This is a genomic window from Nostoc sp. LEGE 12454 (genome assembly GCF_056620565.1).
Genome location: NZ_JBWQXL010000042.1, coordinates 1 through 54,793 on the forward strand (window position 1 = coordinate 1; position 54,793 = coordinate 54,793).

The following is a 54,793-nucleotide window of genomic DNA, read 5'->3' on the forward strand; positions in this document are numbered from 1 at the left end:
CCAATTCTAAATTATTGCTGGGATTCAATCAATTAATTAGTGCAATGAATCAATTTAAAACCTGTTATGCTTCTGGATAATTTCACTTTGTTACTACTTGCTTATTTCGGAAAGTGACAGAAGAGGGATAAGTTCACCTATTGATGAACTGGTGTTTCTTCCTGATGAAAGAGAACTTAAGCATCAACGTCTTCTAAAGTGGGCTTAAAGAATTAACTACGATGCGCGATCGCATCCTGTTTCAAATGCGAGTATCAGCATAAAGAGCGGACGAATTGTGAATATCTCGTCGATCGAGGAATCATACTATGAAACCGGATTATCTCATTGTCGGTAGTGGTTTATCAGCATTAGTCTTTGGCGCTTTGATGGCAAACTCTGGCAAAACCGTGCAAATCCTCGAAGCCCATGAGCATCCAGGTGGCTTTGGTCACACGTTTACGATGGCTAAAAAATACACGTTTAATGCCCAATTCCATTATGTTTGGGATTGCGGTGAAGGACAAACGGTGAATCGGGTACTCAAGAAACTGGGCTTGGATCGGGAAGTGACTTTTGAGCGGTACGACCCGGATGGCTTTGACCACATGCGAATGCCGGGATATGCATTAGATATGCCTTCAGAACCGGAGGAACTGATCCAGCGATTATCAAAGTTGTTTCCTGCACATAGCGATCGCATTCGCCAATTTGTTAACGATGTCGAAAAAACGAGCGCAGGTTTGAAAATACTCGCTCCTCCAGTTAAGCCAATTGAACTGCTCCAACATCCGGGTGAAGTGGTTTGTACTGTCCAATATCTCAACAGCACACTTCAGGATGTATTCGACAAGTTTCAGCTACCCCAAGCCGCCCAAACCCTATTGGCTCTGCAATGGCCTGATTTTTTGTTGCCTCCGAATCAACTCTCGTTTTATGCCTGGGTCGCTTTGTTCAAGGGCTATCAAGCCGGTGCATTTTACCCAACCCAGCATTTTGAGCATGTAATCAATTCGTTAGTCAAAGCGATTGAATCAAATGGAGGGCAGGTATTGCTCAACCATGAAGTCACAAATTTTAGACTCACAGACCGCACAATCACCGGAGTTGAGGCGATGGATTTAACCACCCATCAAACTCATGAATTTACAGGCGACACCGTAATTTGCAACATTGACCCCAAAAAAGCCGCCAAAATGATTGGTGAGTCAAACTTCTCTAAAACCGTGCGCCGAAAACTCAACTATGAGTATTCTGCATCTAACTACATGGCTTATTGCGTCGTCAAAGACCTCGACCTGCGAAACTATGGATTTGGCAAGTGGAATCTCTTCCACACAGGTCATCAGGATTTGAATGAAGCCTTTGCTCAGATGTATGAACACAATGATTTTTCGAATCCCAGCTTTGCCATAACAACGCCCACTTTATTGACACAAGCAAGTCGGGATTGTCCAGAAGATTGCCAGATTGTTGAATTCCTTACCGTTGCCAATTATAACTACTTTAAGCAATTGCGGCAGAGCGATCGCAAAGCTTACAACCAGAAAAAACAAGAAATTTTCGACTCTATCCTGGATGTCGTGGAAAAAGAATATGTGCCGAATTTTAGAAAGCATCTAGTCTTTCATATCACGGGCAGCCCCACCACCAATGAACGTTATTGTTGGTGTCCCAATGGGAATTCCTACGGTTCTAGTCTCACACCGCGCAACATGGGTCTGGGACGGTTGAATCACGAAACCTCACTCAACCATTTCTATTTCTGCAATGCTTCATCAGGCTATCCGGGCTTTGCTCCTACATTCTGGACTGGGGCATTGCTGTATCAACGATTATCTGGTGACGTGCTTTTAGGTAATAGCTAAATAGACAGCCACACATATTATTCATATTCAACAACTGAGAGGTCAGTTATGAGAATTGCAGTTATCGGTGGTGGAGCCAGCGGTATGGCTACAGCTTACCTGCTTGATAAACAAGGGCATCATGTCACCGTGTTTGAACGGCAGCCGATGTTGGGGGGACACATTCGGACACTCAACAAGAATGTAAAACCTAACCAATCTGATTGCAATGAAATGTTGGAAAGTGGAGTGCTAGAATTTCCTACTGTATTTCACAACTTTGTTGCTCTTATGCAAGAGCTAGGAGTGGAACTAGAACCTATCCGTGTCGGTTCAGCTTTATTCCCCAAAGATAGCAGTCCCTTTTTCTCGAAGGTAACAATTGAGAACAACTATACAGGCATCCAACGCTTCATTGAACATCTGCGGTTCGATACCCTCCATGCTCGTTCCCTTGGATTATGGCTAAAAACGCGATCTGCCCAGATGGAAGCTTTTTACGATCGGCCACTATCTCAATATGTGAACAACCAAAGTAAAAGCAATACTTGGTTAAAGTTGCTAACGATGTATAGCTACTCAATGCCCTTTGAACTTATTGATAACTTTCCCGCAGAGATGGGAATTCTGATGTTACGCAACTACCTCGCAGTCAAATGGGTCAGGATTAAAGGTGGTGTATATTCCTATATTGAAAAAATTTTGGAGCGATTTAAAGGTGAAGTCCTGTTGAATGTGGAGATTGCAAATATTTCCAGAAGCCCAGATGGTGTGAAAATCGGGCGATCGCAGGGTGAGATCCAGGAGTTTGATAAAGTCGTGTTTGCTACGCCACCCGACCAAGTGATGGCACTGTTAGCAGACCCAACCGATGTTGAAATTAAACGCTTCTCAGGTTGGAAAGCCAATTATGCAATCACTACAATTCATACGGATACTTCCATGTATGATAATCATCACATCCAGCACCCCTCGGAATTTGATTTCTTCCAAACAGATATTCGATGGGGATATAACAGTTACTTGAATCAGCTTTGTGGCATCTCATCGCCACAGCATTATTTTTTATCGTTTCAACTAGAAGGATTGATTGCTCGCGATCGCATTATTCACACTCAAGAACATCACACGCCGTTGTATACCACTGAGTCTTTTAGATATCGAGATGAAGTAGTTGCTACCAATGGAGAGAACAATACTTACTATGCGGGAGCTTATTTAGGAGATGGCTTGCATGAAGGAGCGATCGCGTCTGCTTTTCGAGTTGCTCAACTCATCGGTTCACCTTTGGCTCTCTCTATTTCTGGTTTCAACGACAAAAACACAAACACACTCAGGCTAGCAAAGGCATAGTGAGATTTAGACAAAAAGTAGCCAGAAAAAAGCTTCAAATTTATCAATACCTTAGCCAAAAGAAGAGGATGAAGAGATAGGGCGCTCTGTAGTAGAGTTATTGTCTACCACAATTTTCATAAACTCACAGGTTTAGGTCGTATTCCGAATGGCACGCTTGATAACGTGAAACCTAGTCTGGGCTATCTTGTTGGGGGTAGGGGGTAGTGATGTAGTGTTAATAAACATTCAAGCTCACGAGGTGAAACAGAGATTACTTATTCTTCATTCCCTACACCCCACACCCGATACCCTACACCCTTTCATCCTTATAGATAATGGATTTACCCTTATCAAGCGTGCCATTCGGTCATATTCACTCTGTTCAATCCCGTTCCCAAGCCTCGTAAATTGGCGAAGGTATTGATTTATTCAACTGATTTTTTTGCTTTTAATCTGTCTGTAGATAGCTGCAATATTACGGGCATCATCAATGCCACGATGGTGTGTGCCTTTTAATTCTATCCCCAACTCATTGAGAGCTTGTGCCATGCCAAATTTTTTAGATACGCCAAGATATTCCGAAAATTCCTCTTTGATATTTATGTGTTCTGAAGTAAAAGGATAAGGAAAACTATGAAATGCGCAATCTTGAATAAATTGTTTTTTGTCGTAATTACCCCAAGAACAAAAAATATAATCGGGAAATAAATTAATCCATTCTTTGAAGCGAGAAATTGCTTCTAAAAATTTTGGCGCTTCGTCAACATTTTGCTGGCGAATACTAGTCAATTCTGTGCAAAAATTTGTCAGTTGCGGATGTCTCACAGGTTGGATGAATTGCTGAAACTCTGAATCAATTTCCCACGTTGTTCGATTGAGCATCACAGCACCAATTTCAATTATTTCCATTTGGTGACGGGGAATCGTTTTACTGTTACAGCATGTAGCTTCCAAATCGACTATCAGATAATAGTGGGATATTTTAGTATTCATATTATGTAATAGAGTAAATTAAATTTAAATTAGTAATTATTTATACATGCTTTTCAATAATTACATAATAATGTAATTATATTGTATTAATTGTACTACATAAATGTGATACTTACAGCTTTCTTTTTTGATTTATTTGAACCACAACCTCCTGTAGAGGCTTACAACTAGCTGTAAGACCACAAGAATTTAGATTGATGAAAAAGGTTTAACCCAACGGAATTGAATAGCGAGATCGAGAGCGATCGCAGCCAGGGCAAACCATAACAAACTTTCTGCCGCCAACACCAAAAAAGGCCAAATCGTGCTGTGAGAATTCCACCCAAGTTCTATCTGAGTTAATCCGCGCACCAAACCAAAGGCTAACACGCCACCAGCTTTGAGTTGAGGATTTCGATCGGAGCGGATGATATAGCGGTAGGTGACACCAAATAGGAAACCAGTAAAAGTTGCGATCGCACCACTCCCCCACAAGTGCCAGTTAACATCACTGTGCAGACTTGCAAGTGTCTGAAAATACTTTGCCAGTATGAAAGCATTCAACAGGCTAGCGATCGCAAAAGCCAAACACACAGATAATCCCCCAATTATTCCAGCTTTGAGGGATTCTATGCGTTCTGCCATTAATTGAGAATCTAAAGTTGGGTTCACTCTATATAGAAGTTAAGGATTAGGTATTAGGAAAATTTTTCCTTACTCTCCAGTATGATAAATGCTTGAGCAGCTTTGTCATTAATTAAATACCGCTCTCAAGTGGGAATTTTGATGATAAATTCGGTTCCCATACCTGGTTGAGAATTCACTTCTAATATACCTTTGTGTTTTTCTACAACAATTTGATATGCGATCGACAAACCCAGTCCAGTGCCTTTCCCAACAGTTTTTGTGGTAAACAACGGCTCAAACAAACGTTTTTTAAGCCGTTCAGGAATACCAATCCCATTGTCAGCAATCCGAATTATAACCAATTGTTCAGAATCTATTTCTGTGGCAATTTTAATCTGAGGAATTATACTGCTTATTTTGCCTTCCATTATAGCTTCATCAAGCGCATCAATTGCATTTGCGAGAATGTTCATAAATACTTGATTCATCTGCCCTAGATAACACATAACCTGCGGTAATTCTCCATAACTTTTAATCACTTCAATGCGAGGACGATCGCTATTAGCATTAAGGCGGTGTTGCAAAATCATTAATGTACTATCTATTCCTTGATGTAAATCAGCAGATATTTTGGCATCGCTATCCGAGCGACAGAAACTGCGGAGTGAACTAGAAAGATTCCGAATTCGTTCGCTTCCTATGTGGAGTGAGTTCAAGATTTTTCCCATATCTTCGAGAACAAAGTTTAGATCCAAGTTCTCAATAGTATTGGTAATTTTGGCTGTTGGGTTGGGATACTCTTGTTCATATAGTATAAGCAACTCAGTTACTGCTGTAATATGTTCTTGCAAGGGTAGAATATTGCTGGAAATAAAGTTGATCGGGTTATTGATTTCATGGCCAATACCAGCGACTAGCTCTCCAAGTGTTGAGAGTTTCTCTTGCTGTACTAGTTGGACTTGGGCTTTTTGCAAAGCCCTGGTGCGATCGCTAACTTGTTGTTCCAAAGATTCAGTCAATTGTTTGAGTTGTAAATGTACGCGCACTCTCGCAATGACTTCCTCTTGTGCAAAGGGTTTCGGGATATAGTCAACTGCGCCAAGGGAAAATCCCTTCGTTTTGCTCTCTGTATCCGATAAGGCAGTAGTGAAAATAATCGGAATGTTTTGGGTAACAGGATTGGCTTTGAGACGGCGACAAGTTTCAAATCCGTCAATACCAGGCATTTGTACATCCAGCAAAATCAACTCTGGTTGATTGCGTTCGGCTTGGGCGATCGCACTTTCTCCATCGACTGCAACCCGAAAACGAAAACCCTCACTATTGAGCGCTTCACACAGGAGAGATAAATTTGTGGGATTATCATCCACAATCAAAATAAATCCGATATTTGAGGTCTTAAGCATGATGAATTAACAATTGAAATTTAACTCAAATTAATTGATATATTGTTGAATAAAAGTTTCCAAACGTTTGAGTTGGAAATTACTAGCAAGCTGGACGATTTGCTGGACAAAAATGCTTAAATGTTCATCATATTTAGAAAGTTCCTCGGCCAGTTCCAAAACTTTTTGGATATCACCGTCTTGCGTTAGTTCAAGTAAATCTTGCAAAACCTCTTGTGCAGGATAAATCATCTCATTTGGTCGATTCAAAGCATCTATATTGATTTTTTTGATTTCATCTAGCTTCACGTCAAAAATCCATTCCAGTAGCAAAAACTGTCGTAGCATTTCCAGCAGCGTTTCAGCTTCTACAGGCTTTGGTAGAAATGCATTTGCACCTACATCAATACTCTTGTACTGGTCGGCCGCAAACACACTGGCTGAGGAAGCGATGACAGCAATCTCTTTAAATTGCTCAGACTGACGCAAACGTTCGATCAACTCAAATCCATTCAATATAGGCATCACGAGATCAGTGATAATCAAGTCTGGTTTGTGGGCTAGAGCCTTTTCCCATCCTTCCTGACCTTGACTTGCTTCTACAACAGTAAACCCAACTGGCTCTAGTAAATTTACAATTACCGATCGATTTTCCCATTTGTCATCCGCAATCAAAATGGTACGGTTTTGTCCTTGATAACCAATAATAGTTCCTTGCTCAACCACTCTAGAAACCTTTGCCCAGTCTTTAGATTCTGGAAATTCTGCCTCAAACCAGAAAGTACTTCCTTTGCCAAATTCACTTTGTACTTGAATCTGACCACCCATCAACAAAACAATGTTTTGACTGATTGCTAATCCCAAGCCTGTACCTTCAGATTGTCGTTTTTGATTTCCTACTTGTTCAAAGGGTTGGAAGATTTTCTGCGCTTGTTCAGGAATTATCCCCGCACCAGTATCTATTATCTCAAAGCGAATTTTGTAGTTAGTGTGTCCATTAGTGTTTGATTGTTTAGCAATGACCTTAACTTTGAAGGTGACACTGCCTTCATTAGTAAATTTAATCGCATTACTAAGCAAGTTAATCAGTACTTGCCGCAACCGTTTTTCATCAGTATGAATGCCCGTTGGCAAATCAGGATCTAGTTGGACGTGAAATGCAATCACCTTTTGTTCTGCCCGGATGCGGGAAATTTCAGTCACGCTATCTATAAAGGCAGGTAAGTAGAAATCAACAGAATACAATTCTAGTTTCCGGGCTTCTATTTTGGAGAGATCCAGAACATCATTAATTAGGGTTAAAAGATGAGAACCACATTGATAAATGATGCTGACTCCTTTGCGTCCTTTCTCACTTAAAGATTCTGTGCGTTGAAGAATTTGTGTATAGCCCAAAATACCATTAAGAGGTGTGCGTAGTTCATGACTCATATTGGCGAGAAATTCACTCTTGGCTTGGCTGGAATTTTGAGCAACTTCTTCTGCAAGGCGTAAATCTTTTTCAATGCGCTTGCGCTCGACAATTTCAGTTGAAAGCGCTCGATTAATAACTTCTAACTGAGCTGGACTAGGTAGTGTTAGAGCTTGAGGCATGAGATAAAATAACGCAAATGCCGTATATATCGAAATAATGGCAGTTAGAGCTTTTAAACTACCTGCAACCCAATAATTTGGATGCCAAAGCGTCCAAATATCCATCAAGTGTCCAGTACCGCAAGCAATGATAAAAGCACCAAATAACAAAAAGACTCCATTAAAAGGAACGTCTTTACGCTTAGAAACAAAGTAAATCAGTAGGAAAGGAATAGAATAATAGGCTAGAGCGATCGTGGCATCAGAAATAATGTGCAGCCAAACTAATCCAGTTTGCCAGAGATAACAATGCCCGTGAGGAACAAAACCGTTGGAGTGGAAAGGATAGTTGAAAAATGTCGGCATGATATTAGGGGTTGCTGGATTGGAGATATATACGCATAGCCCTAGTATTCCCAAATCATTAAGTCAGAAAGCGCGATCGCTACTTTTTTACATTCGTGTTTATCGTTGCTTAAAGTTCTAACGTATCAAGAAAAGTTGGTGTCTTTTTTGTGTAGGCGTACCCCATCGTAGACATCGCACGCCAAACTTACAATCTGATTGATAAAAAAATCTCAGCCTGCCCAATCCCTGTATGATAAGTATTAGAAACCTTTTGTAATTATTTGAAAAGTGGGACTATGGAGATTTTGACACTAGGTTGGGTATCGTTGTTAGTTGTGTTTACTTGGTCAATTGCAATGGTAGTGTGGGGACGTAACGGACTATAGAGGCATTGTGGAAAGTCCATTCTTGAGTATTTTAGCTTTATTTGCTGTAGTGCTGCTCGTAGTAGTCACTGGTGGTATTGGTTATTTAACCCTGGCAGATTGGCGCGATCGCCGTCGCCGAGATGAAGAAAAACGCACTACCCGCAGCGCCACTCCCAAGCGGCGATAGTTTTCTCGTAATTGAAAATCTTTTTGTAGGGACACGATTGTATCGCGTCCTTACATTGTTTTTATGACATTCCCAGGAAATAATTGTTACCTTTGCGATCGCAACGGGAATCATGAAATAGAAGACTTTCAATATTTAAAGTCCCACTGGGAATGGAAAACTCCTCTACTACTCAATCCATACAACCAAATTCAGAACGGCAAGAATCTCATTCAGATGTAACATGCTCCTTACGTCAGAATGAGCAACAAAAAGCCTTATCTGGAGTTATTGCCCGTATTCGGGAGTCTCTAGACATAGAAACTATCTTCAAAATTACAGTTACTGAAGTCCGCCAACTTCTGAAAAGCGATCGGGTTGGCGTGTTTCGTTTTTATCCTGAATTGGCATGGGAAGGAGAATTTATCTATGAAGATGTGGCAACCGAATGGGATTCGGCATTAGCAGCCAAACTGCGCGACCACTGCTTTAGTGAGGAGTTCGCAGGACTTTATCAGCAAGGTCGAATTCGAGCAATAGCTGATATTTATCAAGTTAATGCCAGTGATTGCTACATCCAGATTCTGGAAAAATTCCAAGTACGTGCCAGTATAATTGCCCCCTTGATCAAAGGTAAAGATTTATGGGGATTGTTGTGTATTCATCAGTGTGGTAATCCTCGACAATGGGAAGCATCAGAAATTGAGTTTGTGCAATTAATCGCCGAACATCTAGGAGTTGCTTTACAGCAGGCAGATTTCCTGGAACAAGTCAAACTACAATCAGCAGAACTAGCACAAGCAAAAGCCAGAGAAAAAGCAGCCCAATGGCAGAAAACCATAGCTATCACCATTGAGAAAATTCGCCAGTCCCTAGACTTGGAAAGCATTTTCCATACAACCACCGCAGAACTTAGGCAGCTGCTAAATGCCGATCGCGTGGCTATTTATCGCTTCAATCCCGATTGGAGTGGTGAATTCGTGTTTGAATCAGTGGCAGAGGGTTGGGTTTCCCTCATAGAGCAACAGTCGCAACGACCGGAATTGAAAGAGAATGTCAGCGAATGTAGTGCCAAAGATTTAGCTAAACCTCCAGTCGCTGATACCTATTTACAAGATACAGAGGGTGGGAGCTTCACTCAGTGTGAAGTGTACCGAATTTGTAATGATATTTACAATTCAGGCTTTAGTGACTGCTACATTAAAATTTTAGAGATATATCAAGCAAGAGCTTATGCGATCGTTGCTATTTACCACGGTCAGAAGCTCTGGGGCTTGCTAGCAGCTTACCAAAATGCTGGTGCTCGTGATTGGCAAAAAGATGAGGTTTACTTGCTTACCCAAGTGGGTACTCAACTAGGTGTGGCTTTGCAGCAAGCGGAATTTATCCAACAAATGCAAATCCAAGCAGCAGACATCAGCAAAGCTGCTGAAAGGCAAAGGGCGTTGGCGCACACAGTAGAAAAAATTCGTCAGTCACTTGAAATTGAAGCCATATTTAAAACCACTACTCAAGAAGTTCGTCGGCTATTAGAAGTGGAACGAGTCGCAATTTATCGCTTCTATCCTGATTGGAGTGGCGAATTTGTGGCTGATTCCATTGTTGATGGCTGGACACCAATTGTTAAGCCGCAGCCTGTAACAGAACGCGTTCTCGTGCAAGGAAAACAAGCGGGTAAGTATGCACGTAATGAAGTTTTTGTACCAATTTCTCAGGGTGAAAAGCTGTGGGGATTGCTAGTAGCTTATCAAAACTCCCAACCCCGTTATTGGCAAGATGAAGAAATCAACTTACTAGCACAAGTTGGCGTTCAATTGGGGGTAGCATTACAGCAAGCTGAATCCTTGACACAGATGCAGGTGCAAGCCCAAAAACTGGCTCAAGCCGCCGAGCGAGAACGGAAAGCAGCTGAAAGACAGAAGGCTTTAGCTGCAACAGTGGAGAAAATCCGTCACTCTCTTGATATTGACACCATTTTTGCCACCAGTACAGAAGAAGTCCGACGGCTATTGGAAGTTGATCGAGTGACAATATATCGATTCGGGACTGATTGGAGTGGCAAATTTGTTGCTGAATCTTTAGCCGAAGGTTGGACACCAGTAAAGGAAATTGTACCTGCAATGTCTACGATGGTCACTGAGCCAAGTCGAAGTGCGGGCTACGCCGATGCAAGTAATTACTTGCAAGAAACCCAAGGTGGGGATTTTGCTAATGGTAAAACTCTTGTTATTAAGGATATTTACAGCACCGATGATTCTATTCCTTATATTGCCCTGATTGAACTTATGGAGGCTAGGGCATATATGATTGTGCCGATTTTTCAGGGTGAGAAACTTTGGGGATTGCTAGCAGCTTATCAAAATATCAAACCCCGTGATTGGCAAGAAGATGAAGTAGATTTGTTGATGCAAATTGGTACTCAGTTAGGCGTAGGACTTCAGCAAGCGGAATTACTAGAACAAACTCAATGTCAAAAAGAAGAACTGACCCAGACTCTGAAGGAATTACAGCACACTCAGAGCCAGTTAATTCAAAGTGAAAAAATGGCAGGCTTAGGGCAGTTAGTTGCTGGTGTAGCACATGAAATTAATAACCCGATTAGTTTCATTTATGGGAATATCACTTATGTTACTGAACATACCGAAAATTTATTTAAATTACTGCGCCTTTATCAAAAACAGTATCCTAAAGCAACAGGAGAAATTCAAAAGCAAGTAGCAGCACTAGATTTAGATTTCATTAATGATGACTTGCCCAAAATTCTTACTTCAATGAAGATGGGGACAGAGCGAATTTCTCAATTAGTCTTGTCATTACGAAGTTTTTCTCGGCTTGACGAATCAGGAATGAAGCCCGTTGACCTTCATGAAGGTATCGACAGTACTTTGCTAATTTTACAACATCGACTACAACCAGAAACTAATACTTTTGCGATTGAGGTAGTTAAGCAATATGGTGAATTGCCTCCAGTAGTCTGCTATGCAGCCCAGATGAATCAGGTGTTTATGAATATTCTCAACAACGCGATTGATGCACTGGAAAACTCAGCAATTAGTGGAAAAAGAATTGACAATCCTAAAATTTGGATACGTACAGAAGTTATAGAAGAGAATATTGTTTTGATTTGGATTGCTGATAATGGTTGTGGGATTCCAGAGATTGTGCGATCGCGCATTTTTGAACCTTTCTTTACCACGAAACAACCTGGACAAGGTACTGGTTTGGGGTTATCTATTAGTTACCAAATTATTGTAGAAAAACACGGCGGTACTATCAAGTGTGTTTCTGAACCTGCTAATGGCTGTGAGTTCTGGATACAAATTCCAATGAAACGGACAATTAGTTAGGAAAGATAGGCGATGCATTCTCTATGAGAGGCTACGCCAACACCTACCCAGTGTGGATATTTTACAGCCGATACCCACGCTTTTTTAACCTAGACGCAAAGCGGTGAAGCAGCGCGGTCTTGGGGGTTTCCCCCATGAGCGACTGCTGAACCCGGAGGGCTTGCCATAGGCTACCACAGAGGCGCAGAGAACACAGAGAAGAAAAGAGCGATCGCATCGCACTGTGGAGTTTTGACGATCACCTTTTTTAAACGAGCCACAAACTACGCAAATAATGGTTTTTCCGCTATTTTAGTAGTAATTGATCTACCAATATTATGGAAATATTCATTTGTTACACCTATAGCTACAGGATGTTTAGCTATAACAAACACAGTCTGACTATTTCTACAAATTAAGAAACCTTCTGAAGTTGGTGAAAACTCAACATCAGTTATTTTTTCAGTTATTGTTCTCCAAGAATATTCATATTTTATACCATAGAAAACAACAGCTTTAGGTTGATGTTCTTTTATTCTTTGACTAATATGATTTATTCGCTTTTCAAGACAATAATTTTCATAAGTATCTCTATTAGATAAAAAAGTAAGCTTAGAATATTCACCATATATCCAATGTTTAAGAGATGGTGAAGGTAAAGGTAATAATTCTAACAAACAAGTCTCTTTCTCTTTTCTACCTAGTTCCTCTATTTGATATTTACGAATATCTTCTAGGTCAATATTATCTTTTCCTTTAGCACTCAATATAATACGAATTAATGTCCTCCAGACTGGCACATCCAATTTTGCACCTGGTTTAAAACTCGCCCCATATCCAATAGCTTCATGATATTCTGCAATATCTTCTATTTCCTTCTGTTCTCTCTCTGACCATTTCTTTATTCTGTTATTAATTTCGTTAAAATCTCCTCCTGCTTCTTCCATACCAATAAACCAATAATTCCCTTGATAATTACCATATCCATAAAATGCATCAACTATTCTTTCTAGAAGCTCATCATTAAAAAAATCTTGACTGAACATAACTCTATTATTTTAATTAGAAAATTAAAACTTGTTCATCAAAAATAATTGAGCATATATGGAATGTCAAGTTAAATAACTAAAGTGAAAATTATCGGACATTATCAAGTCTATAATAAATAAACTTTCTATTCTTTGCGCCTTTGCATGAGGCAACTTTCCCACAAAAAAACTTGCCTCAGAAGCATCACACTCCCAAAGCAAGCAAACTCTCTACATTCTTTCTTTACTTCGCGCCCTTCTCTTCGAGACACTTCCTGAACGCGCCCTTCGCGGTTCGTTTCTCTTAAAGTTGCTTCACTTCCGAAACCAACTTCGCCACCATATCCTTAGCACTACCAAAAAGCATCGTAGTTTTATCCTTGTAGAACAACTCATTATCTACACCGGCAAAACCCGTACTCATCCCACGCTTAATTACAATCGTCTGCTTCGCCCGATCTACTTCCAAAATCGGCATACCATAAATCGGGCTATTTACATCACTTCGCGCCGCCGGATTTACCACATCATTTGCCCCAATTACCAAAGCCACATCCGCTTGTTCAAACTGGGGATTAATATCATCCATGTCGTACAACTGGGTATAAGCCACATTTGCCTCTGCAAGTAACACATTCATGTGCCCCGGCATTCTCCCAGCAACGGGGTGAATGGCATACTTGACATCAACGCCCATTTTTTCTAACTGATCTGATAATTCCCGGACGCTATGTTGCGCTTGGGCAACTGCCATCCCATAACCAGGCACAATTACCACAGAACGGGCATAACCCAACATCATTGCTCCTTCTTCGGGATCGATACTGCGGACAGTTTGATCGGTTGCACCACCAGCAGCAGCACCACCACCAGAACTAGAACCTGTACCAAAAGCACTGAACAGCACACTGAAGAGAGAGCGGTTCATTGCCTTACACATAATCTCGGTAAGGATTAAGCCAGATGCTCCTACCAAAGCCCCAGCGATGATTAACATATTGTTCATCACCACGAAACCAGCAGCAGCAGCCGCCACACCTGACAAGGAGTTCAACAGCGAAATTACCACTGGCATATCGCCGCCACCAATGGGGATGACGAACATCACACCCAGCACTAAGGAAACAGCTACCACTCCCAAGAATATGGGTAAACTATCTGGTGTGATGATTAAATAGGCACTACCTACCAAATAAGCACCCAGAAGTAAGAGGTTAAATGGTTGCTGGAAAGGAAATGTAATCGGGGAACCGCTAATTAAACCTTGCAATTTAGCAAAGGCTAAAAAACTACCTGTGAAGGTAACACCACCGATTAACACGTCCAATAGCATGGAAATGTTCACATCTAGGGGTACGGGTGCGCCAGAATCCAATAATCGCCAGAATTCGGCAACGGCAACTAATGCTGAAGCCGCACCACCTAAACCGTTGAGTAAACCCACCATTTGGGGCATTTCCGTCATTTGAACTTTGTAGGCAACGATCGCACCAATTCCCGATCCAATAGCCAAGCCCAACAATATCATCTCGTAGTTCAACACATGCCGATCTAGCATTGTCGCTACAATTGCCAGCAGCATCCCCACAGATGCAATTACATTACCGTTTCGCGCTGTAGCTGGCGATCCCAGCTTTTTCAAACCAAAAATGAATAAGGATGCAGCGACTAAATATGTCAGCTGAATGCCAGTTGGTAAAAAGTCGCTCACGCCTTAATCTCCTTCTTCTTGAACATTTGCAGCATTCTATCTGTGACTAGAAAGCCACCTACAACGTTGACCGTAGCTAGTACTACAGCAATTAAACCGAGAATTACTGACACACTTGTGTCTCTAGCACCTGAGGCCACTATTGCCCCAAGTACCGAAATGCCAGAAATCGCGTTTGAGCCTGACATTAGGGGCGTGTGTAAAGTTGGTGGTATTTTGTTGATAACTTCAAAGCCGATAAAAGATGCCAAAACAAATACAAACAAAGCAGCAAGTAATGCCTCTGTCATGAAATCAAAACTCCTTGTGTAAATGGGAATGGGGCATTGGACATTGGGCATGAGGCATGGGGCATTGGTTATTTTCTTTGTCCCCTTATCCCCCCGATCTTCCATTCCCTAATTAACTGCTGGTTGTTGAGTATTCGATGCTTGTAGCGCATCCCGCACTCGTTGATTGCGAATTTCACCAGCGTGGGTAACGCAAGCTGCATCAACGATGTCATCGCTAAAGTCTACCTGCAAAGCTTTGTCTTTAATTAGCAATTGCATCAACGATGTTACGTTCTTGGCATACAATTGGCTGGCGTGAATTGGCATCGATGACGGAAGATTGATGGGGCCGATAATTGTCACGCCGTTCCATACAATATCTTTTCCGGGTTCTGTGCAGGCGCAGTTACCACCCTGATCGGCAGCCAAATCTACAATTACTGAACCGGGTTTCATTTGTGCCACCATTTCTTCTGTAACCAGCCGTGGTGCTTGTCTCCCAGGAACTTGGGCGGTGGTAATTACCACATCAGAATTTTTGACGTGTTCGGTGACAACTTCTTGGGTACGTTGTTTGCTAGCCTCAGAAATTTCCTTGGCGTAACCGCCAGCAGCGACGGTTTCTTCGTCTAATTTGACTTCAACGAATTTTGCCCCTAAGCTTTGCACTTCTTCTTTGACGGCAGGACGAATATCAAAGGCTTCTACCACAGCTCCCAAACGTCTAGCGGTGGCGATCGCTTGCAATCCCGCTACACCAGCGCCCATAATAAATACTTTCGCTGGAGCGATCGTACCTGCGGCTGTGGTTAACATCGGGAAGTATTTCGGTAATGCAGCTGCCGCAATTAATACTGCTTTGTAACCTGCTAATGAAGCTTGCGAGGACAAAGCATCCATACTTTGCGCCCTGGTAGTACGGGGGATCATCTCCATACTCAAAGCTGTGACTTTCCGATTTGCCAATTGCTGCGCCACAATGGGATTTCCCAAAGGATTGAGGAAACTTACTAAAACAGCTCCTTCCTTTAACAAGTCAATTTCTGAGCGTCCATCTTCTCGTTCTTGCGGTGGACTGACTTTCAGCAGAATATCTGTTTCACCCCATAATTTGGCAGTATCGCTGATTATTATGGCTCCTGCGGCTTCATAGTCAGGATCGCCAAAAAATGATCGCTCTCCTGCACCTGCTTCTACCCAAACTTCCAAACCTTGTTTTACCAATCGGGCAACTGTGTCAGGAATTAATGCCACACGGCGTTCACAAACTTCAATTTCTTTAGCAACTGCTATTCTCATGAAATCTCCTGAAGATAAATACTTAATCTCTGCCAAGTAAGCGATTGTCCAGATGATGGGTGTCCCACACTCATAGTACTTAGGCAGGAACATCAGCCATGAATTTTACTTGTAGATTGAACCTTGAATCTTTCCTCTCCCACTCTTAGCTCTCTAGACAAAGCCTCATTTTTTTGTAAAGTTCTGAGCGGAGGTTCCCTCCAATCGGACTTTCCGCTTTGCCGCTCGCAGATGTCATCTTTTCAGATAGTTGCAAACAGGGTTACGTATTGCACATCCTAAATTGATTCCCAAATTTTGCATCTTTATCTTTAGCTTGTTTTCGGGATTGAGAAATTTTGGTATTCCTTTCTTATAGAGTAATATTGACCGAATTTTGAAAGCTTGATAATTTCCCAATCAAATTTTAATGATTACGGCTTTGATTCCAATCCAACTTATTTTAATCAATTTAGCCCAACTTAACTGGCGATCGCTGATGGCACACCTCAATTTTTATAACAAAATTCTCAAATTTAGATACACTTATACATATTTAGAAACACAATCCAACCCCCAACTGTGTTTATATCTAGTTCAAATTTGACCCAACTTAGCAATCAAATCATGGCTACATAAGGGTAATGAAGTCAATTTAATATAAGTGCATTTTAATACTAAGTAACTTCCTTGTTGCCTAAACTTCAGGCAGGATGGCACTTTTTTGGAAAATTAAACGTCCATTGTCATGAAGCCAGTAGTAAAGTTTAGTAAAGAATACTAACACACAGTTATTTTTAGATAACAGATTTATATTTTCGTAGAGGAAGCCCAATTATGCGACGTTTACTTTCTGCTTTAGCCGTGACTAGCTTTTTGGTTACTGGATTACCAGCCTTAACTTTGGCGCAAAGCTTACCTGGATTTACGCTGTTTAGCGGCGTCAAACAAGAAAATCAGCTACCCTTCCGCTTAGATTTTGGCGGACAAGCTAATGGTTGGGATCGATACATATTGAAGATTCCAGCCAAAAGAATGAAATTGGCAGTTGGTCAATTTGCCATTACCTACCCTGATTATTACAAAGGAACTTTTGACCAGAAAAAAATTGAAGTCCGAGTCAAAGGCAAAGCAGTTCCGCTTTCTGAGGTGAAGTGGGACAAAGAAGGTAAACTGATTAATATTTATCCTCAAGAGCCAGTACCAGCAGGTAGCGCAGTCGAAGTAGTGTTATCTAACGTGAAAAACCCATCCTTCGGCGGAGTTTACTATTTTAACTGTCAAGTGCTTTCCCCTGGTGATGTGCCACTACTGCGCTATATGGGAACATGGATTTTGAGCATCACTTAAGAATAGGGAGTCGGGATATGACCAATCGGCGATTCCCAATTCCCTAACAAAGTGATAGAATTAGAGATTGTGAGTTTTTATAAAAATCACCTAAGAGGAGAAGAGTATGAAAAGAACACTGGGCGGCACTAGCCGTAAGAGAAAAAGAACCTCTGGTTTTCGCGCCAGGATGCGGACACCAGACGGCAGAAACGTGATTAGCGCTAGAAGAAAAAAGGGGCGTCACCGTCTGGCTGTTTAGGGCATATCAAGCTAAAAGAGCATCTGTGGCTTTGCCCAAAACAAATCGGCTAAAATCCCGAAAGGATTTCCAGGCAGTTTTCCGAGAAGGAATTCGGCGTCATGGCTCTTATTTAACATTGAGAGCCTTAAAGCCCTTGTGTTCAATGAAACCTTCTTTGGACACTGCCACCCAGAGTACACAAGCAACTGACTCAAAGCTCCTTGCCAGCACGCGGATCGGTATTTCAATTAGCACGAAAGTCAGTAAAAGGGCAGTGGTTCGCAACCGAATCAAACGGCAAATTACTGCTGCTTTATATAACCTGTTGCCAAAATTATCACCAGGATGGCGGCTAGTATTCATTGTCAAACCCACAGCAGCAGAATCTAAGTGCGTAAGCCCACAATTTCTGCAAGAATTAGAGCAGTTGTTGGCACAAGCTGAGGTGTTCGATGGGAATTCGTGAAGATGTTTATTATGAAGGTGGTCCCCATATTGGGGATTTAATTGTCAACCTGCTGATTGGGCTAACTATTGTCGGGCTTCCATTAGCAGTTGGAGCAATTGTCAGGGCATTGTGGCTGCGTTTCCGCATCACCGATCGCCGAATTACTGTGATCGGAGGTTGGCAGGGGCGCGATCGCACTGACGTAATTTACTCAGAAATTGTCAAAATCGTCAAAGTTCCCCGTGGCATCGGCTTTTGGGGAGATATGGCGATCACCCTAAAAAACGGCAGTCGTCTGGAATTGCGTGCAATTCCGAATTTTCGCGAAGTCTATGACTATATCAATGAAAGGATTGCTGCGAAAAATCCCGAATTTAGTGCGACTGCTAATCAATGATGGAATTAGGGGAAGATGAGGGAGATGAACCAATGCCCAATTCCCAATGCTCCATTTGAATGTGCGGCTATCCGTAGCGAAAGATAGTCGCCGACAATTCATGATTTAGATAAATTAGATTCAGTTTACAGTACCTCAGGTTGAATTCAGAATAATGGATTTTGGTATCGGCTTTCTCTCGAACAACGTGATGCTGCCAATCATAGATTTCTTCTATGGTATTGTGCCTAGCTACGGATTAGCGATCGTTGCTTTGACCTTGATAGTCCGCTTCGCGCTCTATCCCCTGAGTGCTGGCTCAATTCGCAACATGCGGAAAATGCGAATTGTACAACCTCTGATGCAGAAGCGGATGGCAGAAATCAAAGAGCGCTATAAGGATGAACCGCAAAAGCAGCAAGAGGAAATGGTCAATGTCCAAAAAGAATTTGGCAACCCTTTGGCAGGCTGTTTTCCATTACTAGTGCAAATGCCAGTTTTATTAGCGCTGTTTGCTACTTTGCGGGGTTCGCCTTTTGCAAGTGCGAACTACAGCGTTAACCTACAAATTCTTCCCGCAGAACAAATCGAACAAATTCAACCACAAGCCTTTGCCACTGCTCCTCAAAATATTTACGTTGCAGATGGGGAACACGTTAAAGTAGCTGCCATTATTCCCAGCGGAAATAAATTAGCGGTGGGAGAACAAACCAAGATACAGTATCAGACTGTTGACGGTAAGCCATTTCAGGTACTCTTAGCAGAACACCCAGAAAACAAGCTGATTCCTGATTGGAAAATTACCAAAGGTGAAGATAGGATAAAAATTGATGCCCAGGGCAATGTAGAAGCCTTGCAACCAGGAGAAGTTACTATTCAAGGAACAATTCCTGGACTAGCAGCAGAAAAAGGCTTTCTATTTATTGATGCTTTAGGCAGGGTTGGCGCACAAGATCCAGATGGCACAATTCACTGGGATATCGTCGCCATGATTGTCTTCTTTGGGATCAGCCTTTATGTTAGCCAAATGCTTTCCGGGCAAAATTCCAGCGGTGGCAATCCGCAGCAGGATACAGTCAACAAAATCACCCCCGTCATCTTTTCTGGGATGTTCTTGTTCTTTCCCCTACCAGCTGGGGTGCTGATGTATATGGTGATTGGTAATATTTTCCAAACCGCCCAAACTTATCTTCTCTCCCGCGAACCTCTACCAGAAGAACTGCAAAAAATCGTAGCAACCCAGGAGAAAGAAGCAGCAGTCACAGAACAAAAAGCATTACCGTTTGAACCAAAAAGTCCTAAGAAAAAGGCAACAGGGGGATCATGAGCGACATTCCGATGCAGCGAGGTCAGCAGTGGTTAAAAACCCTGTTGGAACTCACTGGAATACCTGCTGAGATTCAAGGTCATTTAGAAACTGCCCAATCTCAAGACGGCGATTCTCCAGAACCAGATAACTACTGGTTGACTATTGACCAAACCAATTTGACATCAGAACAAATCCAGGTGTTAATTGGTGCTGATGGTTCTGTGTTAGATGCGATTCAGTATTTAGCAAATTCGGTTTTAAACCTTAGCCAACCCCCAGAAGAACAAGCCTCTTACACCATTGAGTTAAATGGCTATCGGGTCAAAAGAGAAGCCGAAATTCGTGCATTAGCAGAAGCAGCAGCCGATGAAGTGCGTTTTTCTGGTAGAGAAGTGGAAATCAAATCTCTTAGTTCTGCTGAACGGCGACAAGTTCATACCTTCTTAAAGGAATTTGGAGATTTAGAAACCTTCAGTCGCGGTAAAGAACCACATCGTCATCTGGTTGTCTGTCCAGCTTCGTTGGAAGGAGTTAGGAGTTAGGAGTTTGGAGTTATGAGTTTGGAGTTAATTGAAAACTCATAACCATATATAATTTCAAAATTTCTCTTGTTCTTAAGGGATAAAATAAAGATTCAGTACCAGTATAATTGCTGGTAATCGAGATAAATTTTAGTGAGGATGTCTCACAAATCCTATGGACGCAATTTATATTCCGCAGCTAACTCAAGCCCCGGAGCGGACAGAGGAAGTTCAGGTTAATGAATTTCTGCCTGGTCTGGAAACTTTGACACCAGTTCGCGGCTACGTGCGCGTACAGCATCATGGTAATTACTTACAAGTATCTAGTCAGGCAGAAGCAATTATTACTTGTACCTGCAACCGCTGCTTGCAGCAATACAATCGCCGTTTAGGGCTTGATACGAAAGAAATCATCTGGTTAGACGAAACTGCAAATCAGGCAAATGACTTGCCCTTAGAAAGGGAAGTAGTTATGGAAGATTTACTGGAAAGTTTACCGCCCGATGGTTATTTTTATCCAAACGAATGGCTGTATGAGCAGATGTGCTTGGCAGTACCACAACGGCAACTGTGCGATCGCAATTGTCCAGGTATTCCTGTAAGTAGTACTGTTGATAGTGCTGATACTTCTGATAGTCGTGAAACTCCAGTTGATAACCGTTGGGCTTCTCTGAAAGCTTTGAAAAAGCAACTTCCAGGATAGTAATTTGATAATTACGTCAGACTTAAGTCTTCGGCTGCACGAACTAAGCCTGTCTACACAGGCTTATTGTTTTATATTTTATTAAATACTTTCGGTATGAGTTGATAGTCATATTTCTATCGAAAAGATATCAAAAACTTTTGTATTTTATCAATTACTAAAACTAAGTTAATCATAATTTTCACAAGCTCTTGCTTCAAGTAACATTAAATAACCCATTTTCCAAAGATTACGTTATAAAAAATATTAATTATTTTTAGAAATTACTAGGTTTTTAATTTTAAATTAGCAGTTTCTTTGAGAACAGCATTATCTTGACTTGTGCATAGTTGCTGAACGAGAAAAGCAATATTGTATTGTTCTTGCTGATTACTCATTGGCTTTATGAACCAAGAAAGTTGTACATTGCGTTCAAGATAAACTAACCAATAACAGCTATATATGAACTTCCGTGAAGAGTTTAAACTGCTGCTACGCGCCCGCTACCCCTTGATTTATATTCCCACATACGAAGAGGAGCGGGTAGAAGCAGCTATCCGGGAAGAAGCTACCAACCAGGGTAATCGCCCAGTGTATACGTGGGATTTTGTCGATGGCTACCAGGGAAACCCCAATGATGTTGGGTTTGGACGACGTAACCCGTTACAAGCTTTGGAATTTATCGAAAAATTACCAGCTTCTGCACCTGCGGTATTGATTCTCCGAGATTATCATCGCTTTTTAGATGATGTAGCGATCGCTCGCAAACTCCGCAACTTGTCCAGACTCCTGAAGTCTCAACCAAAAAATATTGTCCTACTGTCACCACGCATAGCCATCCCTGACGACTTAACCGAAGTGTTGACAGTCGTCGAGTTTCCCTTACCCGCCGCCCTAGAAATTAAAACTGAGGTAGAACGCTTACTACAAAGTACTGGTAATTCCCTTTCTGGCAAAGTTTTAGATGATTTGGTGCGCTCTTGTCAAGGACTTTCGATGGAACGGATTCGCCGGGTTTTGGCAAAAGCGATCGCAACCCACGGAGAATTGCGACCAGAAGACGTGGATTTGGTTTTGGAAGAAAAGCGCCAAACTATCCGCCAAACCCAAATCTTGGACTTCTACCCTGCCACTGAGCAAATTTCTGATATTGGCGGACTGGATAACTTGAAAGACTGGTTGATTCGTCGGGGAGGCTCATTTACAGATCGAGCGCGACAGTACGGATTACCGCACCCGCGTGGTTTAATGTTGGTGGGTATTCAGGGAACAGGTAAATCGTTAACGGCAAAAGCGATCGCTCATCATTGGCATTTACCCCTGCTACGTTTGGATGTGGGAAGGTTATTTGGTGGTTTGGTGGGTGAATCAGAATCTCGGACTCGCCAAATGATCCAAGTAGCTGAAGCTCTCGCTCCTTGTATTTTATGGATTGATGAAATAGATAAAGCCTTTGCTGGACTTGGTAGTAAAGGTGATGCCGGAACAGCTAGCCGTGTGTTCGGCACTTTTATTAACTGGCTAGCCGAAAAAAGCTCACCTGTGTTTGTCGTCGCCACCGCCAACGACATCCAAGCCTTACCGCCGGAAATGCTCCGCAAGGGGCGATTTGATGAAATTTTCTTTGTGGGTTTGCCTACCCAAGAAGAGAGAAAAGCAATTTATGATGTTCATTTATCCCGACTGCGCCCCCATAACTTGAAAAGTTATGACATCGAAAGGTTAGCTTATGAAACGCCCGATTTTTCTGGGGCCGAGATTGAGCAAACTTTAATTGAAGCGATGCATATTGGATTTAGCCAAAACCGCGACTTTGCTACCGACGACATTTTAGAAGCAGCCAGTCAGATCATACCCTTAGCACGAACTGCTGTAGAGCAAATTCAGCAACTCCAAGAATGGGCTGCTGCTGGGAGAGCGCGTTTAGCATCTAAACACAGTCCTTTGAGCGAACGCCTCCGCCGCACTACGTGAACCCAAAAAAATAAATGTAGAGACGTAGCACTCCTGCGTCTCTACAAAGGTTTTGGATAACGCATATTTAATTTCACCAGATGTCTATTCACCATAGCTACAATAATCAGTTAGTCAAAAGTCAATAGTTAATGATGAATTATTATGGACTATTGATTCTTATACTGATAGGTTACTTGCTTCTCGACTCGTAACCCTTGAGAGCCAGTTAAACAGCACTCTCCTCAATGGGGAAAATACGCAGATAACTGGCTCACCTACACCCTTGAATCTTGATAATCAGGTTTTAATTATGTTGTCTGGCTTAACAAAGTTTATACTTGGGTTCTTCTTAGCGATCGCTGTGCTAATAGGTGGCGGTGCTGCAATTGCACTCTATTTTATGAATCGTACCGGCATAGCCCCTGCCAAACCCATTTATTCCAATGATAGTCCTTCGGTGAAAGCCCAAGCTCCTAAAAAAACTGAGCCTGGAGGAGATAAGCCCACTCTTACATCTGGGACATCTACTCAATCGTCTCCAAGCCCAACCTCTACTCCCACAGAATCACCAAAGGCTACCCCATCATCAAAACCATTACCAGCAGGAGCTTACCAAGGGCGTGTTAGTTGGGCTGAAGGCTTGAGTTTGCGATCGCAACCAAATCAAGAAGCTGAAAAGATTGGTGGAGTTGCTTTTAATCAAAAAATTATTATTTTGTCAGAAAGCGAGGATAAAGCTTGGCAAAAGATCCGTTTGGAAGATAGCGAACAAGAAGGTTGGGTGAAAGCAGGTAATACTGAAAAAGTTGATGAACAATAGGTATTGGGCATGGGGCATGGGGTATTGGGCACAAGAGGCGGAGGGGCAGAGAGGCAGAGGGGAAAAACTTACTGCAACTTCTCCCTTGCTCCCCACTCCCCAGGACACTTACTTGTAAAGAATCATACGAAAAGTAATTATTACACATAGCAAGTAGTATACTTTTTTATAGGCGTTAACTCGAAAAAAGCAAGTGAAAACAGGGGTAGCTAGCCATTTAATCAAGCTTGCCTCAGTCTACGAGGCATCCGAAAGCATCAAGGTTGTTCCTATCGTAGTTAATTTTAAATTTTTAAATTGGAAAAAGTTATCGACTGATGCTGCAATGCGTCTTTTGTCTGTGGCTCTAATTACGGGGCTTCTGAGTATTGCTGGAGAAGCTTTAGCACTTCAGAAAATAGGAAGTAATGGGCCTGAAGTTAGCAGTAGCCAGAGATGTTTAAAGAAGTTAGGCTATTTTAACGGCCCAGTGACAGGTAAGTTTGCTAGCTTGACTCAAAATGCTACGATCAAATTCCAGCAAGCTAATAGAATATCGGCTGATGGAGTTGTGGGTGCTAGTACTCAACGAGCCTTGCAACGAGCGTGTCAGAGTAGAAGTTCTAATAGAAATATCGGTAGCGCATCGCGATCGCCAGTTGGTCAATATCCTACTCTTTCTCAAGGTCAAACTGGTGCAGCCGTCACAAGATTACAACAACGTCTACGGCAGTTAGGCTACTTTAATACTAATCCCACTGGGAATTTTGGACGAATTACTAAAGATGCTGTAATTGCATTCCAGCGAAGTTATCGCATAACTGCTAACGGGATTGTGAATCGACAAACTTGGAACGCACTAATGGGTTCCTCTCCGACTCCAGGAAGATCGAGTCTTTCCAGTCAACAAGTGAGAGAACTGCAAGTGCGTTTGCGGCAGCTAGGTTATTTAAATGCTGATGCCACTGGGAATGTTGGCCCAATGACTAGAGAAGCTGTAATTGCATTCCAGCGAAATAATGGACTACCTGTTGATGGCATTGCTAATGCCCTAGTTTTGGACTCAGTGCGTAGAGCCTCTACAGGTGGTATTCAACAACCAGGTAGAAATTATCTAACTGTAGGCGATCGCGGAGAAAATGTCAGAGTAGTTCAAGAGCGTTTGGCGCAGTTGGGTTTCTCTAATGCTAATCCTGATGGACTTTTCAACGATTACACCAGACAATCTGTGATTGCATTCCAGCAATATTCTCGAATTAATTCTACTGGAAATGTAGATTGGCAAACTTGGGAAGCATTGGGGTTAAATGGTTCAACTGAGGGCAATTATACTCAAAATAATGATTATGTATTAGCTGACACTAATCGCTATGCCTTACCTCCCGCCAATGACTATGTAGTACCTGTTACTAATGGCAATACATTAGTTGCTAATAATCCTTACAGAGTAATAATTCCAATTTCCAGTAATGATACTCTGAGTAAAGTGCAACAATATATACCCAGCGCTGTCGCGGAACAATCCAATTTAGGGGATTATGTGAATGCTGGAGCATTTAGCGATCGCGCCCAAGCAGAAACGCTAACGAAAAAGCTCCGCTCATTAGGTCTGGATGCACGGGTAAAATACAATTAAATTGACAAGCTCAACTGTGAACCTTCCTGAGTTTTATTAACCTCAATCCTAGCTTGGAAGGCTTCTTTGAGGTGGGGCATGTGGGTAACAGTGAGGATGCAGGCAAAATCGGAAGCGATCGCATTAATCGCGGCAATCAAGCGATCGCATCCTTCAGCATCTTGTGTACCAAAACCTTCATCCACAATCAGCAATTGCAACGCCGCCCCCGCCCGTTGCGCTAATAATTTTGCCAAAGCCAAACGGATGGCAAAGTTAATTCTAAAGGCTTCCCCACCAGAGTAAGTTTCATAAGCTCGTGTTCCTCTAGAATCGGCAATTAAAATATCTAAGGTGTCTATCAGCTTGGCATTTTTCTTGGTTGATTTAGCACTGCGCCCAGCTTTTTGAGTAATAAATTGTACATGAAATTGATTACCACTCAGCCGCGAAAGTAGTTGATTTGTCTCGGCTTCCAGTTGCGGTAACACATTCTCAATCATCAGTGCTTGAATACCATTTTTACCAAAAGCTTGCGCTAATTCCTGATAAACACGATATTCCTGCTTGCAAGATTGTAATTGCTGTTGTTGTTGGTCATATTGAATTTGCAGCGTTTCTAGTTGATGCGCCAGTTGTTCTAAACGCCCCAACTTTGTAATTTGCTCATCAAGTTGTCGTCTACGTATTGCTAACTGCTGCTCTAAAGTTTGAATTTGAGCAGATGGGTTAGCTGTTGCTTGTAGTTGCTGAATAATGCTTTCGATTTGTCCGCCGAGTTTTTGCCGCTCGGTTAATCTGGCGCTTCTGGATTCCTCTAACTCTTGCAATCTCGTCTGGAGTTGCGGATACTGCTGCTGGGCTGATAGTAGTTGTTGATACCGCAAATGCCAAGATTGAGCTTTCTTTGCAGCCATACGCAGATTGTTGTGCTGCTCGGAACTGTAGCCAATTTCAGTAATGTGACGCTCAAGAGCCGCGATTTGTCTAGCACATTCAGAATCAATCCGATCTTGCTGGATTCTGACTTGTAATTGGTCAATTTGGGATTGAAGTTCTGGTTTTCGGGCTAATAGTTGCGCTTGTCGCTTAGTTGCATCTTTAATTTGCCCTTGTTTAATTTCTGCCCATCGCCACCGCTCAACTTCGCTTCGGGCAAGGGCGTGGTCTTGTTCATTATAATTAACTTGTTGCAGATATTGGTCTAGCTGCCGGAGTTCAGCTTGTTTATCGGGAGCGTAATCACCAGCTTGGAGCGATCGCTCTAAATGCTGTTTTTCAGCAGCAATTTGTTGTAACTGTTGTTGCACATCTGTTGTCGCTTCTAACTGGGCTGCCAACTGTCCCCGTTGTTCGCGTAAACCATCGTAGCCCGCCAATTGTTGGGATATATCACGATATTCCTGCCTGAGTGTCTGAATTTCTTTGTCAGACACAGCCAATTGTTCCCGCACTACCCAAAACTGCCCTTGAGTATCCTCTAACTCACTTTGGGTTTTTTCCACTACCCGACTCCAGTGATGTTCGTCTAAAGGACGCTCACATAATGGACAAAGTGCTTCAGGATTTTGCAGCATAAGCAATTTTTGCTCTAATTCTCCCAGCAGTTTTTCATAGTCTCGCTGATGAGCTTGCAGACGTTCGATAAAGTGCCGTCTTTCTTGCCCTTTTTCTTGGACTCGTTGCAGATAAACTCGCTTTTTCTCCAGTTCCTCAATCTGGATTGCCACATCCATCACCGCTTGTTGTAGTTGCGGTTGGCGGCGGTGCTGCCGTTGCAATTGGTTCTCAGTACTTTGCAGTTGTTCCAGTCGCGCTAATAAACCAGCATGAGTGCGATCGAGTTGGCTTTGTAAAGTTGCTCGTTGTTGCAACAAGGGAGTCACTTGCATTTGCAATTCATCTAAACGAGCAACATGGTGACGGGCTGCGGTTAGCTGTGACAAAGCAACTTCTACTTCACCTGATTTAGTGAGAGTTTGCTGAATGTCTCGCTCTTGCTGCTGTAAAGCTTCTAGCTGCGCTTGGGCTTGTTGCAGTTGCCGTTCGATTTCGTGAATTTGTTTGGTTAGCTGTTGTTGCTTTTGTTGGCGATCCTGTTGGGCACGGGTGTATTTTTCAAATTTGACAGCAAAAGCTTCTTCTTGAGATTGTAGACTTTGATATTGGGCGTATCCAGCTTTAATTTCAGCTTCTTGGTGTAATATTTTTTCTAAATCTGATAGCTGAGAGCCAATAGCTGATTGTTCTTGTTGGAGGCGATCGCAGTCTTGGGTAAGATTTTGGTATTGCTGCTTTATAAAATTAAGTTGTTGTTCCCAATTTTGGCGCTGGTGCTGGACAACTTGCAAACTTTGTAATTGAATATTATCAAAAGCTTGCACCTGTTGCAGTTGGTTGAGTTCGGCTTCTAACTCCACTCTTTGCGCTTGGGTGATTTCGCGTTGTTGCAGCTGAATTTTTATCGACTCCAAAGAACGCTCTAACTCTACTGCCCGTGCTTTGAACTGACGAGAAGATTCCTTTGCCCGTTCTTCTAAATCATCATACTGATTGAGTTTCAACAACTCCGCTAAAATTTCTTTGCGTTCTGTGGGACGCTTGAGCATGAATTCATCTGCACGACCTTGACGTAAGTAGGCAGAATTAATAAATGTATCGTAATCGAGCTTGATGTGTTCTAAAATCAAATCCTGTGTCGCTCTTACCCCTTTGCAAGTGAGTGAGCGAAACCCAGATGGTATTTCTATTTGAAATTCAAGAACGCTAGTACCTCCCCGAATTCGGGTACGAATCACCCGATATTTTTGCTGGTTACTTTGGAAAGTAAAATCAACCCGAACTTCTTTCGCACCAGAATAGATGACATCATCTTCAGCAGTGGCGCGGCTTTCGCCCCAAATTGCCCAAGTGATTGCTTCTAAAAGGGAGGATTTGCCCGCACCATTGGAACCACAAATACAAGCCGTATGCAAACCACCAAAATCTAAAGTTGCATCACGGTAACTGAGGAAGTTTTTGAGGATAAGTTGTACTGGGATCATTCACCCTATAGCGCCACATCTACTTTTAATAATTAACAGTACAGATGCACTGTTTGTTAGTTTAGCTATCTAGATATCAGGTTTCTAGTCTTGAAGACATCAATTTTACAAAAATTAACAATGTTATGAGTGAATTTTTATTGTTGCATGAAAAAGTTTTGCTGTCTTTGGAGAAAAATGAAACTTTCCTGGAGGCTTTTCGTTATTTTTTTCTATTGACTGAGAAGAAAACATTCCTATTTGATTTGTGAGAATTGAAAGTTACAGATCCCTGACTTCTCAAAGAATTCGGGGATCTTGTCTCTTAGGAATTATTTAGGATTGTCATTGGCTAGTTGCGATCGCTTGACCTTGACCGAGGTATCAACAATCCAATATATGTACCGACAGCAAATTTTGTTAAATCTAGAAATTGAGGGCGACTCTTCTCATCGATAACTGCAAGAGTGAGAGAACCAATCACCATAATCAGCGTTACGACAGCCAGCACTTCATCTCTTGAAGGAAATTTCTTGGATAACATGGACTCCCTCGCAAATTGTTTGAATCACTACATCCATACTTTGACAGGTGAGTGTTTGTTCTAGGCTTAAATACAGATTTGAGATATGAGTGAGTTGTGTATGCGATGAGGATGAATTGCCAAATTGGTAGTTAGAATCAGCAAAAGTGTAATGGTTAGCTTATGTCCGGGCGATCGCTTTTCTGTTCTCTAGAAGGTATCCAAAAAGCAAAAAAAGCTTTAATTCGTTATTCTTTAACTCAAAAGGCATTAGCTGAAGAGTTAGAAGTAACTCGCCAGCCGATCGGAAAGTTCTTTACAGGTAAACCTGTTAACCGCAATCTCTTTGTCCAGATTTGCGACAGGCTAGACCTAGAGTGGGAAGAAATAGTCGCTGAACCAGCGACTGAAGTAGAGGTAAATCAGGATAACAGTATTGATATTGATGCGATCGTGCAAGGGGTACGCGAAAAGATAAAACCCCTCATTCAACAACTCTGCGGCACAATGCGGGTGCTAGATATGACTCAACCCATTGGCTTGAATGACATTTACACCAGCGTTAATATTCTGGAAAAAATCACTGGGCGACAACGGCTAGGAATTGATGAATTATTACAACAGTGTAGGAGCCAGGATTTTGACCTCTTTGGACTCAATAAAATTACTGAAAAACGAGTTCCAGGATTGGAAGCGGTTGAGAAGTATTCCAAGCTAATGATTTTAGGTAAACCAGGAGCAGGTAAAACCACATTTTTGAAGTATTTAGCAATTCATTGTATTGGAGGTGAGTTTCAGGCTGAACGTGTACCGATTTTTGTAACCCTCAAAAGCTTTGCGGAAGCTGCAAACAAACCTGGATTATTGCAATACATCACTGAAAAGACGATAAATCCTATCTTTTCTATTCGAGATGTAATAACTTATGGCAAGGCATTAGTTTTACTTGATGGGTTGGATGAGGTTAGAGAAGAGGATAGCGATCGCATCTTAAAAGAAATTCGTGAGTTTTCTGATCGGTTCCTAAAAAATCAGTTTGTGATGACTTGTCGTATTGCAGCACGGGAGTATACCTTTGAGAAGTTCACAGAGGTAGAAGTTGCTGATTTTGACGATGACCAAATTTCTAACTTTACCAATAACTGGTTTAAGGATAAAGCTGTAAAACCAGAGACTTTTATCAAACGTCTTGAAGAGAATAGCCGAATCAAACAACTTGCTGCAAGTCCTCTGCTGCTGACGTTGCTTTGTTTAGCATTTGAAGAGTCAGGAGATTTCCCTGCAAATCGTTCTGAGTTATACAAAGAAGGACTGGATGCGTTATTGAAAAAATGGGATGCCAAGCGGGGAATTCAACGTAATCAGATTTACAAAAAGCTATCAATCCAGCGTAAAGAAGATTTACTCAGCAAAATAGCGTTGACTACTTTTCAAAGGAGTGAATATTTCTTCAAGCAGAAAGTAGCAGAACATTACATTACCGAATACATTCGCAATTTACCTGGTGCTAATACTGACGAAGAAGCATTGCAACTTGACAGTGAGCAAGTTTTGCGTTCAATTGAACATCATCATGGACTAGTTGTAGCAAGAGCGAAAAGAATTTATTCATTTTCTCACCTGACATTTCATGAGTATTTCACAGCGAGAGAATTTGTGGTTGTGAGACAGTCATCAGAAGAAGCTCTGCAAAATCTTGTTAGCCATATTACTGAGAAACGCTGGCGGGAAGTCTTTTTGCTGGCGGTTGGAATGTCACCAAGTGCAGATCGCTTATTGCTATTGATGAAAGAGAAAATTGATGTGCTCGTATCTTCAGATATAGGATTGCAGCATCTGCTTGCTTGGGTTAATCAAAAATCTTTTTCAGTTCAAATGCCCTATAAAATATCCGCTGTTCGTGCCTTGTATCTTGATCTCACATCTAGATTTGAATCAAGATTTGCTCATGGTTATCTTCTTGCCACTACTATTGATAGCCTTTTAACCCCAACTCATGCTTTTGCACCTGATTTTAGTCTTGACCTTTCTTTAATCGATGACTTAAATCTTGTACGTCCTTATAGTTGTCATCACCTTGACCTGAATTCAATATCTGACTCCCAGTTGCAGAAAGCGCTCCAACCACTTAAAGAGCAACTAAATAATCCAGAATTATGCCTAGCACTAGAAACAATAAGACAATATGATGAACGTAAAAAACAATATGACAAACGTGATAAAAATGGGCTTTTGGCTTGGGATAAGCTATTAAAATGGAGAGAGCAATTAAGACCCGTGCTTATTAAGTATCGCAATATTGGTCACGATTGGCAGTTCACCGACAAGCAGAAAGAATTGCTTAAGCAGTATTGTGATGCCAATAAATTCCTAGTAGATTGTCTAAATAGCGATTGTTATGTCAGTCGTGAAGTACGACAGCAAATAGAAGATAATTTACTATTACCGATCGCAGAGATTAAACAGCGTCAGCAGCAATCTTAAATACACAGATAGCAGATACTAAATCATTCCTTAAGAAAGCAAAAATATTTTTCAATTTTTAGCAAATAAATCTATAATGAAAGTATAAAGTTCGCAGTCAGATCATTCGCCTCTATTTCATGGCTGAAGATATGTGGACATAAAAAATAAAACAGCATTCGGGAACAAAATAATACTCATTTTGCGTCTTAATAAGTGTCTCGCTTCTAATTTTAGTAACGCACATTAGCACGATACAAATTCTGACCAGCGATGTCTACGACGTGCTACACCCACGCGATCGCAAAGACTTCCCATCATAATAAGTACTTTTATCTTCGGAATAGGACTATAGACAGGTTTAAAAACGGTCAGAAACAAACTCAGTGAATCCTCGTCATTAAATACATCACATACACAAAGGATAACCCTCTTATGACTCGCCTACATCAATGGAAATATGGAACCGCTGCATTTATGGCAATGGCCGTTACTACAAGCGTCATTAGCCCCCTATTCAGCTTGGCTCCTGCTAATGCTCAATACAGAATCGATCAAAACAGAACTGGGCAATACGGAAACGTTACCATTCCTTCTGGAGTTGCTCTTCCTGTCACCTACGAAAAAGAGACAATTACTATTGCTCCTGGGGAAAGTAAATCTCTAACCTTGAGAATAGCGAACGACATTATCGACAGAAATAGAAACGTCTTAATTCCTGCTGGTACTAAAATAAATGGACGGCTAGAATCTGTTGACTTAGATAGTTATTCTAGAGATACAAGAGATGAGGATAACCAAGGAAAAGGCGTAAGATTTGTCGCTCAAGAATTAGAATTTTCTAACGGTCAGCGTCAGTCGATTAATGCAACTTCTCGGACATACACCACAACTCAAAGAGTTTCACAGAAGCCCAACACAACTCAGGTTTTAACTGACGCAGCTATTGGTGGGGGTGCTGGTCTTTTAGGTTCATTAATTACTGGTAATCGCAAAATTGACGATTTAAAACCTGTTATTGGTGCGGCTGCGGGTGCGGGTGCTAGTGTGCTATTGCGGAAAAAAGAAGGAAATGCCTTTGTCCTCAGACCTGCACAGGATTTAAAGCTCACTCTGAATTCTAACTTGAATTTAGTACCACAATCCCGCTACTAAATTTAACTTCATTCAAGTTGTGAATTTAATCATCCCTTATATGCGATCGCCACTTTAACTAGAGTGTGCGATCGCCTTTATTTTTAACCTTAAAAACTTCTATTGAACAGCAACTATTCCACCTCTATATCGTCTTCATCAGTATCAATATTTATTGAAATACTTATTTAAAACTTACCTCTATTGTATTCTGTATCCAAAAGAGTATTCAAAATTATGGAATATCCTGATACTTTTATTAAGTAGTAGCGATCGAGGAGCTTTTTCTTATGGTAATTCAAGGTTTAAATTTAAGCACATATCTTGTAATTCCCGTAGTATTAAGTCTTTTGGTTCCGGGAGACAATATAAAAGTATCTTTAGTTGAAAACGTCCGTCAGGTATCCACTAACAAGGAAGCGAGCCTATCTAGCCGTGAGCTAATCAGCGCGAATTCAACACCGAAAACATACTATGTTAGTGGTACTGGAAACGACAATAATAGCGGACTTTCTACTTCATCTGCCTTTAAAACAATTCAAAAGGCAGCAGACCTTACGAACCCTGGCGATACAGTATTGATAATGAACGGAGTATACAAAAATACAGGCAAAGCTGGGAGTGTAGTAAATATTAAACGTTCTGGAACTGCAAATGCATGGATTAGGTATAAAGCATATCCTGGGCATTTCCCAAAAATTCAGCACAATATATGGAATGGTATCACGATTTCAAATAAAGCTTCATATATCGAGATCAACGGGCTAGAGGTTATAGGAAACAATGCCAATATAACCCTTGATTACGCGATGAGTCAGAAGACTAACAAACAAAATCCACTGACAAATGGAAACTGTATCAACGTTGATGGTCGAACGAATGGTCATGTTCATCACATCCGTATTTTGAACAACAAAGTGCATGACTGTGGAGGAGCAGGTATTTCAGCAATTCAAGCAGACTATGTGACAATAGATAACAATGTGGTATTTAATAATGCCTGGTACAGCGTTTATGGTTGCAGTGGCATTTCAATGTTGAGTAATTGGAATTCTGACAACAACCAGGGATACAAGATGTTTGTTACCAACAACAAGACCTACAACAATCGTATGTACATCCCTTGGATTGCAGTCGGAAAGATTACAGACGGTAATGGCATTATTATCGATAGTACAAGAAATCAAGACAACTCAAAATTAGGTGCATATAAAGGACGTACTTTAGTTAAAAACAATCTTGCATTTAATAATGGTGGATCGGGTATTCATGCCTTTTTTAGCGATCATGTTGATATTGTAAATAACACAGCTTTTTTAAATAATCAGAGTCCAGAACTTAATGGTGGGCAAATATTTGCTCATACCTCATCCGATGTCAGAATTCTCAGGAACATTCTCTATGCTTTTCCTGGAAAAAATATTAATAACAACACTAAAAATAAAAACGTTGTTTATGATTATAATATCTATCTCAATAGCTCTAAGATAACTGCTAAGGGGCCTCACGATATTGTTGCAGACTCAGAGTTTTTAAGTAAGCATCCCACTCTCGAAAAAATCTCTGACGATTGGAAATCAGAATTAGATAAACAAAATCCGCCAACGCGGACATCTATAGAGGCTAAGTCAGCAGATTTTGTTTGCGATCCAGTGAATTATCCTTTGCAAGACACACTTATCAAAGTGGGATGTTCCCCGCTATCTTCAGCTCAAACTGCTTTTTCTGATGTTTCATCTAACTATTGGGCGGCACAATTTATTCAACAATTGTCTCAGCAAGGTGTAATTGCCGGATTTCCCGATGGTAGCTTCCGCCCTGAAGAACCGGTGACACGCGCTCAATTTGCCGCAATGGTCGACAAAGCTTTCCAAAAAGCCCAGCAACGACCAGCAATCAATTTTGCTGATGTACCTAGCAACTATTGGGCATCCAGTGCGATTCAGCAAGCTTATACCATTGGTTTCTTATCTGGTTATCCTGGAAATCGCTTTGAGCCTAACCAGGCTATTCCCCGCGAGCAGGTTTTGGTTGCCCTCGCCAACGGTCTGAAATATAGTCCCAGTGGTAATACCGAAAGCACTCTGCAATACTTCAACGATGCCCCTAAGATCGCTAGCTATGCCCGTAGCCCGATCGCAGCAGCAACCGAAAAGCAAATTGTGGTGAACTATCCAAATGTGAAGTCACTCAATCCAACCGCAACTGCTACACGGGCGCAAGTAGCAGCTTTTATCTACCAAGCATTGGTTAGTTCTAATCAAGCCTCAGCAATTAACTCGCCTTATGTTGTGTTAAGACTTAGCAATTAACTCGCCGTATACGGTGGTTGTCGGGTCTACGACTTTAACACCTATATCAGTAACAATTAGAATCTGTTGACTTAGACAGTTATTCGATAGGCGATCGCCACTTTAACTAGAGTGTGCGATCGCCTTTACTTTTAACCATAAAATTTTCTATTTAACAGCAACTATTTTTTCTCTAAATCGTCTCCCTCAGTATCTATATTTTTAGAAATTTGCTAATAGGTAATTGGGTGATGACATTACTTTTATTAGCTAATTCATTTGGCATAGATTTTTTTTTAATTATGACTGTATGACTAAAGTAATGGTTTTGACCAAAACTAGAAAAGTTAGGAACCTTGTACTTTAGTCAATGTCTAAGTAATTAACAGTAAAAAAATAATATAACTGGAGCAAAAAAATAATGTTTAACTTAAATCGTTGGCAATCTAGAACAGCTGCACTCATGGCTTTGAGCGTCACAGTCGGTACTGTAGCACCTTTCATTACAGCTTCACCATCTTTAGCTCAAACGACTTTTTCTGATGTTTCATCTAACTATTGGGCGGCACAATTTATTCAACAATTGTCTCAGCGAGGTGTAATTGCCGGATTTCCTGATGGTAGTTTCCGCCCAGAAGAACCGGTGACACGCGCTCAATTTGCCGCGATGGTTAACAAAGCTTTCCAAAAAGCCCAGCAACGGCAGCCAATCAGTTTTGCTGATGTACCTAGCAACTATTGGGCATCCAGTGCCATTCAGCAAGCTTATACCATTGGTTTCTTATCTGGTTATCCTGGAAATCGCTTTGAGCCTAATCAAGCTATTCCCCGCGAACAGGTTTTAGTTTCCCTCGCTAACGGTTTGGAATATACTCCTAGCGGTAATACCGAAAGCACTCTGCAATACTTCAACGATGCCTCTAACATCGCTAGCTATGCCCGTAGCCCGATCGCCGCAGCAACTGAAAGGAAAATTGTGGTGAACTATCCGAATGTGAACTTCCTGAATCCAACTGCAACCGCCACTCGCGCCCAGGTAGCAGCTTTTATCTACCAAGCATTAGTTAGTTCTAATCAAGCCTCAGCAATTAACTCACCTTATGTTGTGGCTGTCGGATCTACTACTCCAACACCCACATCAGTGACAATTGCTCAAGGGACTGCTATTCCTGTGAAGTATGACAAGGCAGAAAAAATTCTAGTTACAAAGGATGAAACATCACCCTTGACATTGACAGTATCCCAAAATGTGGTGACGCAAGACGGAGCCGTAGTGATTCCTGCTGGTAGTCAAGTTGTTGGTCAACTCAAACCTGCTACAGGTGGTTCTCAATTCGTTGCTGAGAAACTGGTTTTGACCAGTGGTCAAGAGTATCAGCTGAACGCTACTTCTGACGTGATTACCAAAACTGAAACCGTCAAGAAGGGTACTAGTCTTGGTTCAATTATCAAGAATACTGTATTAGGCGCAGGTGCGGCAACTGCGGTATCTGCTGTCACAGGCGATCGCGCCATTGCCACAGAAGAAGTCTTGGGTGGCGCTGGTATCGGTGCGTTGGTTGGTCTGTTCTTCGGTAAAAATAGTGTTGACTTAATCGCCATTGACCCAAATACCGATTTACAAATGACCATCAATCAAAACTTGTTGGTTTCACTAAGATAGTCATTAGTCATTAGTCATTAGTATTTACAAAGGACAAAGGACAAATGACTAATTTTGAACTTCCGGCAACCAAATAATAAATGTAGTTCCCGGCGCATTGGGTGAAGTGAATTTAGAGTTGATAGCAGGGCTGAAAACCTCAATTTCGCCCTGCATTTGCTCTATTAATTGTTTAGCGATCGCTAACCCCAAACCTGTGCCGGGAATTTCTGTTTGCGCTTGTACACCCCGATAATGCCGTTCTCCTAGATGTTCTAAATCCTGGGGTGGGATGCCAGGCCCGTTATCACTAATGACTATTCCCTGAAAATTAGCTTTTTCTTGCCCCGCTTGAATCAAAATTTTGCCCCCGGTGGGAGTGTATTTCAAAGCATTATCAATAATGTTAGTTAACACCTCTCGTAATGCTTTGACATTGGCACGTACTAGAGATGAATTCTCTTTAATTTCAGTTATTAGTTTTAGGTTTCGCTCTTGGGCGATCGCTTTGGCTGATATTAATAATGGTTCTAATATATCTGCTAGGGAGCAGTCAACTGCTTTGTCTCCCGTTCCCGGTAATAATAGCGGCGGTTTAGCGTCTTTTTGGATAGTTGCTTCTACAAATACTCCATCTTCCGGCAGATGTAGTGGTGCTAAATCTGCCTCTGTCAAGTCAATTACTTGTTCAAATTGTTGCAGTAATTCTTTAAGGCGATCGCTTTCTCTGACAATACTATTTGCCACATCCCGATTAGCGTCTGCTGGTCGTAGTCGTTTCAATAGCAGTTTGCCAAAAGTCCGTAACGCCGTTAATGGGTTACGAAACTGATGCAATAGGTTATCCAGCAAATCCCGCTGTTTTTCTTGGAGAATTTGTTGCTCGCGCAACTGTTGCTCAAACCATGCTCGCCGCTGATCTAAAATACAAGCGATCGCTAATGTTTGGGCTATCCGTTGAATCTGACTTTGCTCGTGTTCATTCCATACCCGATCTTTCCTACCCGTCACTAGTAACCCCATCATCACACCCTCATAAATCAGAGGTAAAACAATTTGGTTGCTACGAAGTAGATATTCCTCTTTGAGGTCGGCTTGAGACGCATCTGGTATCTCAGACTCCCGTGACGAAGTTGGAGATTCTGAACCCGGTGTCAATAACCTTCCCTGATGATTGGGTAATATAAACGCATTTCCAAGTTGAAGTTGCTTGTATGCCGTCGCTTCAATAGTTTCCTCTCCTGGCGGCAATAATGCTGTTTCCGGGTAAATTACCACAGGAATCAGTTTGGCATCGCCAGAAGGAGTATCTACCAATTCTTGTGTTAGGTACACAATACTTAAAGTTGCTCCTAGCCCTTGGGTTAGTAGCGCTATTTGCTCTCGACACAGAGCAAGAAAATCAGAACTGGCAGACATTAACATTTTTTAGCTCTTGCTCAAGATTATAGATTTTGAGGCATGATGTAAGAGAGGATACTTAATTTTTACCTCACTCATTTAATAAAGCTTAACTAAAATTTTCTTAGAGATGGTTTCTACTAGGGGATTATATTCTTACGTGATTTTATTTTCTTGATGTTTCAAAGATATTAACTTTCTTATATTAAAAGGTTAAAAACTATTGATATTCTGAACTAGAACCTATATAATGACGACGGATTTTGTAGCTATCACTACAATCTATAGCTTGAAAGAGGAGGACAATAGATTGGCAAGGAGACGCAAAAGGAAGAGTCGTCGTCGTCAGGAAGGACGGCGCATTTTGGAGCACGTGCCTCAATATAGCATCGAAAGTGGCGAAGAAAAGCCTGTCACAGCAGCGAGAAGATTCATTCAAGCTGAAGGGATTTTGCCACCAGCGTTGCTACTTGTAAAGCGAAATGAACACACTACAGATCGTTATTTCTGGGCAGAAAAGGGACTGTTTGGTGCTCAATACGTAGAGGAAAACCATTTCTTGTTTCCTAGTTTGAGGGTGTTAGAACCTTCGCCAGGTCAGGAACCTCTTGCTTTAGCTAGTAGGTGAACCTAATTAATGGTCATCTTAGGCATTGAATGTGGCTCCTGACTATTATTAACTGGCAAAATTGCTAAGTTTATGCAAAATTTAATTTTTTTTTAGTTTGTAGCTGATTTGCCAGTAAATCTAGTCCAGGCAGTTGGAAAGTAAACTTGTCTCAAACCACGCTAGATTGCATGGGTTGATACTATTTTGATGATGCAGAAGGGAGTGGGTATAGAGCCAAGCGCGTCTAAAAGTGCTAGTGAAGTTGCGCTCTTATGCCGTAGATGGTTAAGTAAGCTCTGTCAATGAATTTAAGTTAATGAATTTAAATTTTTCCCCACGACCAAAGTCGTGGGGAAAACTGGCAAAGCAGCAGTCTTGATTTTCTCCTAACTACTTTCCATTGCCTAAAGAGTAGGTTAGGTCAGAAGTCTGCATATCATAGTTAAGAGATGGTCGCAACAATCAACAATTATTTCCCAGGCTTGAGCTGTAGAGTCCTCTGCAACTCGCTGAGTTCATCTCGATGGGCGACTACAGTTATCTTACTTGAGGAGGTTTGTTCGCTCTGAGTTGTTTCTACTTTGAGCGACACCTTCTCAAGTCTTCCAGATTTTTTCCAATAAAATAGACCACTTAAAGGCGACAGCAGTACCATCGCCAAAACAAAGGTACTGAGGTTAGGAAAAAGCAGGTATGCCACCAAAGATAGACAAACAATCCCAGTAGCTGTCAATAAAGTTAGAAATATAGCTAAGAACCAGCTGGGACGAACATTACCTTCAAAAGTTACCTGATTTTGTTCTCGGTCTACCGCTGCCACTCGGTAAGACCGCGATCGAAAGTACTCTTTTAATTGAGACATTAAAACAGCTTCATCTTGCTCAGATACCAGTTGCGCTATTTCTATGCGGTCTTTAGTCGAGGCACGAATAAAGAAAAACAGCCCAACCGATAACAACAAGGTTAGCAGGAACGTAGATGGCAGAATAGCAGTATCCATAACTAATTGTTAGTGTTTGACTGGAGGAGACTTATTCATTATCAATGATTCGTTACTTTTTCCTCCCGTTGATGTAGTCTTGCCAAAGAAAAGCTAAATCCTGAGCTTGAACTTGCCATTCGGGAGAAACTTGGTACATCCGCCTGGGGCGCCCCCGTCCTTCGAGTTTCTTCCAATATCCAGTGATTGCCTTTTGGTCTTCTAGAAATTTGATTGCACTGTAAAGTACGGTATCTGAAAGCCGATAGACGGGATACTCAGTTTCTAATTGCTCAATCAACTCGGTTCCGTAGGATTCACCTTGTAATAAAACAGACAGTATGTAACAAACTGCTAGTTCCTGACAAAGGTAAGTTGGCGGAGGATTCTCAAAAAATTGATATATATCCTCAAGTTTCATGGTTAGTGAATGGCTAAAAAAATGCCTTAGGGTAAAGTCTACAATCCTTGTAGACAGTATACAGTGCTACTACTACGTGAGTAATACATATAAAGCTACTTAGACTAGATATCCATTGCGTAAACATCTGCGTAAACATCAAACAATTACCCACGCCTGTGAAGTTGTGGGGCGAGTTTGCGAGTTTTAGGGGCACAAAACAATGTACCCCTACTCAAGCTCGATACGGTGTGGTGAGGAGCGAACAGACAATGAGAGACTCAGTATCTTGGTGTTAACTGATGCCGAGCTGCTTAAGCAATAAAATGCCATCGAAGAAATTTTACAGGTAAAATGCTATTTTGTCTGTAAAGCTTAATAAACACTTTGTTTTACAGTGATTTTCCCAATGCAAATTCTAAAATATTAAGCTAAGGGATATATCTGAGATCGAGCTGCTACGTCGGTAGACATACTTAAGCAGTAACCATTTCTGATTTCCTCGATCGCAGAATTTCTTGTCTTATTTGACAAGTGTGATAGTAAATTTATCAAAGAAGGCGCTAAACATAGGGGAAAGAAGACAGGAGAGGGGAGACGTAGGGAAAGAACTCTCCGTGTCCTCGCTATCCCTTCGTCCTCTCCTCCTCGCCTTCTTTTATCAAGCACTCAGCATATTAGCGATCGCTATGTCACAAACTCCCGATGCCCCATCATCTTCCTCAAGTCTTAGGGCAATTGCCCAAACTTTTCGCCTTACAGGTTGGATTAGCTTCTGGATTCAGCTAGTACTAGGCGTTGTTTCTAGCATAATTGTGCTGCTGTTCGCCATCTTTAATCAAAGAACTGGCAGTCCTAGTAATAATCCTGGAACTGGCTTTGGCGTATTTTTAGCAATTTGTGGATTGGTTGTTTTAGGTGGGGGGATTTATTTAGCTTACCGTTACACGAGAATTGGCAAGCAATTGGAATCCTCCAATCCTAGCAACCGCCCTCGCAAAAGCGAGACTGTGCAAGTATTACGCTTAGGGGTGTGGGTAAATTTAGGAGGAACGCTGGTGACTCTTTTGGGGGCGCAAGCGATCGTTGGCACACTAGTAGCACGCTCCATATCTCCACAAGCAATAACTACCCAATTTTTTGACCCTACCCGAATTATTAGCGGTCTAGATATGCTTGTAGTACAGGCAAACACCAACACTGTCTCAGCCCACTTTGCAGGGCTGGTGGCGTCGCTTTGGTTACTCAATCGCATTAACCGACCTTAGAAAAGGCAGTCAGAAGAAAAGGTAATAGTCAAAAATCAGCAATTCTTTTGACTTCTTTTCTCCTCCTTTTCAAAGGTTGTATAGCAATAATTTAAATATGTTGATTGTACTTTTCCGAAATTATTAAATTAAATTACAGCGTGAAGAGTAATACTAGTTACTTAATATTAACAACCATCTAAAGAGTGATATTAGAATCGTTATCAGGGTAAATTAATTTTTATTAGAAGTCTTACACTAAGAAAAAACTAGAAATCTGGAAGTTTGGTATACAAGTACTTTTTAGCACATTGATGATTGGATTATGTAGTTCCCTAATCTTTATGGAACGCGATTATAGTCAAAACCAGGCAGTTTACTGGAGTGGTTTATCAGGCGTACTTGCCTACTGGCTACCCTCACCTGCAAACACTCAGGAATCCAGAAAATCGGAAGATTAATACTAAATTTTGGGTTTTAAATTTTTCTAGCTCTGGCCAGATTGGCAGGACAAAATTTAAATGGTTGCTTTTCTGCTCACAGCAAGCCAAAATCAGTATATGCTGATGTGTTGGCAGGTAGATAATAGGCTAAAAACTGAGAAAAATCTGTGCTGGATATCAAGCAAATACGGGAAAATCCGCAATTAGTTCAAGAACGATTGAATAGTCGTAGTGGTAAATACGACATCGAACCGATATTACTGTTAGATCGGCAACAACGGGAACTTGAGGGGACGCGTAGTCAACTCCAAGCCCGTAGCAACGAAATTGGTAAAATTGTCGGTCAGAAGATTAAATCTGGGATCAATCCTCAAGACCCAGAAATTCAAGCTTTGCGGGATGAAGGTAACTCTGTAAAAGTGACGTTGAGCCAACTAGAACCCCAAGAAAAAGACCTCAAAGCTGAAATTGCTCAACTTGTGTTGGCACTTCCCAACTTGCCAAGCGACTCTACACCCCTTGGTAAGAATGAGGAAGATAACGTAGAAGTGCGGCGTTGGGGTGATGAGTACATTCCCCAAAACCCGAATATTCTCCCTCACTGGGAAATTGGCGAAAAGCTGGGTATTCTCAATGTTGAACGGGCTGTAAAAGTTGCCCAAAGTCGCTTTGTGACATTGATGGGTGCTGGTGCGGCATTCGAGAGGGCATTAATTCAATTTATGCTGAGTCTCCATACTCAAGCTGGGTATGTGGAAGTCAGTCCGCCACTATTAGTTAACACTGAGTCTTTGACAGCGACCGGTCAGTTACCCAAGTTTGCGGAAGAAAGCTTTAAATGCGCTGATGATGACTTATGGCTGATTCCGACAGCTGAAGTTCCAGTTACAAATCTCTACCGAGGTGAAATTCTCGCTGCTGAAGATTTGCCTATTTACCACTGTGCTTTTACTCCCTGTTTTCGCCGCGAAGCTGGTAGTTATGGGCGCGATATGCGAGGATTAATTCGCCTCCATCAATTTAACAAGGTGGAAATGGTGAAGTTTGTCGAACCCAGTACGTCTTTTGATGAATTGGAGAAATTGGTAGGGAATGCAGAAGCAATTTTACAGGCATTGAAGTTGCCTTACCGAGTAGTAAATTTAAGTACTGGAGATTTGGGATTTGCCTCTACCAAAACTTATGATTTAGAGGTTTGGTTGCCCTCTTCTGGCAAATATCGCGAAATTTCTAGCTGTTCCAATACTATAGATTTCCAGGCACGACGGGCTGATATTCGTTTCAAAGAGGCAGGGAAGAAAGGTACTCAGTTCGTACATACCCTCAATGGTTCGGGTTTGGCTGTGGGGCGGACGATGGCAGCAATTTTGGAGAATTATCAACAACCCGATGGAACGGTGAAGATACCAGAAGTGTTGCAACCTTACTTGGGACGTGAAGTTTTATAATTTGTCATTAGTCATTTGTCCTTTGTCCTTTGTTAAAAACTAATGACCAATGACCAATGACCAATACCCAATGCCCAATGCCCAATGCCCAATTAGAATGGAGATAACTATAGCTTAATATCTTCACAATTTACTCTATGTCAGTTTTAGCAGCGATCGCAGTCTTGGCTGTTTTGATCTTGGTACACGAGTTGGGACATTTTGTTGCAGCCCGTTCTCAAGGCATTCTCGTTAACCGTTTTTCTTTGGGTTTTGGTCCAGTTCTTTTAAAGTACCAAGGTTCGCAAACCGAATATGCTGTCCGTGCCTTTCCCTTGGGCGGCTTTGTCGGCTTTCCCGATGATGACCCCGATAGCGATGTTCCACCCAATGACCCAAATCTGCTGCGTAACCGTCCAGTTTTAGACCGAGCGATCGTTATCAGTGCTGGAGTAATCGCCAATTTAATATTTGCCTACTTGGTGTTGGCTCTGCAATTGGGTATTGTCGGCATTCCCAAGGAATTAACCTATAAAGCTGGTGTTGCTGTACAGCCTGTTAATCAAGAATCTGTTGCCTATCAAGCAGGAATTCGGGAAGGAGATATTATTCTGGCTGTTAACGGCCAAGAACTCCCGGCTTCTGATAAATCAACTCCTTTGCTGACTAAAGAAATTCAAACTCATCCCAATCAGCAAATCGAACTGAAAATTCTGCGTGAAAACCAACAACAAACCCTGAAATTAACACCAAAATTGGGAGCCGATGGCAAAGGTGTAGTTGGTGTGGCGCTTAGTCCAAATGCTACAGCAGTTTATCGCCGGCCGAATAGTCCTTTTGAAATTTTCGGTCTTGCTGCTAATAGATTTCAACAATTATTTGTTGGGACACTCAGCGGTTTTGGGCAGTTAATTACCAACTTTCAACAAACTGCTGGACAAGTTTCTGGCCCAGTTAATATTGTCAAAATAGGTGCAAAATTAGCTGAAGACAATAGCGTGAATCTGTTGTCTTTTGCGGCAATTATCAGCATTAACTTGGCTATTATCAACATTTTGCCTTTACCCGCTTTGGATGGCGGACAACTCGCTTTTCTGCTGATTGAAGGTTTACGCGGTAAGCCTGTACCCTCCCGGATTCAAGAAGGTGTAATGCAAACTGGTTTGGTGTTACTCTTAGGGTTGGGAATTTTTCTGATAGTCAAAGAAACCACTCAATTAACTAGCCAATTGGAGTGGGTACAAAAATTATTCCAGTGAGCGTTACTACCCGCAAATCGTTATCTAAAAAGCAACGAGCGATTGAAATTTTAGCTCGTCTGAAGCGTCTTTATCCAGATGCTACTTGCTCTTTGAACTACTCAACGCCAGTACAATTGTTGGTGGCAACGATTCTCTCCGCTCAATGTACTGATGAGCGAGTGAATAAGGTGACACCAGCTTTATTTGGTAAGTTTCCTGATGCTGAGAGTTTAGCGATCGCTGACTTGGTAGAGTTAGAAACTTTGGTGCGTTCAACCGGGTTTTATCGCAATAAAGCCAAGAACATTCAAGCTGCCTGTCGGATGATTGTCACTGAGTTTAACTCTGTTGTCCCCAACCAGATGGAGCAATTATTAAAGCTTCCCGGTGTGGCGCGCAAGACAGCAAATGTAGTCCTAGCTCATGCTTATGGCATTAATGCTGGCGTGACGGTAGATACTCACGTCAAGCGCCTGTCCGAACGTTTGGGTTTAACTGAACATACAGACCCCGTTCGGATTGAGCAAGATTTAATGGGTTTGTTGCCTCAGCCTGATTGGGAAAATTGGTCAATTGGGCTGATTTATCACGGTCGTGCGATTTGTAAAGCCCGCTCTCCCGTCTGCGTTGCTTGCGAACTTGCCGATTTATGTCCTGCTGCAAATAAGCCAGTGGTTGTAGGGTAAGCGACACAAGTAACCCCAGAATTGATAGAGAGACTGTAGAATGGAAAACGGTGTCTTTAAATAAGTTAGAGAATATATGGCAAAAAAGAGCATGATTGAGCGCGAGAAAAAGCGCACCAAGTTGATCGAAAAGTATGCTGACAAGCGGGAAGCTCTCTTAGAAGAGTTCAGAAATGCAGCATCTCCTTTGGATAAACTAGAAATCCACCGGAAAATTCAACAGCTACCCCGGAATAGTGCGCCCACCCGCCACCGCAACCGTTGCTGGTTGACTGGTCGTTCTAGAGGTGTTTACCGCGATTTTGGGTTGTCTCGGAACGTACTACGAGAATGGGCACATGAAGGTCTTTTACCTGGAGTTGTTAAGTCTAGTTGGTAGTCAAGAGTCATTAGTCATTAGTCATTAGTCATTGGTAAAGAACAAATGACAAAGGACAAATGACAAATGACAAAATATTATTGACCACAACACTTATCAATTCCCAGACTTTCTAAGAGTAGATCGCTGACGGCGTTGGCGATCGCAAACTCTCCATAGAAGCTATTGGAAAAATCATAGGACTGCATCTCTGTAACAATGGCAATTACCAGAGAACCAAGGTCATTTTCTCCTTCCATCCGTTGACGCACAAAAATCTGTGCGGCTCGTTGAGCAATATTTTGGTTGACTGCTTCGGGGATAAATTCTGTATCTAGCCACCGTTGTAAGCGTTCTCGTAACCATTCACCTTCGAGTAGAGGGTTTTCGGGCGGTGGTAGGGTGATGGGTGGAATTGGTTGAGTCATCTTTTTTAAACGCAGAGGGACGCGGAGGGAAACGCAGAGGAACGCTAAGGTTGATTTTTTAGCATCAAATTGCGTTTCTCTAGTGTTTTTTTATATTTATTTATGCAATATGATATCGCGGCTATTGTTGAGGGTTATGCACAAGGTTATTTTCTCATGGCTGATGAGCGCGATCGCCTGAATTGGTACGGAAGTCGCGATCGGACTTTTATTCCATTGGATGAGCGGTTTCGTTATCCCAAGTCTTTGCAGCGCGTTTTGAATCAAGAACGGTTTACTGTGGCGATTAATCGGGACTTTCAAGCTGTGGTGGCTGGCTGTGCTGACAGAGAGACAACTTGGATTTCACCGGAATTGCAAAAGATTTACTGGCTGCTTTATCAGAGTGGTTATGCTTATAGTTTTGAAACTTGGCAGGGTGACGAATTAGCTGGAGGAATTTTAGGGATTGTGATTGGTGGAGCTTTTATTGGCGAGTCGATGTTTTACCGCATTCCCGAAGGCTCAAAGGTAGCGATGGTTAAGTTGGTGGAAAGATTGCGTCAGAGGAAATTTGTGTTTTTTGATGCTCAAATGATGAATCCCCATTTGGAAAGGTTTGGCGCTTATCGGGTTGGGGATAAAGAATATCAATCTTTACTTGAGCAAGCGTTGCAACGTGCTTGTAAGTTAGTCTAATTTAAGAAAAAAGCTTCGGATGCGATTGTTACTGATGTAGTAATGGCGGGAATGAAGGTATTGCCATAAAAAATGTTTTAATCATTACAATAGCGATCGCGCCCATTTTGTTTGGCACGGTACAGTGCTTTATCTGCTGAAGCAATGAGTGTGTCTGGCCTGATGTTCCAAATAGGTATGCGAGAGGTAATTCCTAAACTAACGGTGATGATATTCTTGACATCAGACTGTAGATGGGGAATAGCCAGAGTATGAATTGCTTGCTGAATACTTTCCGCTACTTTAATCGCTCCCGCTAAGTCAGTATTGGGCAAGAGTACCAAAAATTCTTCTCCACCGTAACGCGCCACCAAATCGGCAGGACGATGAATTGTCTGTTGCACTGTTTGCGCTATCCTCATTAGACAATCATCGCCTGCAAGATGACCATAGTAATCGTTGTAAAGTTTGAATTTATCAACGTCAAATATAATCAGTGACAAGGGTTGTTGTTCTCGTGCAAGGCGTCTCCATTCTGCTTTGAGTCGTGCGTCAAAGCAACGACGGTTAGCCAGCTGAGTCAAGCCATCTAAATTTGCCAGTTGTTCTAGTTTTTGATTTGCATCTTGGAGAGCCAATTCAATTTGTTTACGTCCAGTGATGTCGCGTATGGTAATAGCAAAACCATCATCTAGTTTGACTGCAACAAAGTGATACCAGCAAGAATTGCCTAATGGATGGTAGAAATCTCGTTTTAAAGCTTCCCCCGTTTCGACAAGATTAACGAAGTGATTAAAGAGTTCTGGTTCTAGATGAGCTAAGAATTCTTTGAATAGTAATTTGCCAATCATCTCTTCACATTTGCTTCCGAAGGCTCTAGCAATGACAGGATTGATAACTAAGCAACGAAAATCCTCAATGTCTCCGGTTGCAGGGTTGCGAACAGCTTGCATAGCGGCTACACCATCTAGCGAACTATTCAAAATACTGGCTAGGATTGCCCTAGACTGATACAGTATCTCTTCTGTTTCCCTACGTTTAATATTTTCTTGTTCTAGAAGCCGTTGCTGGCGTTGAATGGTTAACTGATTTTCTAGACGCGCTACAACTTCTTCCATCTGAAAGGGTTTAGTGATGTAGTCTATGCCCCCTGACTCAAAGGCTGTTACTTTATCGAACACATCATCTAAAGCACTAATAAAAATAACGGGAATAGTGCGTAGAACTTCATCGGCTTTCAGAGTTCTACAAACTTCATAGCCATCCATTTCTGGCATCTTGATATCTAAAAGAATGATATCTGGTCGCTTCGCCTTTACTGTTTTTAGTGCCATCCGTCCACTTGTGACACTGCGAACAGTGTAGCCGAGTTTGACCAGACAATCACTTAATAAATGTAAATTTTTGGGATTGTCATCTACTAGGAGAATATTACCTTTATTTTCTTTATCATAATTAAGATTCATTGCTTCTCAGGGGTTCGACTAAATCAACTAATTCCTCAAATTCAAATTGACGAGCAAGTTTTGTTAAAGATTTAATTAAAAAAGTTTCTGTTTTGGGAATATCTCTAATTAATTCTATGACACGATTAGTATTTGCTTCTAATGCAGCTTCATAGAACTGATTAATCCATTCTTGAGACATACAAACTAGATTTTTGGATGTTAAAGGATTTTTTTCTGTATATTCCAAATTTGAATAATTATTTTCAGCAAATATATATTTGACACCAAGATGTTTGGCTAGTGTGTCAAAAATTGTATGTTCTGCAAAAGGTTTGCGGAGAAAGTCATCACATCCGGCTGAAAGAACGATCGCTTTTTCTTCTTCTAAAACACTTGCCGTCAGAGCAATTATAGCTGTAGCATTCCCCTTGGTAGTGGACTTGATATATTTTGTAGCTTCGTAACCGTCCATAACAGGCATTCGCATATCCATCCAAATCAGGTGGGGTTCCCATTCATTCCAAATAGCGATCGCTTCTTTGCCATTACTAGCTTCTTTCATTTCAAACCCTAACGGTTGTAAAAGTTTAATTAATAATTTGCGATTAATAGGTTTATCATCTACTATTAATAGTTTATATATAGATTGTCCTGGTGCAAGTTCTAATACTTTTGGATGTACTTCTAAAGTACTGTTATTAATTTGTTGACCTAACCTTGCTTGAATATAAAATTTAAAAGTTGTCCCGACACCTAATTTACTTTCAACAGAAATATCTCCTCCCATTAACTGAATAAACTTGTGACTAATTGCTAAACCTAAACCCGTTCCTTCTTGGGATTCTTTTCCAGCTTGTGCTTGAGAAAAAGCATTAAATAATTTGGGTAATTCTGCGGCTGCAATCCCCACTCCTGTATCGCAGACTTGAAAATCAAGAGTTAAAATATCTGTAATTTCTTCACTAGTATTATTTACGGTTAAACTAATTGTTCCTTTTTGAGTAAACTTGATGGCATTAGTAATCAAATTAATTAATACTTGCCGGAGTTTTAACTCATCTGTGCAAATATAACATGGAACATTTTTACTACACTGAAATATTAAATTTAAGCCTTGATTACTTGCCTGTAAATGAAGCATATCTTCTAAGTCATCTAGCAAGCGATATAGATCGAAGTCTTTAGGATTAAGAGTAGTTTTCCCCGCTTCTATTTTTGATAAATCGAGAATATTATTGATGAGCGTTAATAAATAATCACCACTGTGATAAATGATCCCAGCATTTTCATAATGCTCGGCAGGCAAGTTTTTAGCCCGTAACATTAACTGAGAAAAACCTAGAACAGCATTGAGGGGCGATCGCAACTCATGACTCATATTTGCAATAAATAAACTTTTAGCTTGATTTGCTACTTCGGCTTTTTCTTTAGCAATGGCTAACTCTGCTGTTCTCTCCTGTACCCGTTGTTCCAAAGTTTCCAAAGATGTTTGTAACTGAAGTGCCATGTTGTTAAACGATTTTGCAAGTTGACCTATTTCGTCTTTTGATTTATTTTTGGCGCGGATATCTAAGTTACCTGCGGTAAACTGAAAAACTATATTGGTAAGGTGAATTATTGGCTTTGTTAGCAATTGTCCAATCACAAAAGCGATGATTGTCACTACTCCAGCGATAAATGCAAATAGAAAAATTGTGTCACGAATTTGCTTTTCTACAGGTGCTAGAGCAACGGCAAAGGGTCGTGCAAACAACACAGACCAAGGTTTATATTGCAAACGAGCGATCGCAATCAGATTAACCCAATCGCCTGTTGCTTCCAAGGATGCAATTAAATACGACTGTTTATTATCTAATGCTTGTTTAAGTTTTGACTCATTAGTTGCCAATTCTTTGACAGAAGAATTAGGCAAACGACCTTCCTGTTGCAGTTGAGTTACAACATCGTCAGGCAGAGGCACAATTGATTTAAAAAGCAGTTTTGGTGCAGTGCTATGTGCTAGATAAATATTATTGTCATCTAAAAGAATCGCAAAAGATTTTTCCCCAGCCCGTTCGGTTTGTCGAGTTACTAACTGCTGAACAACAGTCGCATTGTATGAAACACGCAATATACCCAATATATCTCCCTTGGCATTGCGAACTGGACTACTAAAAAAGAGGGTAATAAGATCGGGAATTGTCGGCGATCGCTTCATGCTAGAAACAAAGGAGAAACCAGTTTGTAGCGGTTTTTTAAAATAATTTTCAACTGATTCATCTTTGCCAATATTCAGTGTACGTGTATCTAATACATTTTTCCCGTTTAAGTCGAGCAAAGCATAAGAGAGAATATTGAGCATATCTTTGCGACTGAGACGGATTAATGTTTCTGTCGCCAATTGCATTTCGGGGCTGTCATCTCGCTGTTTTGGAGTTAGGCTGAGGTAGCGTGCCAAACCTGGTAAAATCGCCTCCACGCGCACGGCATTGAGATTTCCATCAATAAAGGCATCTATTCTGTTAGCGGTTTCGTTAGCCGCCGCAGATAGGGCTTGTCGGGCGTTGTCAGTTAGTGCTTTTTCGGTTGTCTGTTTGTTGACAAATGCCAATAACAGCAACGGAATCAAAGCAACAACAAGAAACGAGGCGATCAACTTTGTACGGATGCTGTCAAAAAAGGAGTGCTGCATAGCTTCAAACTAGGGGGGATTCAAGAAGGAAGAATTGAACAAACTTTTTAGCTCAGGAATACGTGTAATGTTTCCAGAGCGAATAAAAAAGTCTGCATATATCTTCGCAGTTTTGTAAATGGAGTTAGGGTTGTTAGATTGAAAATATTTTTGATTTTCACCTAAATCAGTTAAATTTATTCCCTCTAGAGAGAGAGTATCGATCGGAATTTTTAACGCTTTGCTGACGATCGCTTTTCCTTCCTCAACATTTGCTTTCCAGTAGGTCGAGGCTTGCAGCCATCCTCGCACAAATGCCCGAATGTCTTCGGGGCGATCGCGGATTGTCTCACCGCGAAAGATAATTAAATCTAAAATCAAGCCAGGGGTTTGCTTGCTAGTAAATAGGATATTTCCCCCTAATCTCATCACTTCAGAGAGATAGGGTTCCCAAGTGTGTCCGGCTTGAATTGTATTATTTTTCAGGCGTTGAGGAATTTCTAAAGCCTCTAATTGAACTAAGTTCACATCATCACTGGTTAAATTGGCAGTTTTCAACATTTCAGTCACGAAAACTTCGCTAAAACCACCTAGATTTGCACCCAGCTTTTTCTTTTTCAAATCAGCGACGGTTTTAATTTTTGATTGGGCGACTACCACATCTGCTCCTATTGATTCATCTATAACAATCGCGCCTTGTATATCTGGATTTGTGGCACTCAAGATGATAAAATTTCCCAATGACGATGTAATCCCATCATACTTACCCGCATTGAAGTTTGCTTGTTCCAATTGGGCGTATTGTGTATGAATTAGTTCCACATCTACCCCTTGGGCTTTGAAGAATCCTTTTTTTTGAGCAATGATGCCTGGAAGCTCTCCAACAAAAGATCCAAATATTACTTTCAATGGAGGGCGTTTTACTTCAGTTGGTACGGAAGTATTACAAGCAAGTAGTAAACAGGCTGTAATCAGGAAAATACTAATGTATCTGAGCGGTTTAAGCATAGAATTTTTGATGTTTTTTAATTATTGTTAATCAAAGATTCAGCTAAACAAACTAATTGTTCAAATTTAAATTTCCGTGTAAATTTCGTCAGTAATTGTATTCAAGGAGTTTTGTTTGTTGGAATTGCTTCAAAGTGGCTTGATAATTTAATTCACAGGTATTGTTTTGCAGCCGCCCCAACAAGGTATTATGGTTCAAATCAATGAAAAAGGCTGTAATTGCAAAGAGAGCGATCGCTCTTTTCTACTGTTATATTAGTCTTTAAATAATCCCGTACCCAATCACAACTGTATTTCAGCAGGTTGAGATGGAGAATTTGTTGGATATCCCACATAATCACAAGTTGGTCATCTCCGCCAGAGGCGAGGGTTTTGCCATCGGGGCTAAAGGCAACTCGCCACACCGCAGATTTGTGCCCTTTGAAGATGGTTGACAATTTACCATCGATCGTCCAAAGACGGATAGTGTCATCAATACCGGCAGCGACTATCCAGCGGCTATCCGGGCTGAAGCGGACGCTTTGTATGGTTGCAGTATGTGGTAGCGTTCTCACCAGTGTTGCATCCCGCTTCCAGAGCTTGACTGTGCGATCGATGCTAGATGAGAGGCTCGGATTGCTTGTACCAATGCATCTAAGTGTTGATTGGAATTAAAACTCCCATTGGAAGCAGATGCGATCGCTCGTACCTCATTCAGTGATGCTTGTCGATCGGCGTAGATTGTTGTGAACCCCAAGACAATAACTGCTAGTAGGGCCAAGCTTACCCCTAATAAGAGTCGTCGCTGAAGCCGAGCGCTCTTTTGCTCGCTCGCCAATCGCGCTTCAGTTTCTTTGAGCCGTTCTACTTCCATTTTTTGTTGAGCTTCCCGACGCTCTAATTCTTGGCTGGCTGCTAAAAATCGATAGTCCAAATCGCTGAGACTTTTACGCTGAGTCCAATCTAAAACCTCTTGTAAGGCATTCCCTCGCAGCAGGCGTGACTCATCTTGAAAGCCCGATGCTACCCAAGCATTGAATGGCTGTGAATAAGGGCGCAAATTGTCTAATTGCTTTAACACCCATTCAGTATTGAAAATATTCCGGTAGATCGGATTTTTAATTCTGAGATAGCCATTGTACTTCTCGACCAATCCCGATAGTAAAAGCTCCGTCTGTTCTCGACTATCATCGGTAGGCACTGGAGATATTGGAAGTAGAAGATGCAAAAAGTCGCTAGTATCTTTCCTTTTTGCGTCTCCCCATCCACCCATCCCCCCATCCTCTATTTCCTCGGCTTGCAATATCTGCTGATAAAGACTCAGTAACCTTCCAGTTTGTTGTTGGTTGAAAAGTAAGCGATCGCGAATCGTGCGGAGGTGTTCGGGTTCATCTTGTGATTCCCAATGTTGGATAATCTGCGATCGCACCAATTCTTCTACCCAATACGCCTCAGTTTTTGAGGGTAGGAAAATTTTCCGCTCTGATGTCTTTAAGGCAGCTTGGAGAATTAATTGACAGAGTTTTTGAGTGAGAAACGGTTGTCCTCCTGTCCAATAGATCGCCTCTTGCAGCACAACTTCTGGTTGACTGATTGCTCCTTTTAACCCATTTAGCAATGGGCTAGCTTCATCCAATCGAAAGCCGTATAACTCAATAGCTGTCCCAATATTAAAAGGTGTCCGGCGTTTGTCAGCAATTAAATCAGATGGACTGGCGACTCCAAACAATGCAAATCCCAGACGTTTAAAATTCGGATCGTGTGCCTGCTGATTGTAGCAATGACGAATCCAGGCAAAAAAGTCATTGACGGGAAAATTCAAACTCAGCAAACTATCAATTTCATCAATTAAAATAAAAATGCCTTTAGCCTTGCCGTCTCCTTCACAATCGCTCTTGACATTTGGCAGCAATACTTCCTCAACAAACTGGTGTAGTTTTTGTACAGGAGAAAGACCTGTTTGCATATTCCACCATTGCTTAAAGTTGACGTGTTCCGCCAGATTTAACCCGTAGAAAATGCTGACAATGATTCCCTTATACCACTGTGCTGATGTGGTATCTTCGCTACCCAATTGCGTCACATCTAAGTAAACACATTTATAGCCTTCTGACTTGAGACGACGACTTATTCGCTGTAGTAGGGATGATTTACCCATTTGGCGGGAGTTGAATACGTAGCAAAAATCACCATCTTTCAGACTTGTATAAAGTTTTTCGTCTGCCTGACGCACAACATAGCTGGGATCGTCACTGTGGAGGCTACCGCCAACTTGGTATCTCATGTGCAAAGTGTGATTAGAAAAGGAAGAGATAAAGAAGGAGTCAGAATTCAGGATTCAGAATACTATATCCATGCCACACTATCCCGTTCGTGAAGTGTCTTGTAGAGTAAGACGGTGAGGAATGGGTATGCAGTAGATGCGATGCCTACGGCGGTCACTGAGCGCAGCCGAAGTGACCGCTACGCCTACACAGATGGGAAAACGACGGCGCAATGGTTTGCCTTTCGCCAAGATTATGATTTACTGATTTTAAATTGGATGTTGACCAAAGTCAGTGGGTTGATTAAATCCGCCAAATTTCTGAAAGCAATTTCGTCTTTGTCTAACCATCGCTAGCCTTGACCCGGAAAACATGGCAGATTACTTGAATAAGTACCAAAAGTCTGACAGGAAAACCATACTAATGAGAATTTGGACTACTACTGCTGTGCTAGCTGCTTTTTGGCTAATATCTGGGGTCATCGGTTCTAAGCCAATCAACGCTACTTCTGTTTTGGTAGAAAATGCCATATCATCTCCGGCGTCAACGAATACAAAACAAATTACTGTCAGTAACACCGAGTTTGGTCTGAAGAGAGTTGACTCCAAAGGAAACGTTACCATTTTCCAGACAACAAGAGTGCCACTTCAGGAAGGAAACACCTACGGGTGGCGGATTAAACTCAAAAACTACCAAGGTGAAGTGAAATGGCGTGAAGTCTTGTATTTACCAAAACCTCCAGAAACTTGGGGTACAGATAATGGTGAAGATTTCTCAATATCAGCAGACGGCAAGACATCTGTAACACGACGCACACAGTCAGATCCAGAAGGTGTAATTGAGAATTTTTGGACAATCGCCCCTGGCGATCCGGTTGGTAAGCATAGAATAGAAGTCTATATTGATAACCGTTTGATCGGTACTTTCCAGTTTGAAGTTATTCCAGTTAAGTAGAGATGAAGGGCATTAGGCACAAGAGGCACATGAGGCAGAGGGGC

The 54,793-nt window shown here is 41.6% G+C and carries 46 protein-coding genes and 2 pseudogenes; 29 read left to right on the plus strand and 19 right to left on the minus strand.

The window, feature by feature from the left end; translation table 11 throughout:
- The first annotated feature begins 308 nt into the window (after nt 1-308).
- Nucleotides 309-1,847: a phytoene desaturase family protein gene (locus AC1F2U_RS27725; RefSeq protein WP_480264064.1), complete on the plus strand. Its 1,539-nt coding sequence runs from the start codon at nt 309-311 to the stop codon at nt 1,845-1,847.
- Between the two features lie 48 nt (nt 1,848-1,895).
- A complete protein-coding gene (locus tag AC1F2U_RS27730) occupies nt 1,896-3,179 on the plus strand; it encodes an FAD-dependent oxidoreductase (protein ID WP_480264065.1) in 1,284 nt (427 codons plus the stop codon).
- A 411-nt stretch (nt 3,180-3,590) separates the two neighbouring features.
- Here AC1F2U_RS27730 and AC1F2U_RS27735 read toward each other — a convergent pair whose 3' ends face one another.
- The 4 genes from AC1F2U_RS27735 to AC1F2U_RS27750 form a co-directional block, all read right to left on the minus strand.
- Nucleotides 3,591-4,154 carry a 3'-5' exonuclease gene (locus tag AC1F2U_RS27735; protein WP_480264066.1) on the minus strand — a complete coding sequence of 188 codons (564 nt, stop codon included), beginning with the start codon at nt 4,152-4,154 and terminating at the stop codon, nt 3,591-3,593.
- 189 nt (nt 4,155-4,343) lie between these two features.
- Entirely contained in the window at nt 4,344-4,778 is a 435-nt protein-coding gene (locus AC1F2U_RS27740) for a hypothetical protein (protein WP_480264098.1), read from the minus strand.
- Nucleotides 4,779-4,903: 125 nt separating this feature from the next.
- Nucleotides 4,904-6,166 (minus strand): sensor histidine kinase, encoded by a 1,263-nt coding sequence (locus AC1F2U_RS27745; RefSeq protein ID WP_480264067.1) that lies wholly within the window; start codon nt 6,164-6,166, stop codon nt 4,904-4,906.
- Nucleotides 6,167-6,196: 30 nt separating this feature from the next.
- On the minus strand, nt 6,197-8,083 hold the full coding sequence (locus tag AC1F2U_RS27750) for an ATP-binding protein (RefSeq protein WP_480264068.1): 1,887 nt from the start codon (nt 8,081-8,083) through the stop codon (nt 6,197-6,199).
- A 278-nt stretch (nt 8,084-8,361) separates the two neighbouring features.
- Here AC1F2U_RS27750 and petN point away from each other — a divergent pair, with 278 nt between their 5' ends.
- The 3 genes from petN to AC1F2U_RS27765 all read left to right on the plus strand — a co-directional run bounded on the left by petN (nt 8,362) and on the right by AC1F2U_RS27765 (nt 11,946).
- A complete protein-coding gene (petN, locus tag AC1F2U_RS27755; RefSeq protein WP_012408302.1) occupies nt 8,362-8,451 on the plus strand; it encodes a cytochrome b6-f complex subunit PetN in 90 nt (29 codons plus the stop codon).
- A 7-nt stretch (nt 8,452-8,458) separates the two neighbouring features.
- On the plus strand, nt 8,459-8,620 hold the full coding sequence (locus AC1F2U_RS27760) for a hypothetical protein (RefSeq protein ID WP_094350864.1): 162 nt from the start codon (nt 8,459-8,461) through the stop codon (nt 8,618-8,620).
- A 152-nt stretch (nt 8,621-8,772) separates the two neighbouring features.
- On the plus strand, nt 8,773-11,946 hold the full coding sequence (locus AC1F2U_RS27765) for a GAF domain-containing sensor histidine kinase (RefSeq protein WP_480264069.1): 3,174 nt from the start codon (nt 8,773-8,775) through the stop codon (nt 11,944-11,946).
- Nucleotides 11,947-12,209: 263 nt separating this feature from the next.
- Here AC1F2U_RS27765 and AC1F2U_RS27770 read toward each other — a convergent pair whose 3' ends face one another.
- The 4 genes from AC1F2U_RS27770 to AC1F2U_RS27785 all read right to left on the minus strand — a co-directional run bounded on the left by AC1F2U_RS27770 (nt 12,210) and on the right by AC1F2U_RS27785 (nt 16,235).
- Nucleotides 12,210-12,971, minus strand: a complete 762-nt coding sequence (locus AC1F2U_RS27770) for a hypothetical protein (RefSeq protein ID WP_480264070.1) — start codon at nt 12,969-12,971, stop codon at nt 12,210-12,212.
- Between the two features lie 286 nt (nt 12,972-13,257).
- Nucleotides 13,258-14,664: an NAD(P)(+) transhydrogenase (Re/Si-specific) subunit beta gene (locus tag AC1F2U_RS27775; RefSeq protein WP_480264071.1), complete on the minus strand. Its 1,407-nt coding sequence runs from the start codon at nt 14,662-14,664 to the stop codon at nt 13,258-13,260.
- Nucleotides 14,661-14,954: an NAD(P) transhydrogenase subunit alpha part 2 gene (locus AC1F2U_RS27780; RefSeq protein ID WP_322710495.1), complete on the minus strand. Its 294-nt coding sequence runs from the start codon at nt 14,952-14,954 to the stop codon at nt 14,661-14,663. Before AC1F2U_RS27780 ends, AC1F2U_RS27775 begins: the two co-directional genes overlap by 4 nt.
- A 108-nt stretch (nt 14,955-15,062) precedes the next feature.
- Entirely contained in the window at nt 15,063-16,235 is a 1,173-nt protein-coding gene (locus AC1F2U_RS27785; protein WP_480264099.1) for a Re/Si-specific NAD(P)(+) transhydrogenase subunit alpha, read from the minus strand.
- An 816-nt stretch (nt 16,236-17,051) separates the two neighbouring features.
- Here AC1F2U_RS27785 and AC1F2U_RS27790 point away from each other — a divergent pair.
- From AC1F2U_RS27790 to AC1F2U_RS27835, 10 genes are all read left to right on the plus strand, one after another.
- A complete protein-coding gene (locus AC1F2U_RS27790) occupies nt 17,052-17,564 on the plus strand; it encodes a DUF2808 domain-containing protein (protein WP_480264072.1) in 513 nt (170 codons plus the stop codon).
- Nucleotides 17,565-17,670: 106 nt separating this feature from the next.
- Entirely contained in the window at nt 17,671-17,805 is a 135-nt protein-coding gene (gene rpmH, locus AC1F2U_RS27795) for a 50S ribosomal protein L34 (RefSeq protein WP_084227158.1), read from the plus strand.
- Between the two features lie 25 nt (nt 17,806-17,830).
- Nucleotides 17,831-18,253, plus strand: coding sequence for a ribonuclease P protein component (gene rnpA, locus AC1F2U_RS27800; RefSeq protein WP_480264073.1), 423 nt, complete (start codon nt 17,831-17,833; stop codon nt 18,251-18,253).
- Nucleotides 18,240-18,632, plus strand: a complete 393-nt coding sequence (locus AC1F2U_RS27805; protein ID WP_334839154.1) for a PH domain-containing protein — start codon at nt 18,240-18,242, stop codon at nt 18,630-18,632. Before rnpA ends, AC1F2U_RS27805 begins: the two co-directional genes overlap by 14 nt.
- A gap of 154 nt (nt 18,633-18,786) precedes the next feature.
- A complete protein-coding gene (gene yidC / locus AC1F2U_RS27810) occupies nt 18,787-19,938 on the plus strand; it encodes a membrane protein insertase YidC (RefSeq protein WP_480264074.1) in 1,152 nt (383 codons plus the stop codon).
- Nucleotides 19,935-20,462, plus strand: a complete 528-nt coding sequence (locus AC1F2U_RS27815; protein ID WP_289798073.1) for a Jag family protein — start codon at nt 19,935-19,937, stop codon at nt 20,460-20,462. The genes yidC and AC1F2U_RS27815 overlap by 4 nt, the downstream gene beginning before the upstream one ends.
- A gap of 154 nt (nt 20,463-20,616) precedes the next feature.
- A complete protein-coding gene (locus AC1F2U_RS27820) occupies nt 20,617-21,144 on the plus strand; it encodes a YceD family protein (protein WP_480264075.1) in 528 nt (175 codons plus the stop codon).
- A 441-nt stretch (nt 21,145-21,585) separates the two neighbouring features.
- Complete coding sequence (locus AC1F2U_RS27825) at nt 21,586-23,097, plus strand: AAA family ATPase (protein ID WP_480264076.1); 1,512 nt, start codon at nt 21,586-21,588, stop codon at nt 23,095-23,097.
- A gap of 292 nt (nt 23,098-23,389) precedes the next feature.
- Nucleotides 23,390-23,899: an SH3 domain-containing protein gene (locus AC1F2U_RS27830; RefSeq protein ID WP_480264077.1), complete on the plus strand. Its 510-nt coding sequence runs from the start codon at nt 23,390-23,392 to the stop codon at nt 23,897-23,899.
- 193 nt (nt 23,900-24,092) lie between these two features.
- Entirely contained in the window at nt 24,093-25,514 is a 1,422-nt protein-coding gene (locus AC1F2U_RS27835) for a peptidoglycan-binding protein (RefSeq protein ID WP_480264078.1), read from the plus strand.
- Here AC1F2U_RS27835 and sbcC read toward each other — a convergent pair.
- Entirely contained in the window at nt 25,511-28,537 is a 3,027-nt protein-coding gene (gene sbcC, locus AC1F2U_RS27840) for an exonuclease subunit SbcC (RefSeq protein ID WP_480264079.1), read from the minus strand. The genes AC1F2U_RS27835 and sbcC overlap by 4 nt on opposite strands.
- 331 nt (nt 28,538-28,868) lie before the next feature.
- Nucleotides 28,869-29,060 carry a hypothetical protein gene (locus AC1F2U_RS27845; RefSeq protein ID WP_480264080.1) on the minus strand — a complete coding sequence of 64 codons (192 nt, stop codon included), beginning with the start codon at nt 29,058-29,060 and terminating at the stop codon, nt 28,869-28,871.
- A 162-nt stretch (nt 29,061-29,222) separates the two neighbouring features.
- Between AC1F2U_RS27845 and AC1F2U_RS27850 the strand changes: the two genes are divergently transcribed.
- The 5 genes and pseudogenes from AC1F2U_RS27850 (at nt 29,223) to AC1F2U_RS27870 (ending at nt 36,590) form a co-directional block, all read left to right on the plus strand.
- The gene (locus tag AC1F2U_RS27850) at nt 29,223-31,523 is read left to right on the plus strand and encodes an NACHT C-terminal helical domain 2-containing protein (protein ID WP_480264081.1); all 2,301 of its coding nucleotides are present in this window, start codon (nt 29,223-29,225) and stop codon (nt 31,521-31,523) included.
- Nucleotides 31,524-31,937: 414 nt separating this feature from the next.
- Nucleotides 31,938-32,657, plus strand: a complete 720-nt coding sequence (locus AC1F2U_RS27855) for a conjugal transfer protein TrbI (RefSeq protein WP_480264082.1) — start codon at nt 31,938-31,940, stop codon at nt 32,655-32,657.
- A gap of 788 nt (nt 32,658-33,445) precedes the next feature.
- Nucleotides 33,446-34,018, plus strand: a pseudogene (locus AC1F2U_RS27860) (right-handed parallel beta-helix repeat-containing protein); the annotation flags it as partial.
- 270 nt (nt 34,019-34,288) lie between these two features.
- Nucleotides 34,289-34,930, plus strand: a pseudogene (locus AC1F2U_RS27865) (S-layer homology domain-containing protein); the annotation flags it as partial.
- A 418-nt stretch (nt 34,931-35,348) separates the two neighbouring features.
- Nucleotides 35,349-36,590 (plus strand): S-layer homology domain-containing protein, encoded by a 1,242-nt coding sequence (locus AC1F2U_RS27870; RefSeq protein WP_480264083.1) that lies wholly within the window; start codon nt 35,349-35,351, stop codon nt 36,588-36,590.
- Nucleotides 36,591-36,638: 48 nt separating this feature from the next.
- Here AC1F2U_RS27870 and AC1F2U_RS27875 read toward each other — a convergent pair whose 3' ends face one another.
- Nucleotides 36,639-37,994, minus strand: a complete 1,356-nt coding sequence (locus tag AC1F2U_RS27875; protein WP_480264084.1) for a sensor histidine kinase — start codon at nt 37,992-37,994, stop codon at nt 36,639-36,641.
- 286 nt (nt 37,995-38,280) lie between these two features.
- On the opposite strand from AC1F2U_RS27875, the gene AC1F2U_RS27880 reads away from it, so the two are divergent.
- Entirely contained in the window at nt 38,281-38,598 is a 318-nt protein-coding gene (locus AC1F2U_RS27880) for a DUF3155 domain-containing protein (RefSeq protein WP_041566316.1), read from the plus strand.
- A gap of 451 nt (nt 38,599-39,049) precedes the next feature.
- On the opposite strand, the gene AC1F2U_RS27885 is transcribed toward AC1F2U_RS27880, so the two are convergent.
- Nucleotides 39,050-39,580, minus strand: coding sequence for a cofactor assembly of complex C subunit B (locus AC1F2U_RS27885; protein WP_480264085.1), 531 nt, complete (start codon nt 39,578-39,580; stop codon nt 39,050-39,052).
- Nucleotides 39,581-39,632: 52 nt separating this feature from the next.
- On the minus strand, nt 39,633-39,980 hold the full coding sequence (locus AC1F2U_RS27890; protein ID WP_480264086.1) for a PadR family transcriptional regulator: 348 nt from the start codon (nt 39,978-39,980) through the stop codon (nt 39,633-39,635).
- A 668-nt stretch (nt 39,981-40,648) separates the two neighbouring features.
- On the opposite strand from AC1F2U_RS27890, the gene AC1F2U_RS27895 reads away from it, so the two are divergent.
- The 5 genes from AC1F2U_RS27895 to rpsN all read left to right on the plus strand — a co-directional run bounded on the left by AC1F2U_RS27895 (nt 40,649) and on the right by rpsN (nt 45,382).
- The gene (locus AC1F2U_RS27895; RefSeq protein WP_322727586.1) at nt 40,649-41,227 is read left to right on the plus strand and encodes a DUF3611 family protein; all 579 of its coding nucleotides are present in this window, start codon (nt 40,649-40,651) and stop codon (nt 41,225-41,227) included.
- A 589-nt stretch (nt 41,228-41,816) separates the two neighbouring features.
- Entirely contained in the window at nt 41,817-43,097 is a 1,281-nt protein-coding gene (gene serS / locus AC1F2U_RS27900; RefSeq protein WP_480264087.1) for a serine--tRNA ligase, read from the plus strand.
- Nucleotides 43,098-43,234: 137 nt separating this feature from the next.
- Nucleotides 43,235-44,335 (plus strand): RIP metalloprotease RseP, encoded by a 1,101-nt coding sequence (rseP, locus tag AC1F2U_RS27905; protein WP_480264088.1) that lies wholly within the window; start codon nt 43,235-43,237, stop codon nt 44,333-44,335.
- A complete protein-coding gene (gene nth / locus AC1F2U_RS27910; protein ID WP_334899610.1) occupies nt 44,311-45,003 on the plus strand; it encodes an endonuclease III in 693 nt (230 codons plus the stop codon). The genes rseP and nth overlap by 25 nt, the downstream gene beginning before the upstream one ends.
- Before the next feature lie 76 nt (nt 45,004-45,079).
- Nucleotides 45,080-45,382, plus strand: coding sequence for a 30S ribosomal protein S14 (gene rpsN / locus AC1F2U_RS27915; RefSeq protein WP_480264089.1), 303 nt, complete (start codon nt 45,080-45,082; stop codon nt 45,380-45,382).
- Nucleotides 45,383-45,459: 77 nt separating this feature from the next.
- On the opposite strand, the gene AC1F2U_RS27920 is transcribed toward rpsN, so the two are convergent.
- Nucleotides 45,460-45,789: a hypothetical protein gene (locus AC1F2U_RS27920; protein WP_012410384.1), complete on the minus strand. Its 330-nt coding sequence runs from the start codon at nt 45,787-45,789 to the stop codon at nt 45,460-45,462.
- A gap of 102 nt (nt 45,790-45,891) precedes the next feature.
- On the opposite strand from AC1F2U_RS27920, the gene aat reads away from it, so the two are divergent.
- Nucleotides 45,892-46,467: a leucyl/phenylalanyl-tRNA--protein transferase gene (gene aat / locus AC1F2U_RS27925; RefSeq protein WP_480264090.1), complete on the plus strand. Its 576-nt coding sequence runs from the start codon at nt 45,892-45,894 to the stop codon at nt 46,465-46,467.
- Between the two features lie 77 nt (nt 46,468-46,544).
- Here the strand turns inward: aat and AC1F2U_RS27930 are convergent, their stop codons facing one another.
- The 5 genes from AC1F2U_RS27930 to AC1F2U_RS27950 all read right to left on the minus strand — a co-directional run bounded on the left by AC1F2U_RS27930 (nt 46,545) and on the right by AC1F2U_RS27950 (nt 53,815).
- A complete protein-coding gene (locus AC1F2U_RS27930) occupies nt 46,545-47,912 on the minus strand; it encodes a diguanylate cyclase domain-containing protein (RefSeq protein WP_480264091.1) in 1,368 nt (455 codons plus the stop codon).
- Nucleotides 47,902-50,565 (minus strand): ATP-binding protein, encoded by a 2,664-nt coding sequence (locus tag AC1F2U_RS27935; RefSeq protein WP_480264092.1) that lies wholly within the window; start codon nt 50,563-50,565, stop codon nt 47,902-47,904. The genes AC1F2U_RS27930 and AC1F2U_RS27935 overlap by 11 nt, the downstream gene beginning before the upstream one ends.
- 9 nt (nt 50,566-50,574) lie before the next feature.
- Nucleotides 50,575-51,552 carry an ABC transporter substrate-binding protein gene (locus tag AC1F2U_RS27940; protein WP_480264093.1) on the minus strand — a complete coding sequence of 326 codons (978 nt, stop codon included), beginning with the start codon at nt 51,550-51,552 and terminating at the stop codon, nt 50,575-50,577.
- 200 nt (nt 51,553-51,752) lie between these two features.
- The gene (locus tag AC1F2U_RS27945; RefSeq protein ID WP_480264094.1) at nt 51,753-52,106 is read right to left on the minus strand and encodes a WD40 repeat domain-containing protein; all 354 of its coding nucleotides are present in this window, start codon (nt 52,104-52,106) and stop codon (nt 51,753-51,755) included.
- Entirely contained in the window at nt 52,103-53,815 is a 1,713-nt protein-coding gene (locus tag AC1F2U_RS27950; RefSeq protein WP_480264095.1) for an AAA-like domain-containing protein, read from the minus strand. Before AC1F2U_RS27950 ends, AC1F2U_RS27945 begins: the two co-directional genes overlap by 4 nt.
- A gap of 141 nt (nt 53,816-53,956) precedes the next feature.
- Between AC1F2U_RS27950 and AC1F2U_RS27955 the strand changes: the two genes are divergently transcribed.
- Together AC1F2U_RS27955 and AC1F2U_RS27960 are read left to right on the plus strand one after the other, a co-directional pair.
- Nucleotides 53,957-54,151: a hypothetical protein gene (locus tag AC1F2U_RS27955; RefSeq protein WP_480264096.1), complete on the plus strand. Its 195-nt coding sequence runs from the start codon at nt 53,957-53,959 to the stop codon at nt 54,149-54,151.
- Between the two features lie 67 nt (nt 54,152-54,218).
- Nucleotides 54,219-54,749, plus strand: coding sequence for a hypothetical protein (locus tag AC1F2U_RS27960; RefSeq protein ID WP_480264097.1), 531 nt, complete (start codon nt 54,219-54,221; stop codon nt 54,747-54,749).
- Nucleotides 54,750-54,793: the final 44 nt, after the last annotated feature.

Bases quoted from the DNA above. Each gene is read 5' to 3' on its own strand.
- AC1F2U_RS27725 (WP_480264064.1), top strand. From the start codon at position 309: ATGAAACCGGATTATCTCATTGTCGGTAGTGGTTTATCAGCATTAGTC.
- AC1F2U_RS27730 (WP_480264065.1), top strand. From the start codon at position 1,896: ATGAGAATTGCAGTTATCGGTGGTGGAGCCAGCGGTATGGCTACAGCT.
- AC1F2U_RS27735 (WP_480264066.1), bottom strand. From the start codon at position 4,154: ATGAATACTAAAATATCCCACTATTATCTGATAGTCGATTTGGAAGCT.
- AC1F2U_RS27740 (WP_480264098.1), bottom strand. From the start codon at position 4,778: ATGGCAGAACGCATAGAATCCCTCAAAGCTGGAATAATTGGGGGATTA.
- AC1F2U_RS27745 (WP_480264067.1), bottom strand. From the start codon at position 6,166: ATGCTTAAGACCTCAAATATCGGATTTATTTTGATTGTGGATGATAAT.
- AC1F2U_RS27750 (WP_480264068.1), bottom strand. From the start codon at position 8,083: ATGCCGACATTTTTCAACTATCCTTTCCACTCCAACGGTTTTGTTCCT.
- petN (WP_012408302.1), top strand. From the start codon at position 8,362: ATGGAGATTTTGACACTAGGTTGGGTATCGTTGTTAGTTGTGTTTACT.
- AC1F2U_RS27765 (WP_480264069.1), top strand. From the start codon at position 8,773: ATGGAAAACTCCTCTACTACTCAATCCATACAACCAAATTCAGAACGG.
- AC1F2U_RS27770 (WP_480264070.1), bottom strand. From the start codon at position 12,971: ATGTTCAGTCAAGATTTTTTTAATGATGAGCTTCTAGAAAGAATAGTT.
- AC1F2U_RS27780 (WP_322710495.1), bottom strand. From the start codon at position 14,954: ATGACAGAGGCATTACTTGCTGCTTTGTTTGTATTTGTTTTGGCATCT.
- AC1F2U_RS27785 (WP_480264099.1), bottom strand. From the start codon at position 16,235: ATGAGAATAGCAGTTGCTAAAGAAATTGAAGTTTGTGAACGCCGTGTG.
- AC1F2U_RS27790 (WP_480264072.1), top strand. From the start codon at position 17,052: ATGCGACGTTTACTTTCTGCTTTAGCCGTGACTAGCTTTTTGGTTACT.
- rpmH (WP_084227158.1), top strand. From the start codon at position 17,671: ATGAAAAGAACACTGGGCGGCACTAGCCGTAAGAGAAAAAGAACCTCT.
- AC1F2U_RS27805 (WP_334839154.1), top strand. From the start codon at position 18,240: ATGGGAATTCGTGAAGATGTTTATTATGAAGGTGGTCCCCATATTGGG.
- yidC (WP_480264074.1), top strand. From the start codon at position 18,787: ATGGATTTTGGTATCGGCTTTCTCTCGAACAACGTGATGCTGCCAATC.
- AC1F2U_RS27815 (WP_289798073.1), top strand. From the start codon at position 19,935: ATGAGCGACATTCCGATGCAGCGAGGTCAGCAGTGGTTAAAAACCCTG.
- AC1F2U_RS27820 (WP_480264075.1), top strand. From the start codon at position 20,617: ATGGACGCAATTTATATTCCGCAGCTAACTCAAGCCCCGGAGCGGACA.
- AC1F2U_RS27825 (WP_480264076.1), top strand. From the start codon at position 21,586: ATGAACTTCCGTGAAGAGTTTAAACTGCTGCTACGCGCCCGCTACCCC.
- AC1F2U_RS27830 (WP_480264077.1), top strand. From the start codon at position 23,390: ATGTTGTCTGGCTTAACAAAGTTTATACTTGGGTTCTTCTTAGCGATC.
- sbcC (WP_480264079.1), bottom strand. From the start codon at position 28,537: ATGATCCCAGTACAACTTATCCTCAAAAACTTCCTCAGTTACCGTGAT.
- AC1F2U_RS27845 (WP_480264080.1), bottom strand. From the start codon at position 29,060: ATGTTATCCAAGAAATTTCCTTCAAGAGATGAAGTGCTGGCTGTCGTA.
- AC1F2U_RS27850 (WP_480264081.1), top strand. From the start codon at position 29,223: ATGTCCGGGCGATCGCTTTTCTGTTCTCTAGAAGGTATCCAAAAAGCA.
- AC1F2U_RS27855 (WP_480264082.1), top strand. From the start codon at position 31,938: ATGACTCGCCTACATCAATGGAAATATGGAACCGCTGCATTTATGGCA.
- AC1F2U_RS27870 (WP_480264083.1), top strand. From the start codon at position 35,349: ATGTTTAACTTAAATCGTTGGCAATCTAGAACAGCTGCACTCATGGCT.
- AC1F2U_RS27875 (WP_480264084.1), bottom strand. From the start codon at position 37,994: ATGTTAATGTCTGCCAGTTCTGATTTTCTTGCTCTGTGTCGAGAGCAA.
- AC1F2U_RS27885 (WP_480264085.1), bottom strand. From the start codon at position 39,580: ATGGATACTGCTATTCTGCCATCTACGTTCCTGCTAACCTTGTTGTTA.
- AC1F2U_RS27890 (WP_480264086.1), bottom strand. From the start codon at position 39,980: ATGAAACTTGAGGATATATATCAATTTTTTGAGAATCCTCCGCCAACT.
- AC1F2U_RS27895 (WP_322727586.1), top strand. From the start codon at position 40,649: ATGTCACAAACTCCCGATGCCCCATCATCTTCCTCAAGTCTTAGGGCA.
- rseP (WP_480264088.1), top strand. From the start codon at position 43,235: ATGTCAGTTTTAGCAGCGATCGCAGTCTTGGCTGTTTTGATCTTGGTA.
- rpsN (WP_480264089.1), top strand. From the start codon at position 45,080: ATGGCAAAAAAGAGCATGATTGAGCGCGAGAAAAAGCGCACCAAGTTG.
- AC1F2U_RS27920 (WP_012410384.1), bottom strand. From the start codon at position 45,789: ATGACTCAACCAATTCCACCCATCACCCTACCACCGCCCGAAAACCCT.
- aat (WP_480264090.1), top strand. From the start codon at position 45,892: ATGCAATATGATATCGCGGCTATTGTTGAGGGTTATGCACAAGGTTAT.
- AC1F2U_RS27930 (WP_480264091.1), bottom strand. From the start codon at position 47,912: ATGAATCTTAATTATGATAAAGAAAATAAAGGTAATATTCTCCTAGTA.
- AC1F2U_RS27935 (WP_480264092.1), bottom strand. From the start codon at position 50,565: ATGCAGCACTCCTTTTTTGACAGCATCCGTACAAAGTTGATCGCCTCG.
- AC1F2U_RS27940 (WP_480264093.1), bottom strand. From the start codon at position 51,552: ATGCTTAAACCGCTCAGATACATTAGTATTTTCCTGATTACAGCCTGT.
- AC1F2U_RS27950 (WP_480264095.1), bottom strand. From the start codon at position 53,815: ATGAGATACCAAGTTGGCGGTAGCCTCCACAGTGACGATCCCAGCTAT.
- AC1F2U_RS27955 (WP_480264096.1), top strand. From the start codon at position 53,957: ATGCCTACGGCGGTCACTGAGCGCAGCCGAAGTGACCGCTACGCCTAC.
- AC1F2U_RS27960 (WP_480264097.1), top strand. From the start codon at position 54,219: ATGAGAATTTGGACTACTACTGCTGTGCTAGCTGCTTTTTGGCTAATA.